We start from the raw sequence: 57401 nt of genomic DNA, 5'->3' as shown, positions 1-57401 counted from the left end.
GAGGTGTCGAGACCCGCCACATCGAGAAGGAGCGGCCGCTGGAAGTGCGAACGAGAGAACCCGATCCTCGAGGCCCGGATGTGCCCCCGGGCGCGCGACCACTGCTAAGGCTCAAACTGGGTGCTCGAGTCCGACGAGGTAAGCGGTGTCTGCACTGGTCCCTAGACCACTAACCTGACAGGCAGATACGGGGATATTCTGCCGGATCAGCCTGCACCGGCACTGGGGGGAAACGCAATGCTTCGACACTTGAGGATCGGCTACGAGCGGGTAGTCAAGCACGTCGTAATGACGGGGCTAGGCCTCATTGCGTTGGGAATGATGCTGACCTTCCTTTCCATCGTGCCGCGTGATGCCTGGTGGAGAACGACCATCGCAAGCGCAGCAGGCGTCTGCATTGGACTTGGACTCAATCTGCTTCTACTTGCTTGGGCCGAGCATCGAAAGAAGAATTCGGCAGCAGCGTCCCGTGAGGGCACATCCGAGCCCTGGCAAGGTTGGGCCATCTGGGCTATCACCGCGCTCGTGTTCTTTGTCGCTTACCTGCTGCTACTCGTCTTTGCACCTCGGGGCGATTTCTTCATGGGCCTTACTGTTACTTGCCTTGCCTTCGGAGTCCCATCTCTGGCTACAGCGCTGAACCGCTATTTCCCTGGAAAATACACGCCCGGATGGTTCCTTTTTCCGTTCTTCTGCGACGCAATGATGCTGACGGCCTTTGCCAATATTCCTGCCGCTGAAGGGGTGATCACCGGTATTGCACTGCTCTTCCCAGGGCTGGTTGTCGCTTTCGTCGTCGCTATCTGGGCGTACAAGATTAGGAACACCGACAAGCATGAATATGTGAAAGGAACTGAGACAGCTCGCGGCATTCTGGGTGCGTGGACGCTCATATGGCTTCTGACTGGTTTCTACTCCATGACAGGGCAGCCCATCTCAACCACGGATCCCTATTCGCCACTGACGGTTTTGCTGGCTCTCGTGACGATCGGTTCTGTAGTGGCCGCAATCACGTCGGGGTACACACAGTACGTTGAGGCATCTCAAGGACTACCGCTGGACCAGGCGGCAACAGTCACAAGTTCGACCTGATGGTTGAGATGCGACGCCATTTGACACTCAACGAGACGAAATTCGTAGATGGGTTTTCCGCCAGCCAAGAAATGTAACCCTGGTGTTACACAAGACTGCGTCCCCCATGACACACACGTTTCTCGAATCTCAAATGGCGCCGGTTTGAGCCCCTACCGATCTGCGGAGTTCATCAAGGGTGAGTTTTCGAGGGCCCGGCTTGAGACGTGGTGTGTTGTATGAGCCGTTCCTTTCGAGAAGTTCCTGGCTAAACAGGCCCCGGACCATCCTCCATTTAGGAATGGGTACGCCGTGTGTATCGTTCCACTCCTGTACGTCCCGCATCGCCTGTTGCGTGAGCGAGGACAGTTCCTTAGTTGACAAGCCTCTTAGAGCCTCCACCTCCTCGGCGCTGGCAGCCCTACGGGCTTTCTCGCGAAGCCCCAAGAGGTAGCCGATCTGAGGAGTGTGTTCTTGGTCCGGGTTCCGGAGCTTCTTTATCCACGTATCCGCTTGGTCCGAGGTCGTCTGGTATCTGAGCTTCTTTTCCACGTCCGGGGCGATGCTTAGGTGAAGTGATGCCATGAGGCCTCTGATCGCCCTGATCTGGCCCTCAGAAGCCATCGTTTTGAAGTCGGCATCTGTGCGCGAGAATTGCGTTCTGACACGTTTGCTTGGAGTTGGCATAGTTCACCTCTTATTGAATCTTGGGGATGAACGTCCTGTCCTTATCCACCCCCACGAGGGGGTAGAAATCCTCCCTTACCCATTCAGCTCAGATTTGACGGCCTCTAAGAAGAAACCACTGAGCAGGGCGAGGGGCGGACTTCCACGTCCCTCGTAATACGAGTTCGGCAGTGTATCTCCCAAGCACAATTGTGATCGGCCAGGGGGTGCCGGCCAGGCGTAATTCACTGAATGACCCATTACGTTACTCATTCGTTACATTGGGAAGTCAGCGCGCAGAGCCCCTGGTCGGGCAGATAACAGGCAGGAGCACTGGAACGGGAGCGTGCCGAACGGTCGGCCTATTGGGCTTCTGGAACCTCGTTGAGGCTGGTCGCCCTCAGATGCGTAATCTGAATTCGGTCTCTGGAGCGTCCGACATCGACAGTCACACTCAATAGGTTCTTCAACAGTTCGCGCTGATGGATTAGCGGAAGGCTCGTGAATCGTTCTCGGAGTGCCTTCTTTGCGTCGACCGCCTTGGCAAAGTCCACTCGCTTTCCGGTGAACAAACTCGCTTTGAGACCCAGAGCCATTGCCCCCTGCGCCGACGTGCGTCGGATTTCGGCCAGCTCACCTTCCAGGCCCATTTCCTGCTTTTTGAGGCTATCCAGTTGCTTTGCTGCCTCCCCTTGGCTGATGTGATCATCGACTACGAGGGACACCACACGCTGCCTGGCTCCTCGCACCTTGGAGAGTTTCGCCTGCAAATCATCGGTGGGAACAGCCTTGTGATCAGCGATCAGGTTGGTGGGTCCGAAGATGAAAGCGGCCACGATCGCCTCTGTGATGAGGGGGTCGAGGATGTCGGTCTGTACAGTCGGGTGCCGCCTGCCATCCGACTGAACGTTCATCTTGGTTGCACAGCGGTAGATCGGAACGGACACCCCCTTGAGATTGGCCCGCGCAGACCGCATGACGGAACCGCATACCCCGCAGGTGATCAGGCCTGCGGCCAGGTGCGACTGTTTCCTGCCTGCGGCAGTGCGCCTCTTGGGATCACTGAGAATCGCACAGGTAGCCTCCCAGTCCTCCCTTGTGACGACGGCCTCCCAAACCGCTGTGATCCCCTCCTGAATGACACCCTGGCGGACGACAAGGCCTGCGTTCCGGGGGCGCTTCAGCATCTGTTGAACAGTGGCCCAACTCCAAGGATTACCCTGCGTAGTGAGGACGCCTTCCTGGTTCCACTTCTTGATAATTGAGTAGACACTGCCCCCGTCCTGTATTGTCAGGTACGCCCAAGCCAGCTCGGCAGCCTCTTCTGGTTCCAAGTCGATCCGGTTGCGAGCATAGCCAAAGGGGCGAGTTCCCCAGAGGGGTTTGCCGTTCATGGTCTCATCCTCGAAACGCGCCTTCAGACGATCAGACTTGACGGTGGACTCGTACTGAGCAATGGCCCCTGAGATTGTTCCCATCAGGCCACCGGGAGCATTCGAGGGGTCGAGCTGTCCGCCACCAAGGGTGTGCCACTTCACACCAGCCTTTGCACATTCGACTTGAAAGCCCATCTTCTCCTCTGAGTTTCGAGTGAAGCGGTCCTCGGCGGTGGCCAACACAATGTCGAAATCCTTGGCTTTGACACCATCAATTAGTTTCAGCCAGCCGTGGCGGGTCTTACCCGACCAGCCGCTGACGCCGTCGTCTGAGAAAGCGTCCACCACTGTGTAGCCGTTGTCCTTGGCCAGCTTCCTGAGACGCTTCTCTTGAAGTTCCACCTTGTCGAACTTCTCGTCCGTCTGGCTGATGCGCATGTATAGGGCTGCTCTCATAATTGTCTTACTCTATATCCACTAGCCCGCTGTTCAGGGCGATGAGCAGGTCGAGACTCTCGGCTTCGCGCACCTCGCCGACGATCAGCCGGTCGGGGCGCATCCGCAGCGACTCCTTGATCAGGCGGCGCAGGGTGATCTCCCCGGTTCCCTCGAGGCTCGGCTGGCGGCACTGCATCGCCACGACGTCGCGCGCGGCCAGGTCGAGTTCGAACGTCTCCTCCACCGTCACGATGCGCTCGTTCTTGCGCGTGGCCGAGAGCAGGGCGTTGAGCATGGTGGTCTTGCCGGTCTGGGTGGCACCGGAGACGAGGATGTTCTGCCCGGCCAGCACGCACATGCGCAGAAACTCGGACGATTGCTGCGTGAGCGACCCGAGCCCGACCAGCTGGTTCAGGTCGCGGATGCGCCGGGTGAACTTGCGAATATTGACCGCCCAGTGCTGGCGCGTGATATCCGGGATGACCACGTGTAACCGCGACCCGTCGGGCAGAGAGGCATCGACGAACGGGGAGGAGAGGTCGACGCGGCGGCCGGAGGCCTGCAGCATCCGCTCGACCAGGTCGCGCACCTCCCGCGCGGTGAGCACCATGGTGGTCAGCTCGGGCACCCCGTCGCGGGCCACGAACACCCGGCTGGGCGCGTTGATCCAGATTTCCTCGATGCCGGGATCGTCGAGGAACGGTTGCAGCGCCCCGAACCCGGTCAGTGAGGCCACGACCTCGCGCGCCGCCTGGCGCTCGTCGGCGATCAGCGGCAGGGAGTTGCCGAGCGCCCGCTCGGCGTAGCGCTGCACCTCGTCGCGCACGTACTGCTCGGCGAGCCCGGAGTTCGACGCCAGGTCGACGCCGTCGCGACGCACCCGAGTGCGAACCTGCTCGGTGATGATGCGCACGGCTTCGCTCATTCCTGCATGATCGCCCATCCCTCGCCGACCACGCCCGACTTATCCACAGCCACGCGCCCGGAGACGTGCAGATCTGGCCGACCCGTGCGGCGATGCGACAGTGCGGTGGCCCCGGTGCCCGGTCCAGAGAGGTGGCCAACGCTCACGGGCGGGGCTCTCCCTCGAAGTACACTGGAAGCGCACTTCGCGGGAGTGGTGAAATTGGCAGACACGCAGGATTTAGGTTCCTGTGCTTTCGAGCGTGGGGGTTCAAGTCCCCTCTCCCGCACATGAGTCACATCTCGGCCCTGGACGGCCAATTGAACGAACTGCTGGAGAGTACCAGCGTCGTTCTGTTCTACCTGCTCGTTTGGGCCCTGGTCTTCGCCGGAACGGCGGTGTTCCTTGGGGTCTTCATCCCGTTCATCACCGGCGACTCCCTGCTTTTCGGCTCCGGCCTGGTGGCTGCATCCACGCCGAGCCTGAGCATCGCCGTTCTGGCCGTCGGAACCGGCATCGCCGCGTTCCTGGGTGACCAGGTCGGTTTCCTGCTCGGGCGCCACTTCGGCCGCTCCTACCTGGACCGCCACGGCGGCCGCCACACCCGCACGGCCATCGCCAAGACGGAGACCTTCTACCGCAAGTACGGCTGGTGGTCAGTGGTCGTCGCCCGGTTCATGCCATGGGGCCGCGTCTTCGTGCCCGTGATCGCCGGCGTCGGCCGCATGAACTACTACACGTTCCTGACCAGCAATCTGGTCGGAGCCCTGGCCTGGGGCGTGGGTCTTACTCTGACCGGCTACTACGCGGCCGCCATCCCTGGCGTGAAGAGCACCGCCTATGTCATCGCCGGGGTCTTCATCACCGCCTCAATCATCTTCGGCATGCGCACCCTGCTGATGGATCGCGCCCAGAACCGGCTGGATGCCCGCAGCGCGCTCCCCGACGACCCGACAGTGGTCCAGGCTCCCTGACCCACTGCGAGCCCACGGCGCACTGTCGGAAAACCGCGTTAGCCTATAACAGAGCACACAGTGATCCCGCCGCCCGGCCGATCTGACCGACGCCCACAGGAGTTTCTTAGTGATTCATACAGCCCTGCTTCCCACGGCAGTCATCCCCTGGCTCGACCCGGAAGTCCTGATCAACGGGTTCGGACCCTGGGCCCTCCTGGGCGTCTGCGCGATCGTCTTCGCCGAGACCGGCCTGCTGGTGGGGTTTTTGCTTCCCGGCGACACCCTGCTGGTCATCACCGGCCTGCTGACCTTTGCCGGGGTCATCCAGATCGACATCTGGTGGGTGGCCCTGGCCATCGGATTCTCGGCCTTTTTCGGCGGAGAAGTCGGCTATCTGATCGGGCACAAGTTCGGGCCCAGGGTCTTCGAGCGCAAAGAATCCGGTTTGTTCAGCATCAAGAACGTCGAGCGCACGAACGCGTTCTTCGTTCGCTTCGGCGGCGTGGCCGTCATCGTGGCCCGCTTCGTGCCGATCGTGCGCACCTTCGCCCCGGTCGCGGCCGGCGTCGGCCACATGGACTACCGCAAATACTCGCTGTACAACCTGATCGGCGCCCTCCTCTGGGGCACCGGCCTCACCTACTTCGGCTTCTTCCTGGGCTACATCCCGCCAGTCGCAGATTTCGTTCAGAACTACATCGACATCATCTTGCTGGCCGCGGTCTTCATCACGCTCATCCCCACCGTCTTCCACTACCTACAGTCCGCGTCCAGAGCCCGCCGGGACGCACGCACCGGACGGACCATCCAAACCGGAAGCCTCGTCCTCGACGCCGACGCCTTCGAGGACATCCACAAGCACACGCACGACGAGCACAAGCACGACCTCTGAGCTCAACGCAGTCGGACTCAACACAGTCCGGGCTCAACACAGTCCGGGCTGCTCCCGGCGGGTCACGCTACCGGTGCGGGTTCTCCTCGTGCGCCGCGTGCTCGGCCGGCTCGAGCTGGAACGTCGAGTGGTCCACATCGAAATGGTCGGCCAGACACGCGGAAAGCTCATCGAGAAGTGCGCCGGAGCCACCCGAGCCGAGCACCACAGGTTCGACCACGACGTGGGCACTGAAGACGTGGGCTCCGGAGGTGATCATCCACACGTGCACATCGTGCACCGCCACCACGCCGTTCGTTTCCAGCAGGTGCCGTCGGATCTCTGCGACATCCGTTGCGGCCGGCACCGATTCGCTCAGCACCCGCACCACGTCGCGCAGCAGCACGAGGGCTCGGGGCGCGATCATGCCGGCGATGACCAGCGACGCGATCGCATCGGCCTGTACAAAGCCCGTCACCAGGATGACCCCGGCCGCGGCGATGACCGCCACTGAGCCCAGGGTGTCCCCGAGCACCTCGAGGTAAGCGCCGCGCATATTGATCGACGACTCAGCCGCCGGGCGCAGCAGGAGCAGGGCCGCAACGTTGGCCAAGAGGCCGATCACGGCCACGACCAGCATGGGAGTTGCCCGCACCTCGCTGCCGCCGGCGTCGACCAGTCGGCCGACGGCGCCGATCACGACGGCGATGGCAACCCCCACCAGGATGAGCCCGTTCAGCAGGGCGCCGAACACCTCGGCCCGTTGGTAACCGAACGTCTGCCGGTCGGTAGCCGGCCGCGCGGCCACCACGGTGGCCGTCAGAGCGATGATCAGACCCGCGAGGTCGGAGAACATGTGGCCGGCATCCGCCAGCAGGGCCAGGGAACCGGTCAGCCAGGCGCCGACGACCTCCACCACGAGCACCGCGGCGACAATCCCGATCGCCACCGACAGACGCGCACGGTTCGTCTGCGAGGTGTGCGCGTGATCATGGCCCATGCCTCCACGCTAGGGCCGCGGGCACCCGGCCGCCAGTTCAGCCGTCAGTTGGGAATGAGTGCCGTTCTCAGCAGTCGAGACGGATGCGCCGGTCAGGCTTCCAGCAGCGTCTCCAGCACCGGAATCAGCTTGCCGAAGGCCCTCGCCCGGTGGCTGTGCTCGTTCTTCACGTTCGGGGTCAGCTCGGCGGCGGAGATCGCATAGCCGTCGGGCAGGAAGATCGGGTCGTAGCCGAAGCCGCCGGCGCCGCTCGGCTCGGTCAGGATCTGCCCGAGCCATTCCCCGGTCACGTGCCACTCCGTGCCGTCGGGCATGGCCAGCGCGGCGACGCAGGTGAAGTGTCCGCCGCGGTGCTCGGCGGCCACATCGCCCAACTGCCAGAGCAGCAGCTGCAGGTTCTGGTCGGAGTCCCGGGCGGGCCCGGCCCAGCGGGCCGAGAAGATGCCGGGTGAACCGCCGAGGACGTTCACGCAGATGCCGGAGTCGTCGGCGATGGCCGGCAGACCGGTGTGCGCGGCGGCGGCGCGCGCCTTGATCAGAGCGTTCTCGGCGAAGGTGACGCCGTCTTCGACCGGCTCGGGGCCGTCGTAGGCCAGCACGTCGAGGTCGGGGAGCCGGGGGGCGAGGATGCGCCGCAGCTCCTCGACCTTGTGCTGGTTGTGGGTGGCGAGAACGACCTGCATGGCCCTAGCGCCCCAGCGCCGTCGTCTGGAACTCGGTCAGGGAGATCGTCCCGGCCAGCGCCAGGTCGAGCAGAGAATTAAGTTCGGTGCGGTCGAACGGCGCGGCCTCGGCCGTGCCCTGCACCTCCACGAAGAGGCCGCGGCCGGTTACGACCACGTTCATGTCGGTCTCGGCACGGGAGTCTTCGGTGTAGGCAAGGTCGAGCATGGACTCACCGCCGACGATGCCCACGGAGATGGCCGCGACGCTGTCGATCAGAGGCTGGGCCTTCTGGCTGAGGAACTTCTTCTCCCTGCCCCACTCGAGGGCGTCGGCCAGGGCCACGTAGGCTCCCGTGATGGCCGCGGTGCGGGTACCGCCATCGGCCTGGAGCACGTCGCAGTCCAACACAATGGTGTTCTCGCCGAGCGCTTTCATGTCGACCACGGCGCGCAGGCTGCGTCCGACCAGGCGGCTGATCTCGTGGGTGCGCCCGCCGATGCGGCCCCTGACCGATTCGCGGTCCATCCGAGAGTCGGTGGAGCGCGGCAGCATGGAGTACTCGGCCGTGACCCAGCCCTTGCCCTTGCCGGCCATCCAGCGAGGTACGCCGTTGGTGAACGAGGCCGTGCAGAGCACCTTGGTGCGCCCGAACGAGATCAGGGCCGACCCTTCGGCCTGGTCGCTCCAACCGCGCTCGATCGTGACGGGGCGCAGCTGGTCGTTCGTTCGTCCGTCTACGCGCACGGTGTCGGTCACGGGGTCTCCTTGGGGTTGGGATGCGATGCGGCGAACTCGGCAAGCTCGCTCAAACTGAAGGACCCGGTCTCGACCAGGTCGACACGACCGATTTCCGGCCCGATCAGCCGGTGAGCCAGGTGCAGAAAATCGTCGGTGCTGTCGCCGGTGGCCTCGTACCGGTAGCTGGGTGGCGCCTGCTCGGTGCGTTCCAGGCCCTGGCTCACCAGCAGCCGGTACACGTCGTTGGCCGTCTCAGTGTCGCTGGAGACGAGGGTCACGGTGTCCCCCATCACGTAGGAGATGGCACCGCGCAGGAAGGGGTAGTGCGTGCATCCGAGAACGAGCGTGTCGACTTCCGCGGCCCGCAGCGGGGCGAGATAGCCTTCGGCGACCGACAGTAGTTCGTCGCCCGTGGTGATTCCCGCCTCGACGAATTCGACGAACCGTGGGCAGGCCTGCGTCAGGAGCTGGATGTCGGTGGCCGCGGCGAACGCGTCGTCGTAGGCGCGCGATTTGACTGTGCCCAGTGTTCCGATCACGCCGACCCGGTTGTTGCGGGTGGTGCGCACGGCACGGCGCACGGCCGGTTGGATGACCTCGACCACGGGAACGCTGTAGCGCTCACGGGCATCCCGGAGCATCGCGGCCGAAGCGGTGTTGCAGGCGATGACCAGCATTTTCACATCTTGGGCAATCAGGTCGTCGAGAACGTCAAGGGCGAAACCGCGCACATCCGCGATCCTCTTCGGGCCATAAGGAGAATGCGCAGTGTCTCCGATATAGAGGATCGATTCATTCGGCAGTTGATCCTTGATTGCCCGGGCGACAGTCAGGCCGCCCACTCCGGAATCAAAGATTCCAATCGGTGCATCCGTCACGACGGTCGAGCCTAGTCGGAATCCCTGACCCCCACCCGTGTACGCGCGGCACCCGGTCCGGCGCGGCCGGAGATCACCTCTCGGACAGGAAGATTGACGGCATGTTCCCAGTCTCGCCCCGGTAGCGTCAGCACGTTCCATTCGGGGAATATGGCCGTAACTACACTCGGAATATGGCTCCCGCCAACCGACGGACGCCGCAACAGAATGACGTCACATTCGTTGTTTGAGGAGATGATCGCCGTGAATGATCGAGTCGTAATCACCGGGCTGGGCGCCTTGACGCCCCTGGGCAACAATTGGCGCGACACGTGGTCGGGTCTCACCGGCGGCCGCAGCGGCGTAGCCCGGATCACCCAATTCGATCCCGCCGGTCTGCCGACGCAGATCGCCGGCGAGGTGAAGAACTTCATTCCGGCCGAGCGGATGACCGTGAAGCAGGTCAAGCGCGCATCCCGAGCCTCGCAGCTCGCGATCGCCGCAGCCCGCGAGGCGGTGACTGACGCCGGTTTCGGCGCCTCCATGGAAGGCATCGACACGGCGGTCGTCGTCAACAGCGCCGTGAGCGGCTTCGCGGAGATCCAGGAAGCCACCGAGCTCGTCAACTCCGGCGACTCCCGGCGCATCCCGCCGCGCTTCGTGCCCTCCGCCCTGTTGAACATGGCCGCCTGCGAGATCGCGATCGACCTCGGCGTCCACGGACCGGTCAACGCGAGTGCCCTTGCCTGCGCCAGCGGAGCCTACGCACTCCTCGAGGCACGCACCATGCTCGTCATGGGTGACGCCGACGTCGTCATCGCCGGCGGGGTCGAGGCTGCGATCACGCCCGTCATGTTCGCGGGCCTGAACGCCATGCACGCGGCCTCCAAGAACAACGATTCCCCGGCCGAGGCCTCTCGGCCGTTCGACGCCGACCGCAACGGACTCGTCTTCGGTGAGGGAGCGGTCATCTTCGTGATGGAGCTGCTCTCCCACGCCCGAGCCCGCGGCGCCCAGATCTACGCGGAGGTGCTGGGCGGCGCCCTCACCAGCGACGGCCACAGCATCGTCGCGCCCGAACCCACCGGCAAGTTCGCGAGCCTGGCCATGACCCGCGCACTCATCAAGTCGAAGTTGAACCCGAGCGACATCGACATGATCTGCGCCCACGGCACGTCCACCCAAGCCAACGACCGGGCCGAGACCTCGGCGATACGCCAGGCACTCGGGCACGCTGCCGATTCCATCGCCGTCACCGCCCCCAAGTCGATGACCGGCCACATGATCGGCGCCGCGGGTGCCCTCTCCGGCCTGCTCTGCGCCCTGTCGGTCCGAACCGGCATCATCCCGCCCACCATCAACTACACGACCCCGGACCCGGATTGCACGCTCGACTACGTGCCGCGGGTCGCCCGGGAGAAGCCGGTGAAGTTCGCCCTGGCGAATGCGTTCGGCTTCGGCGGGCAGAACTGCATCGTCGCCTTCGGGGCGCTGTAGGCCTTCTGCTCCGACAAGAACACGTATCGGGCCGGGCGGATAAGCTTTCCGGGTGACCGAAACCTCAGCATTCCGCACCGACCGGTACGAACTCACCATGGTGGACGCCGCGATCCAAAGTGGAACCGCCGCACGAGAGTGCCAGTTCGAGGCCTTCGCCCGGCACCTCCCCTCCGGCCGCCGCTACGGCATCGTGGCCGGCACCGGGCGGCTGCTCGATCTCATCCGGGCCTTCCGGTTCACGGATGCCGAACTCACCTGGCTGAGAGACAACCGTGTGGTGCGCGAGCCCACCATCGCCTGGCTCGCCGACTACGCCTTCCGCGGCACCATCTGGGGCTACCGGGAAGGCGAGGCCTACTTCCCGGGCTCGCCCCTGATCACGGTGGACGGCACCTTCGCCGAATGCGTCATCCTCGAAACCCTGATTCTCAGCGTGCTCAACTACGACAGCTCCGTCGCCAGCGCGGCCGCACGGATGGTCTCGGTCAGCCTGGGCCGCCCCCTCGCCGAAATGGGTTCGCGCCGCACTGGCGAGTACTCCGGGGTCGCCGCCGCCCGGGCCGCCTACATAGCCGGTTTCGCCTCGACCAGCAACCTGGAGGCCGGCCGCAGCTGGGGCGTGCCCACCATGGGCACCGCCGCCCACTCCTTCACTCTCCTGCACGACAGCGAGGAAGACGCCTTCCGTGCCCAGATCGCGGCCTTCGGACCGGCCACCACTCTGCTCGTGGACACCTTCGACGTCGCCGCGGGCATCGAACTGGCCGTCAGGGTGGCCGGACCGGCGCTCGGGTCGATCCGGATCGACTCCGGCGACCTGCCGACCAGGGTGGCGGAGGCCCGCAGCCAACTGGACTCGCTCGGTGCCGTCAACACGCACATCACCGTCACCAGCGACCTCGACGAGTTCTCCATCGCCGCCCTGTCCGCGTCGCCCGTGGACGCCTTCGGCGTGGGCACATCGGTGGTGACCGGTTCGGGCTCCCCCGCCGCCGGGATGGTCTACAAACTCGTCGCGCACCGCGACGACGCCGGAGACTGGGTGCCCGTCGCCAAGACCTCACCCGCGAAGAGCTCGGTCGGCGGCCGAAAGCGGGCCGTGCGCCGGCTCGACTCCGCCGGGATCGCGCGCGCCGAGGTCGTCCTGATCGGCGAGGATCCGGCCGACTCCACTCCGCCCGCAGAGCCTTCGGGCCGGGACCGCGTGCTGCTGGTGCCTCTGATCACCGACGGCGTGATCGACGAAAGTTACCTCGGGGCGGCCGGCACGACCCGCGCCCGCGCGCACCACGCAGCCGTCATGCAGGAATTGCCGATCGAGGCCTTCCGCCTCGGGCGCGGCGACCCCGTCATCCCGACCCTGTACCGGTAGCGCTCAACCGGCAGGTCAGGCCTTCATCTTCTCGTAGATGGCCTTGCAGGCCGGGCAGACCGGGAACTTCTCCGGGTCGCGTCCGGGCAGCCACTTCTTGCCGCAGAGGGCGCGCACCGGCTTGCCGGAAATAGCCGATTCGAGAATCTTGTCTTTGGGCACGTAATGCGAAAAACGCTCGTGGTCGCCCGGCTCGATGTGCTCCTGGTTGAGGAGTTGCTCGAGCTCACGGTCGAGCGTCGAGGTGCCGCCGCCGCTGCCGGGGTTTCCGGGTTCTGCGATGCTCGCGCGAAAGTGATCAGTCATGCACTCAGTCTAAACAACCCGCGGGCACACCGGCAGGCCTGCCGATCCTGCCCGCGAGCCGGAGCCCGGAGGATACCGCGAGCGAGTCGCGCGGGAGCTGCGCCCCTCCGCGCGTGGCGTGCCGGCGGCGCAGCGGCGCAGCGGCGCAGCACGCGCGCCACGCGAACGTCAGGACGCCTAGGCCCGCACGGCGGAGGCGATCATCTCCGGCCCGCGCCGTTCGAACGCGAGCGAACCCAGAAAGACCCCGCCCACGAGCGTGATCAGTCCGCTGGCGACGCCCAGCACGAGCGCCGGAATGTTCCAGACCGGGTCGACGAAGACGCCGAGCAGCGCGCAGGCGAGAGCCGGGAGCGAAAGCAGGATCGACCCCGCAAAGGTGAACGACTGGATCAGCGCGGCCGCCGTGTCCGACGCCTGAGGCTGAGCGAAAGGGCTGTCTCCCGGCTTGGTCGCCGGATAGGGGAAGCGCGCCGATGAATAACTCGAGAGCCCGAGCCCGGTCAGCAGGATGCTGGTGCTCACCCCCAGGATGGACGGCATCACCGCCCAGTCGCCGTAGACCGACACGCTGATCGCCGACCCCGCCGCGATCATCGGGATCCCCACGAAGAGTGCGGGAACCAACCGGCCCATCCGGTCCTCGAATCCGCGGGTGCCGGAAGCCACGTGCAGCCAGACCGCGGTGTGGTCCAGGGCGACGTCGTTGTGCAGGGTCCAGCCCAGGAACACACTCATCAACGGCACCGCCAGAAGAGCGAGGTAGGAGATCGGCAACCCCGCGAACGACAACGGCAAGATGACGATCAGTGGAATGACCGGGATGACGATCACCGACATCCAGTACCGGGAGTCGCGGCGCCAGTAGGTGAGGCTACGGGCCGCAATCGCACCCATCGGAGTGTGCGGCATGCTGTCGAACCACCCGAGCCCGCCGTACTGGCGGGCCTGAGCCTCGCGGCCGGGCGTGACGAGCATCCGTGCCACCAGTCCCTGCCAGGCCAGCCACAGCAGGTACGTCGTTGCCGCGGCCATCGAGAGCTTGAGCACGGCCGCACCCCAGAGCCCGGTGGAGGCATCCCCGGGAACGGCCCAGGCCGCACCGAGGGGCGTCCAGCCGAGGATGCCCGCCAGCCCGCCGATCAGGTCGAGGCCGTAGCGACCCCAATCGAAGTTGAGCGCCAGAAGCACGACGGGGGCGATCATCACCAGAAGAAGCACCCCGATGATTCCGGTGAATTCCCGGGATCGACGCGTTGCCAGCAGGAACGCCCCCAGCGACGTGCTCACCCGGGACACGAGCATGCAGGTGGCCAGCAGCAGGGTGGCGGAGGCGAGGGCGAGCACCGTCACTAAGAGGCCGCGGGACCAGGTCACGACCGTGCCGAGCAGTACGACCGAGAGCACGAACGCGGGCACCCCGACCAGAGAGGACAGCGCCAGACCGAATGAAAGCCTCCGGCTAGGGATGCCCATGGTCGCGAATTTGCGCGGGTCCATGGTGTCGTCGATCCCGAAGACCAGCGGGAACAGCAGGAAGCCGAGCACGACGAGTGATCCAGCGACGACCAGGCCGTCGCGAATGGCGACGGGATCTCCCGTGAAGCGCAGCCCGACGAGCACTACGAAGAGGCCGACGGCCAGGGCGAGGCCGTAGAGCAGGCCGATCACGATGCCGGCGACCTGCCAGGGGCTGCGCCGGAACAGATTGGCGAGCAGGCGGACTTTCAGTCCGAGAAACTGTGCAACCACTCCATGCCCTCCGCCACCTTGCGTCCACCGGCCAGCTCGATGAACCGTTCCTCGAGCGTTTTCTCGCCGCGAACCTCGTCGATGGTGCCGGAGGCCAGCACCGCACCCTCCACGATGATGGCGACACGATCGCAGACGCGCTGGATCAGATCCATTCCGTGGCTCGACAGCACGACCGTTCCACCGCTGGCGACGTATTTCTGCAGGATCTCCGTGACGTTGACGGCGGAGACCGGGTCGACGGACTCGAACGGCTCATCGAGCACGAGCAGTCGCGGCGAATGGATCATCGCGCAGGCGAGTGCGATCTTTTTCGTCATGCCGGCCGAGTAGTCGGCGACGAGGCGATTAAGCGCGTCTTCGAGGCCGAAGGCGGTTGCCAGGTCGGCCGCGCGCTGCCGCACGGTGACGTCGTCGAGACCCCGGAGCACCCCGGAATAATAGAGCAGCTGGGCTCCGGTCAGGCGGTCGAACAGGCGCAGTCGATCAGGCAGAACGCCGATGATGCGCTTGGCGGCCATCGGGCTCCCCCAGACGTCGATGCCGTTCACCGTGACGGTGCCCGCATCCGGCCGGAGCAGCCCGGTGACCATGGAGAGCGTCGTGGTCTTGCCGGCGCCGTTGGGCCCGACGATCCCGAAGAACGACCCCGCGCGAACCTCGAGGTCTATGCCCGATACCGCCACGGTCCGGCCAAAGCTCTTGTGCAGACCGCTGACCGCGAGCACAACCGGCGGGGCGAGATCGAGCGCAGTCGGCGCAATCACCGGGGCGCGCTTGCGGGAGGCCCGTTTCACGACGGGCGGTTCCGCGGCAGCGGGGGCGGCGGCAGGCAGCAGCTCCGTTTCGGCGGACCCAGGCAGCTGCACCGGTACGGGCACCAGTTCGATGCCTGCCGACACGGATGCGTCGGCACCGGATGCGTCGGCAGCGGATGCGTCGGCAGCGAATGGCTGGGGCACGGACAGCGCGGTGACCAGGACCGGCTCGGCCTCCTCGCCCGGCGACGGGATAAACTCCGGCAGAACCTGCGTGGCGGGCTCCGCGTCAGGTTCGACACTCTCAGAGTCAGTGGTGAGAGGCTCAGAGACAGGTTCGACTGACCTCGCGTCAGGTTCGGCGACGGCGGCCGCGGCCGCGGCCGCAGCCAAGGTCGCCGCCCGGATGGCCGCAGCCCGCGCTGCGCTGGCCTTGGCCGCACTGGACCGGGCCGCGCCGGTTTTCGCGACGGACTCAGATTTCGCCGCCGCCGTGCGCGCGGCCGTGGCCCGTACTGACGTCGTGCGAGCCGACGTCGTGCGAGCCGCGGTGATGGGAGGAGAGGCGAGTGTCGGGGCGTCGGCCGTCGGCGACGTGCCTTCAGAGTCAGACTCCGGCGCTGCGACGGGCCTTTTCGGGCCCGGTCTCGGTGCGGGCTTTGGGCTGGCCCTGGCCGCGGGTTTCTTCGGAAGGGGCGCCCCGGGGGTGCCCTCCCTCGCTTCTGCAGCCGCTTTTGCGCGGGCCGTACTCGGTCGCCCGGCGGCCACACGGGGGGTAGCCTTCGTGCGCGGCGGCGCCTTGGGGACAGGGGCCTTGCGCACCGGGACGGTGCGCACAACAGCCGGCGTCGTGGCCTGTGTTTCAGCAGAATCTAGCGCAGAAGTGGGCACCTTCTGCTCGTCGGGCTCGGATGTCGGGGGCGCTGGAGTCACCTCGCTAACCTACCAAGGACCGTCTGACATCGCAGGCTTCGGGGGTCACCCGGAAACACAGTCAGGCGCTGCCCAGCCACGGGCGCCCGGGTCACGAAAGCAACACGGAAAGGAGTCCGCTCTTCCCCCCAACCGAGGGCGTAGGGTACTCTCGAGTTGGCATAACGGTGTGTCTATACGTGAACGTACAAGTGAACCCTAGACAAACTCGATCTGAATCTGAGGGAGTCTCGGTCACTCGAATTCTTTTTTGAGGAGACAATCGTGACCACCCAGGTAGTCATTTTGGCAGCAGGTATGGGCAGCAGACTCGGACGTTCGCTTCCGAAGCCGCTCACCGAACTCAACGACGGTCGAACAATCATGCAGCAGCAGTTCGACAACATCGCGCACGCCTTCGGCAAGAAGGCGAAAGTTACCATCGTGGTCGGTTACAAGCTCGAGCACATCATCGAGGCCTTCCCGCAGGCATCCTTCGTTTACAACGAAGAGTATGACCAGACCAACACCTCGAAGAGCCTTCTGCGCGCTCTCCAGGCGTCCACCACCGGCGGTGTGCTCTGGATGAACGGTGACGTCGTCTTCGACCCGGCCATTCTCGACCGCGCTGCCGCGATGGTCGCTCGCGACCAGTCCTTCGTCACCGTCAACACCTCCAAGGTGTCCGACGAGGAGGTCAAGTACACGACCAGCGCCGAGGGCTACATCAAAGAACTCTCCAAGACTGTCAAGGGCGGGTTGGGCGAGGCAGTGGGCATCAACTTCATTTCCAGCGCGTACAAGGCTGTACTGGTCCACCACCTGACGAAGGTCGCCGACCAGGACTACTTCGAGCGCGGCATCGAACTCGCGATCGAGAAGAACAACCTGTTGGTCGAGCCTCTCGACATCTCCGATTTCTACGCGGTCGAGGTCGACTTCGCCGAGGATCTCGAACGGGCGAACCTCTTCGTCTAGCGGCGCCTTTCGCGGGGGCGCGCGCCGCGCCCCTACGATAGAGCGCGTGAGTAGATATGCGGAAGTGCGCCCTGAGCAGCGCACGTCTTTCGCCAGGTACCGTCATTCCCTCTGGTTGCTCACGCAGCGGGATCTGCGGGTGCGCTACTCGACGTCGCTGCTCGGTTACTTCTGGTCGATTCTCGACCCTCTGGTCATGGCCGGTATCTACTGGTTCGTCTTCACCCAGGTTTTCCAGCGCACGGTGGGCAACGAACCGTATATCGTCTTCCTGCTGTCGGCGCTGCTGCCGTGGATGTGGTTCAACGGCACCGTGTCCGACTGCACGCGCGCGTTCCTGCGCGAAGCGAAGCTGATTCGGTCCACCCGAATACCCCGCACGATCTGGGTGAACCGGCTCGTGCTGTCCAAGGGCATCGAGTTTGTGGCGTCCATCCCGGTGCTTCTGCTGTTCGCACTCATCTCCGGGGCTGAACTCAGCGCGGGTGCGGCCCTCTTCGCCCTCGCGATCCTGCTTCAGACGATCCTGACCGCAGGGATCGGGCTGATCGTCGCTCCCCTCGTGGTCTTCTTCCGCGACCTTGAGCGGGCCGTGAAGCTCATCCTCCGCTTCCTGTTCTACGCATCGCCGATCATCTATGGCACCGCGGACCTGCCCACGGAACTGCAGTTCTGGGCCGGCTTCAATCCGCTCAGCGGCCTGTTCAGCCTGTACCGGGCCGCGTTCTTCCCCGAGCAGCTCGATTGGAATCTCGTGCTGATCAGCGCGCTGATGTCGGTCCTCTTTCTTGTCGCCGGCCTGGTTGTCTTCACGCGCACCGAGCGCGCCGTCCTGAAGGAGATCTAGTGTCGGCACCGGTGATCACCCTCACGGGTGTCGGCATCCGTTTCCGCCGCAATCGACGCGGTCGGCGCTCGTTCAAGGACCTGTTCGCCGCCCGGAGGCGGCGCATCCGCCCGAACGAATTCTGGGCGCTGCGGAACGTTGCGTTCACGGTGCAGCGCGGCGAGGCGATCGGCGTGGTCGGTCGCAACGGGCAGGGCAAGTCGACCCTGTTGAAGCTGGTCACCGGCGTCGTGCTGCCCGACGAGGGCTCGGTGCGCGTGACCGAGGGTGTGGCCCCGCTGATCGAGATCACGGGTGGCTTCGTGGACGACCTCACTGTGCGCGAGAACGTCTACCTGACCGCGGGCCTGCACGGGATGACGAAGAAGCAGATCGCGGCGCGCTTCGACGAGATCATCGCCTTCGCGGAGATCGCCGACTTCGTCGACACGCCCTACAAGCACTTGTCCAGTGGTATGAAGGTGCGCATCGCGTTCGCCGTGATTTCCCGGCTCGAGGAGCCCATCCTGCTCGTGGACGAGGTGCTCGCCGTCGGCGACAAGGCGTTCCGGGAAAAGTGCTACCGGCGGATCGAGGAACTGCTCGCCGGTGGGCGAACTCTGTTCTTCGTGTCCCACAACGAGCGGGACCTCAAGCGCTTCTGCACCCGAGGCCTCTACCTTGACAAGGGTGCGCTGGTTCTGGATGCCCCCATCACCGAGGTGCTGGCGCTCTACAACTCGCAATACGGGATCAAGCCGGCCTAACGGGCCGAGGCCATCACGGCATCCGGATCTTCCAGGCCGTCCCGGGAGGGCGGCAGTTGAGCGGAATTGAACCCGGTCATCAGATCGCCCGGCTCAATGCCGAGCACTGTGGCAAGCCGGATCAGGGTATGGAAAGTGGGGTTGCCAAGTCCCCGGTCGATCCGCGCGTAGTTGGACACGTTGAGGCCGGCCAGGTGGGCGACGGCCTCCTGATTGAGGGACAGCTGGCGCCGCCGACGACGCAGGCGAACACCGAGGATTCGGGATGCTTCTGACTTCGGCTCAGGCATTCTCCTTGTATAGGCGCGCACCGAGTTTTCCGCCAGTGGCACCCAGCCGGGGCACGTAAACTCATCGGGACACTGACGGAGGGCACTCTGATGGCCAAAAAAACCAAGCCGATTATTTCCGAGACGGGTGGCCTGCCGAAAGGCGGCCAGCTCCCCACCGGGATCGTCACGGGCTTCGACCGCGTGATGGCGATTCACCGTCCTGCCGTGCTCGCGCACATCCGTTCCGTGCGCCGCCGTTCCCCACAGGCGTCGCCCGTGGAGATCATCCGGATCCTGGAGCGGCGTTACCTCGCCGCCGTCACCACCGGGGGTGCCGCGGTCGGCGCGACGGCGGTCATCCCGGGGGTCGGCACCGCCGTCACCCTGGCCATCTCCGGCGTGGAGACGGCCGGGTTCCTCGAGGCCACCGCCCTGTTCACGCAGTCGGTGAGCGAGGTGCACGGCATCACGGTCGAGGACCCCGAGCGGGCACGCGCTCTGGTGATGACGATGATGCTCGGCCGCGAAGGCTCAGACCTGGTGCGCCAGCTGGCCGGCCAGGTCTCCGGCTCCGGCGTCCCGCGCGCCGCTTACTGGGGCGAACTCATCACGACCAGCATTCCCCGGGCCATCATGGGACCGCTGACCGATCGGCTGAAGAGCAGCTTCATCCGGCAGTTCGCCGCCAGGGGCGGCGCCAGCTTCATCGGCAAGGCCCTGCCGTTCGGTGTGGGCGCCATCATCGGGGGTGCGGGCAACCACATCCTGGGCTCGCGGGTCGTTCACTCGTCGCGGCTCGCGTTCGGCCAGCCGCCGGTCGGTTTCCGCGAGGAACTGGACCCCCGGGTGCGGATCGTCGTTCGGGAATCGCCGGCCCGCCGCATCCCGGGGATCACCCGGCTGTCCCTGACCGGCCTGTCCGGCCGGCTGTCCCCCCGGCGACGGATGCCCGGAGCACCGCACCCGACAACGCCGACACCGCCCCGTGCAGACTAGAGCTTCTCGACGTCGCTGACCTCGTCCGTCGGAGCGTCGATGGCTGGTTCGACCACTTCCAGGCTCACGGCCTGCGGGTGGGATGTGTCGAAGCGCTCCCACTCGTCCATCAGGTGCGCCACAGCGGCGTGGAAACGCTCCGTGGCGACTCCGGGACCGGTGTCGCCGAAGTAACGCTCGACCCAGATCTTGAGCCGGTCATGGGCCTCGCTGTCATGGGTGAGATCGTCGAGCACGCCGAGGATACTTCCCGCATCGTCGACGTTCAGCCACTCGCAGTCGGAGAGATAGCCTCCTGAGTCGATCTGAGCGGCCGGGTCGACCGGGCGGGTCACCATCAGGGCCTTGCCTGAGGCCAGACGGTCGTAGACCATCGCCGAGATGTCGACGATGGCGACATCCGCTGCCGACAACTGCCAGCCCAGGTCGGGGCTCGCGTCGTAGATGTGCCGGGCCGAGGCATCGCGCGCATTCGCCGTCGCGATGGCCGCGATGATGGTCTTGTTCGCCGCGCCGTACTCGCTGCTCACCACGCCGCTGCGGGGGTGCGGGCGGTAGATCACGCGGTGCCGGCCCGAGGCCAGCAGTGACGTCACCAGGGCAACGCCGTGGGACGCGATCGAGCCGTAGGCGGCGGCTGGCCGGTCGCCTTCCCAGGTCGGAGCGTAGAGGATGACCTGGCGCTCGTCCGGGGCGAACGGCGTCGCGCCGGAGTAGAAGTCGGCCTGGGGGCGGCCGATCTTCAGGGCGCGCTTGTCGAAGTCATAGTCCCAAAGCACCTTGTCGAGACGGGCGATCGCGGCATCGCCGGCGACGAAGGCGTAGTCGTAGGCCTTGATCTGGTTCGTGACCATGTACATTTTGTCGCTCTCACCGTGGTTGATGAAAACGTGCCAGCGGCCCCCGTAGCGCATCATTTGGAAGTTGCGGGTGTTCTGGTTCACGTAGAACACGATCCGGATGTCCTGCTGGGCCAGCACCTGCTCGAGGTCGACGACCCGGCGAACGTAGGCAACCGGGAGCGGGGACTCATCGATCAGCGGCAGGGCACCTGCCCCACTGCGGCTCAGCACCAGGACGGGCCAGGTCTCGGCGAGCTTCGCGAGCGGCTTGTACCACTGCCGCATCTGGTACAGATTGACGTCGCCGTCGGCGAAGTAGACCGCGATCTTGAAGTGATTCCGGGGCAGCGGCTCACGCGTGGACAGCCGCCCGTTCAGCAGCCGCTGTGCCTTGCGGGACGCCGTGACGTCCCTGACCAGCTTGAGCCCAAGCCTGACGTCTCGTTGAATACCCACCCATCAAGAGTACCGACGATGCCACTCGACCGAGCGCCTCTGGCCCCCCGAAGGGGACGTGACGACGGAATCGTTAGACGATGGGCGGCCGTCCGGCCAGCGTCATCCGCCACACCGTGCGCGCCCTGAGGGGACGCCGCTCCCCCGGGTCGGTGGTCCACCCCTCGCGGAAACCGGTGAGCCAGGCGCGCAGCGCGCCCGGATTTCGAGCCCAGCGCAGTACCTGGATCAGAAGCCAGGACCCGGCGTAGACGGGCACGAGCAGGACCGGAAGGTTGCGGCGGGCCAGCCAGACCCGGTTGCGGGCGTTCAATCGGTAGTAGTCGGCGTGCCGGGTGGGCGCGATCACGGGATGATTCGCTTCCAGCTCGCCGGCGTACCAGGCGCGCAGGCCCAGGTCCCAGACACGCCAGGCCAGCTCGATGCCCTCATGGGCGTAGAAGAACGGCTCGGCCCAGCCCCCGGTGGCGTCGAAGGCGGCCCGGGGTAGCAGCACGGCACCCTCCCAGACCGAGAAGACGTTGCTGGAGTGGGTGGCTTCGCCCTTGCGGATGCGCGGAATCCAGCGTCTCGGCGACACGATCCCGGCCGGGTCGACCACTCGGGGCTGCAGAAGGCCGATGGTCGAATCCGCCCGAAGCACGCCGATGGCATCTCGCAGAAAGTGCGGGTCCGGGATGCTGGCGTCGTCGTCGAGGAAGAAGAGAAACTCTCCCGCGACGCGGGAGACCCCGCGGTTGCGGCCGGCCGGAATGCCCAGGTTCTCGGGCAGGCCGAGCGTCTTCACCTGGTCCGGCAGCCCGGTCGGCTGCCAGCCATTGCCCACGCACACGATGTCCAGGAGAACTCCCTGCTGGGCCAGCAGACTGCGGATGCCGCGGGCAAGGTCGTCGGGACGGGTGCCCTGGGTGAGCAGCACGACCCCCACTGTCGGCAGGGCGGGCCCGACCGGTGAAGCGCTAGGACCGGACACGCTTGGACGCCATGATGGCCACGAAGTGGCCCACCAGTGAGAGGAAGGCCAGCGGGACGAGCACGATCAGCACGAACCGGTCGACCGCCGGCTCGCCGAGGAAGCTGCCGACGACCGCGGCGACGAAGATCAGCATGGTCAGTTCGACCGAGTGGTACAGCCGGTGGAACGGGAGGAACCGGGCCAGGCGGCGGGCGCGGGCGATGAAGCTCGACGTCGGGGTCTGCTCGTGCTTGCGATCGGCGAGTTTGGTCAGGCCGGCGTTCGCGCGGGCCACGTGCACCATGTCGTTGAGGGCCTTGTTCAGCACGATGACGAGGGCGAGCAGCAGTGCGAGCGTGGTCCACAGGAAGTCGGCGGGGGCCTCGAACGGGTAGAAGGCGCACCGGATCCCGAACGCGATCGGGATGAGGGCCTCTGTCGTGTAGTGCCCGACCTTGTCGAGGAACACGCCGGCCGGGGAGGACTGCCGGCGCCAGCGGGCGACCTCGCCGTCGGAGCAGTCGACCAACATCTGCAGCTGCCCAAGCAGGAGGGCGAGCATCGCGCCCCAGATGCCGGGAATGAGCAGCGCGGCCGCCGTGGACCAGCCGACCAGGATCATCAGGCCGGTGACGCCGTTCGCCGAGATAGAGGTCTTCAGAAGCATCCAGGTCAGATACGGGGAGATGTCGCGCAGGTAGAGCGACGCCGTCCAGTGCTCGGCGTTCGCCCGCAGCCGAACTTCCGGCGGCTGGGCCACGTGGCGCAGCTCGGCGATTGAGGAGGGTCGAGTCGCCGCGGGATTCGCTGACGTCATTGGTGCCTTCCGGTATGGGCCGTGATGTTGGTGGTGAATTTCAGAAACCCGAGCAGGAAGCCGATCCCCCAGCAGAAGTGAATGCAGGGCAAGACTACGAGAAACCACAGCCCGGCACGAAACCCGTCCGGCCGGGTCACCAGGGCCGTGGCCACGGCGACGAGCCCCAGGTAGGCGGCGGGAATCAGAAAACCGAGCAGCAACCACGGGTTCGCCCCGGTGAGGAGCTGAACCAGGCCGGCCAGCCCGGCCAGAGTGCCGACAGTGACACCCAGGACCATGACGGGCGGGGCGAAGTAACGGATGCCGTTGTCCTCGGGATATCGGCGGGCGAGTTCCCCTCGCCAGAGGCCGGTGGACACCATCTGCCGGGCCAGCCGGGCCAGACTCGGCCGGGGCCGATAGACGACCCGGAGCCGAGGTGTGAACCAGACGATGCCGCCCTGGTCGCGCAGACGGCGGTTGAGTTCCCAGTCCTGGCCGCGCTTGATGCCCTCGTCGAAGAGGCCGACGCGCACGATGCTGTCCATCCGAAAACAGCCCAGGTAGACGGTTTCCGCGGGGCCCTCCGGGCCGCCGATGTGCAGGGGAGTGCCGCCGAGGCCGATCTTCGTGCCATAAGCGCGCGCGACGGCTTTCTGGAACGGGCTCTCGCCCTGGGCGTCCATGACGCCGCCGACATTGTCGGCGCCGGTGCTCTCAAGGGTCTCCACGGCGATGCGGGCGTAGTCCGGCGGCAGCACCGAATGGGCGTCGACGCGAATGACGAACGCGTACTGCGAGGCACGGATAGCCGTGTTGAGGCCTGCCGGAGTGGAGCCGATCTCGTTCGCCACGATGCGGATGCGCGGATCGACCGCGGCCATCTCCTCAACCAGTTCGGTTGTGCCGTCGATGCTCGGGCCGAGGGCCAGGGTGACCTCGAAGGGCCCCGAGTAGTCCTGGCGGAGCAGACTGGTCACGGCGGCGCGCACATGGGTGACGTCATTCAGCACCGGCATCACATAGGAAACCCCGAGCAGGGATGCGGCTCCGGAAGAGGGATCCTGGCTGGTCATAGTTCCATTCTTCTGGCGGGATGTAAGAGCCTACCAGCCGGGTGTTTCCTGCCTGCATCGGGGCCGCAAACGACAGCTGCGCCGCCGGTGGATCACCGGCGGCGCAGCTGTCGTTCTCTGGAAGGAGCGAGTGGTCAGCTGGAGAGTGCGCCGACCGTGACGGATACCGTGGCCGACTTTCCATCGCGCACAAAGGTGAGGTCGGCCGTCTCGCCGGCCGCGAGAGCGCGCACCTGGGCGGTGAGGTCGTTCGCGTCGGTGATGGGTAGATCGTTGAGGTTGGTGACGATGTCGCCCTTTCGGAGTCCGGCCTTTTCCGCTGCACCGCCCGCCGAGACCTCGCTGATCAGGGCGCCGACGGTGGCGCTCTCCGGGCTGCCGGCAGCGCTGGTGACACTGGCGCCGAGCAGACCGTGGCTGGCCGTGCCGGTGGCGATCAGTTCGTCGGAGATACGCTTGGCCAGGTTCGACGGGATGGAGAAGCCCACGCCGATGCTGCCGGCGGCCGCCGAGTCGCCGCCCGCGCTGGCGATGGCGACGTTGATGCCGATCAGCTCGCCCTTGGCGTTGAGCAGGGCTCCGCCGGAGTTGCCGGGGTTTATCGCGGCATCCGTCTGGATGACCGAGAGTGAGATGCTGCCGGTGGAGGGAGCCTGGGCCGCGCCGCCGTTCTGGTCGGGAAGGTCGAAAAAGAACGGGCTCTGCTCTTCGTCGGGTGCGGAGTTCTCGGGTGTCGACGGGGCAGCCGAGGAGGCGATGGAGATGCTGCGGTTCAGTGCACTGACGATGCCGTCGGTGACGCTGCCGGAGAGGCCGAGCGGTGCGCCGATCGCGATGGCGCTGTCGCCGACGTTGAGCTTGCCGGAATCGGCCCATTTGATCGGCGTCAGGCCGCTCGCACCGTCCAGCTTGATCACGGCGAGGTCGGAAACCGGGTCGGTGCCGACAATGGTGGCGGCGTAGAGCTTGCCGTCACTGGCGGTGACCTGAATGCTGGCGTCGGCGGCGGCGCCGTCGAGGGTGACGACGTGCGTGTTCGTGAGAATGTAGCCGTCTTCGGACAGGATGACGCCGGAACCGGTTCCGCCGGAGCTGCCGTCGGAGGCGGCGATGGTGACGACACTAGGCGTGGCCTTGGCGGCGACCGCCGTGATCTGGTTGACGCTGTCGGTGTTGTTGACCACGACCGTGCTGGGGCCGTCGGCCTGGCTGGTCGGGATTCCGACGGTCTGGTTGGTGACCACGAAGGCCGTGACGCCGGCGCCGGATGCCCCTCCGACGAGAGCGCCGATGGCGAGGGCCGCGATCAGGGCGATATTACCCGAGCGGCGGGGCTGCGTGCGCGGGCCGCCGGGCTGGTCGGCGGCGTACCCGGTCTGATGGGCGTTGGACTGCGGCTGGGTATTCGGCGCGTAGGGATTCGAGGTGGTACTTCCCGCGACCGGGCGACCGAAGGAATCCGTGGCGTGCGCGCGCGCGGGCGCGGCCGAGGTGGAGGTGGGCTGGGCCGCGGTGGGCTGGGCCGGCGACTGCTCAGAGGCGGAAACTGTGTCGGGGATGACCTCGGTCGGCTTCTCGTCGCCGGGGGCGTCGCCGGAGGAGTGATCCGCAGAGGGCTGGGCCGTGGCGGAAGCCTCGCCGGCCGCATTGACTTCGAATGGGACTGCGTTGTCGGGATCGGGAGTGGTGCCGGGTGCCTGCGGATTGTCGGTCATGGTGTGCTCCTTCCAAGCGTTTCCACCTTGACTCCTGAACCTGAACGAATGATCTGTGCAGCCTGGGAGCATTCAATGACGACGCCACGACTTGAGCGGTGCCGGGTCGATCAACACAGTTAGCAACCCGGACCGGCCGGGTTTGTCGTGCACTCGCGGTTGACGAGCACCGTCTGGGCATCCCCCACGATCACGCCGAGCGGGCTGGCCGAGGTCGACAGCGTACCCTGCACCGGCCGCCAGGCAAGGCCCGCGAAGCGATACTCGGCCGAGTACACCACCGCGACGACCACGGCATAGCTTCCCGGACTGGCGAACGCGTGGCTGGTGGCGGTGTCGGAGAATTCCGGGAGGCCCAGTGCCGCCCAGGTCGCGCCGCCCGAGTTCGTGCTTGCCTGGGCACCGTCGCCGTAGGACCAGCGGTAGCCGACCGGGGTGAAATGGACCTCCGCCGGATATCCCAGCAAGGCGCCGGTACGGGAGTGCTCGGATGCCGACGCGATGAAGTTCGCGGGCAAACCCGCCACGCTCCAGCCGCGCGGTTCCATCGTCTGGGACGGCGCCGCGGGCTGGAAGTTGACCAGATCACTAACCCTCACCACGAGGTTCGGGTCGCACGGCGACCCCGGAATGCAGTTGACCGTGAAGTCGTCGCGCACGAACGCCAGCGGATCGACGACGGGTGCTGCACCGACTTGGCCGCCACCGGCGTTGCCGCTGCCGCTGCCGGAACCGGACCCGCCCGCCCCGGATCCCGCTCCGCCACCGGCTTCGTTCCCGGACCCCTGTCCCCCGCCGGTCTCGTACCCCGCAGAAAGGTCCACCCCGCCGTTGTTGATGGCACCGTTAGCCTCCGGGCACAAACCTGAGACCAACAGTTTGGGAAGGCAGCTATCCCCTGCAGCGGCAGCCGAGATCGAAGAAGGAGCTACGAGCAGCATGACGATCGCTGCGACTAACAGAAATCTGATCCGGACCATACCTGCGACTCCGTCATCTTAAAATGGTCAATATGTTGGTCAGTTCCCACGAAGGCAACTGTCAATGGCATCCGCAGCGGGCGGTCAGGCTGAGAGACCGAAACGCCTGAGGAATCCACAATGTCGCTTTTCGTTACATCGAGACATACATAGACCCTTATCTCCCACTTCTTCTCTGCGTTGATTTCGACGGACTGGATAGCCATTGAGTCAAAAGAGGTAGAGCCGATCTGCTTCCACCCGCGCTCATCAAAGGACGTCGCAACGGAAAGTTCCTCCTCATGGGCTCTTCCGGAACTGAGGCTCAGGAAAAGATCTCGCGACGGCGTCCCGGCCTCCCCCGCAGCATCACTGGCAGCCAGATACGCCGCATAGGCTTCGGTGGCCGCAGCCAGAGCTTCCTCATCGGACGCGAAGACGGGGGCATCCGTCGGCGCGGTCGTCTCGGACGCCTGGGGCGCTCGGGGCACCGGTTCGGGCGTGCAACCGGTCAGCGCGAGTGTGCCGAGCAGCAGCAGCGGGCCCAGAACGAGGAGGTCGCGCTGCACGGTCCGCATGCGGCCAACCTAGGGCATCCGGCGCAGCCCCGCTCGAACTTTCCACATGTCGTAGTTTGGAGCCATGCAGGTGACATCATGACAATCTCCGGGGCCTGGCGACGCACGGCCCGTGGGGCCGGCCTGCTCGCCGCGGACGGCACCGTCGCCGCGAGCATTTTCGCGGAGATGAGTGCCCTTGCCCTGCGCACCGGCGCCATCAACCTCGGCCAGGGATTCCCCGACGAGGACGGCCCTGCCGAGGTTCTCGAAGCCGCACGCCAGGCGATCTCCGACGGTGCGAACCAGTACCCGCCGGGGCGCGGCTTGCCCGTGCTGCGAGGCGCCATCGCTCGGCATCAGCACCGGTTCTACGGCCTGTCCGTCGATCCGGATACCGAGGTCCTGGTGACGGCGGGTGCCACCGAGGCGCTGGCGGCAACCGTTCTCGCACTGCTCGACCCCGGCGACGAGGTTGTCACGCTGGAGCCGTTCTACGACGCCTACGGCGGCCTGATCGCGCTGGGCGGGGGCATCCATCGCACGGTGCGCCTGCGGGCGCCCGATTTCCAGCCGGACCCCGACGAACTGCGCGCCGCCATCACGGACCGCACCCGACTGATTATCGTGAACAATCCGCACAACCCCACCGGGGCCGTGCTGCCGCGCGAGACCCTGGAACTCATCGTGTCCCTCGCACACCGTCACGACGCGCTCATCGTGACCGACGAGGTCTACGAGCACCTCACCTTCGGTGTCGCCCACGTGCCCGTCGCGACGATTCCGGGCGCGAGCGAGCGCACCATCACGATCTCCTCCGGTGGGAAGACGTTCAACACCACCGGCTGGAAGATCGGCTGGCTCACCGCCCCGTCCGCTCTTGTCACCGCAATCCTGGCCGTGAAGCAGTTCCTCACCTATGTGAACGGCGCGCCGTTCCAGCCGGCGATCGCGCGGGGCCTCGACCTGCCGGACACCTTCTACACTGGTGTCGCCGCCGACCTGCAGGCCAAGCGCGATGTTCTCGAGAGCGGCCTGATCGAAGCGGGGTTCACGGTCAGTCGACCTCAGGGGTCGTATTTCATCGTGGCGGATGCCGCGCCGCTCGGCTACCCTGATGGCGCCGAGTTCTGCCGGGTGCTGCCCGATCTCGCCGGGGTGGTCGCGGTTCCGATCGGCGCGTTCTGCTCCGCCCGGCACCGGTCCGAGTATGCCTCGCTGGTGCGATTCGCCTACTGTAAAAAGGTGGACGTGCTTGAGCGCGCCGCCGCCCAGCTGGCCGGCATCATCGCCCGTTAGCAGCCCGGCAGCCGCCGCTTTGGAGGTGCCGACAGGGGTTCTAGTGCGCCAGTGCCGGGTAGTCCGTGTAGCCCTCGGCTCCGGCACCGTAGAAGGTAAGCGGGTCGGGAGCGTTCAGCGGCAGGTCCTTGAGCCAGCGCGACACGAGGTCGGGGTTGGCGATCACGGCACGGCCCACGACGACCGCATCCGCCAGTTCGTCGGCGATGATGGCCATCGCCTCGTCCCGGTCGGTGACCTCGCCGAAGCCGCTGTTCACCAGGAGCGGCCCAGCGAAACGGGCACGCAGCTGCTGCACCAGTTCGCCGGCCGGCTCGCGGTGCAGGATGCTCAGGTACGCAAGGCCCAGCGGAGCGAGTGCATCGGCGAGCGCGCCGTAGGTGGCCATAAGGTCGGCGGCATCCGTTTCGAGGGCATCCTGAATGTTGTGCTCCGGCGAGACCCGGATGCCGACGCGGCCGGCGCCGATCGCCTCGGCCACCGCGGTGACGACCTCGACGACGAAACGGGCCCGGTTCTGCGGGGAGCCGCCGTAGATGTCGTCGCGCTGGTTGGAGGCCGGCGAGAGGAACTCGTGCAGGAGGTAACCGTTCGCGGAGTGAATCTCGACGCCGTCGAGTCCCGCGGCGATGGCGTTACGGGAGGCCTGCACGAAGTCCGCGATCACGCCGGGGAGTTCGTCGAGTGTGAGGGCGTGCGGTACCGGGTAGGCAGCCTTTCCCGCGTAGGTGCGGGTATCGCCCTGGATGGCGATGGCGCTGGGAGCCACGACCTCGCGGCCGCCGTTGGTGCCCTCGTGGGTGACGCGGCCCGCGTGCATTACCTGGGCGACTAGGCGCCCGCCGGCGGAGTGCACGGCGTCGGCGACGTTGGTCCAGCCGACGATCTGCTCGGGGGTGACCAGCCCTGGCTGGCCGGGGAAGCCCTGACCGGCGTGGCTGGGGTAGGTGCCCTCGGTCACGATCAAGCCGAGCGAAGCACGCTGCCTATAGTGCTCGACGACGAGGGGGCCGGGAACGCCCTCGATTCCGGACCGAACCCGGGTCAGCGGCGCCATGACGAGCCGGTTGGGCAGTTCCAGGTCGCCGAGGGACAACGGGGAGAAAAGATTCACGAATAGCTCTTTCTGTGGGTCAGGGTGTCGCCGGACGGAGCGTGCGCCGTCTCGGACAGGGGAAGCAGCTTCCCCCTGGGGCCAACGGCCCTGCTCTCCCGCGCATTCCCCTCACCCGTCACGGTCGGGCAATCCACAGGAGCCGACGCACCGAACCAGCATTATGAGCACCATCGCCGAGACCCGGCCGACGACGTCGCCACGGAGCTTCCCGACCCCGGATGCACCGACCCGGGAGGACCCGGACCGCACCGGATACTGCCCGTTCCCTCTGTCGTCCGACGCCCGGGCCTTCGGACTGACCACGAGCTCCATGCGGCTGCGCCAGGCAACGGTTTCGGTGCGGCACGGCCGCCGTACCGGGAGCGAAACCGCGACCATCCTGCTGCACGGCGCCGCGGGATCCTGGACGACCTGGACGCCGCTGCTGGCCGCGGCCGAAGCCTCCGGTCTCGGCCTGACCGACCTGATCATCCCCGACCTGCCCGGCTGGGGGGACTCGCCGCTTCCGGCGGCGGGACCCTCTCGTTCCATCGAGGCAACCGCTGCGGTGGTGGCCGAGATCGCCTGGGCGCTCGGCTACCGCTCCTGGACCGTGATCGGCCACTCCCTCGGCGGCTTCGTGGCACTCGAACTTGCCGCAAGCGAGACCCGGTCGACCGCGTTCGTCGGCCTCGTCTCGGCCACGACGTTCTCGGTGATCGACACCGTGCGGCACCCGGTCGCCCGGTTCGCCGCGCTGCCGGGGTACAGCGCCCTGCTGCCGGTACTGCGGGCCGTCGCCCGGGCCGGGCGCGCCGGCCACGGTCTGATCCGCCTGCTCCACCGCACCGGGCTGCTGCGCACGCTGGCGGCGCCGTTGTTCCGCCGACCGGAGCTGCTGCACGAGAGCGTCATCGGGGCCCTTGCGACCGAGCTGCGCCCGCAGGCGTTCGCCGTGGCATCCGACCTCGCCGGAACCTACGACGCCAACCGCTGGGCCCGGATCGAGTGCGCCGTGCACGCAACCCAGGGTGACGCCGACATTTTCGTGGCGGCGACGGATGCGGCCAGGCTCCGCGCGGTCATCCGCGGCTTCGATCTGGTCACGGTGCCGGGCACCGGGCATTTCGCGCACGTGGAGAAACCGTATGAGACGCTGCTTCACCTGTTGCCGAACGGATGCCTGCCCCGGTCAGGCGTGTTCCCGCAGTAGTAGTCGCTGTGTCCTGGACGATCCCGCGGCACGGCTGTTTCCCTTGTCAAGCGGGTTCATAGCGACCAAACTGAGGAGCAGTCCTGAGATCTGGTCACCCTGTGCGGCCGGCCTCTGAACAGCCCCACCGATTGAAAGCGGCTCCCCATGGGTTCGTTGACGTATGACAGGGTCACGGTCGAATTCGACGACCGGATATTGGCGCATCTCCAGATCGTGATCGTACAGAAACTCCGCCGGGGCGAAAGCTTCCTGCTCTCGTGGCGAAACGCCGCCGAAGCCGGAAACGGTCGCAGTTCCGCGTGGCTGCACCCGGCCATTCCCCTGTATTTCAAGTTCTCCGGCGGTCAGCCGCCGAGCATCAACCCGCTATGGCTCGCCCAGCTCACCCGTTCCGCTAACAGTTCCCAGGGTCTGGTGGCCACCGGCGAGGAGCGGGCGATGGGTGAACCCGAACATCCGGAGCGCACCGACCGCGGTCATCGCCCGGATCAGAAGTTCACGGTGCGCGCGGCGCCCGCCTCGCAGGACACCATCGCCACCGAACTCTGAGCTGGCTGCACGCTCAGCGGGGCACGACCGCGAAGCGACGCAGGGCCAGCGATGGATTGCGGGCGCGCACGGCTGTGAGGCGCTCCGACAGCACCCAGGCGACGGCGACATCCGTTGTCTCGCCGATGGTGACCAGTTCCACGCCCATCGGGTCGACCACCATGCTGTTGCCGACGCCCACCGGCGGGGCGTGGTCGGCGGCCGCCACGTAGACCGTGTTCTCCAGGGCGCGCGCTGTCAGCAGCGTGCGCCAGTGCTGTTCCTTCAACGGTCCCCGCACCCACTCGGCGGGCACCAGCACCAGTTCGGCCCCCGCGTCGACCAGGCGGCGCGTCACCTCCGGGAAACGGATGTCGTAGCAGGTCTGCAGTCCCACCCGCAGTCCCACCACCTCGAACGTCTCGGGTTCCTCCACGGCGCCAGGCCGCACCCAGTCCGATTCACGGTCGCCGAAAGCGTCGTAGAGGTGCAGCTTGCGGTACTTCGCGACGAGTTCGCCGGCCGGATCCACCGCGACGAGGGTGTTGAAGAAGCGGCTCGGGTCATCCGTGGCCTCCAGCATGCCGGCCACGACATGCACGCCGAGTTCCACCGCGAGCGCGGCGAGGGCGGCCACGAAGGGGCCGTCCACAGGTTCGGCCGCGGCGACGAAAGAGGGCCCCAGGACCGGTTCGAAGAAAGAGGAGTACTCGGGGAAGACGACCAGCCGGGCTCCGCGGCCGACGGCCGTCTCGGCGAGGGCACGCATGGCGGCGAGATTCACGGCCGGCTCGCGGCCGGGGGCGAACTGGGCCACCGCAACCCCCAGGGCAGCCACAGGGCCGGAGCCAGCGCCGGCAGCTGCAGCTGCAGCGGGAGCAGGATCGCGCGTCTCGAGGGGATCGATCATGGCGTCAGCCTAGCCGCCGGCAACGCCTCGGCCGGGGTCGCGGCATCCGTAGCCCTCGGTCCGTACCGGTCCTGGGTTCCAGGGTTCAGCGGGGTGGCCTAACGTATATGCGTGTCTCCCCCTCCGCTGGTCTCCCGCCTGGTTCGCCCCGAGGCGCTGACCCTGCCCCTGCGCCGAACCGAAGGACTGGCAGCGATTCTCGGGCTGCTCGGCCTCCTCGTCTCGGCGGCAGGATCGTGGCGGCCCTCGTATTGGGGCGACGAGGCGGCCAGCGTGATGTCGGCGGAACGTTCCCTGCCGGGGCTCTTCCGACTTCTGGACAACGTCGACGCGGTGCACGGCGCCTATTATCTGCTGCTGCACGTCTGGATCGGCCTCTTCGGCTCTTCGGAGCTGGCGACTCGCGGGCTGAGCGCTCTCTTCGTCGGCTTCGCGACGGCCGGCACCTTCGTGCTGGCACGCACCCTGATCTCCCACCGGGTCGGCGTGCTCGCGGCCATCGTCTTCGCGCTGCTCCCCCGGGTCACCTACATGGGCGCCGAAGCCCGTTCGGCCGCAGTCGCCACGGCCGTTGTGGTGTGGCTGACCGTTCTGCTGATGCACCTGCTGCGGAGCCGCTATCAGGATCGCGCCACCCGCTTCGCGCTCTGGGCGGCTTACACCGCGCTCCTGGCCCTGGGAATCTACTTCTTCCTCTTTGTGCTGCTGCTGATCCCGGTGCTCGGCCTCGCCGTGCTGCTGATACCGCCGGAGGGCGACAGGTGGGCGGGCATTCGCGCCTGGACCCTGGCCACGGCCTCCGGGCTCGCCCTGGCTGCCCCCGTGATGGCGGCCAGCCTTCAGCAGCGCGATCAGATCGCCTTCATCGGGCGGCGCCCGCCGATCGCCGTGCTCACCGCCGCAGTGCACCAGTGGTTCGGCAACGTACCGCTGGCCGTTCTGGCGTGGGGTCTGATCCTGCTGGCGGTGGTGATGGTCTTCGCCGTGCGCGGGCGGCGGGCCGCACCAACAGCAAGCAGGGCGGCCCTGGCGGTCATGCTGGCCTGGCTGATCGTGCCGAGCGCAGCGCTCCTGATCGGCACGCACCTCGTCACGCCGATGTACTCGCTGCGGTACCTGTCGGTGGGTACGCCGGCGGCGGCGATCGCCATCGCCATGGGGATCGCCTGCCTCCGGCCGCTCTGGCCGCAGGCAGCCGCGCTGGGCCTGATCACGGCTCTCATGCTGCCCACCTATCTCGACCAGCGCGGCGAGTTCGGCAAGAACTACGGCAGTGACCTGCGCCAGGCGTCCGAGGTCGTGCGGGCCGGCGCGCAGCCCGGAGACGCGGTCGTTTTCGACGAGAGCGTGCGGCCCTCCCGCAAGCCCCGCCTCGCCCTGCGGCTCTACCCGGCCGCGTTCGAGGGCCTGCGGGACGTCACCCTCGCGGTGCCGTCCGACGCCACCAACGACTTGTGGGACGTGGCTGTGCCGCTGGAGCAGGTGACCGACCGACTTACCGGCACGAACCGGGTCTGGGTGCTGCTGAACCAGGCCAGCGGTGAGAATAGGCGGGGGGACAACATCCGCATCCTGCAACAACTCGGGTTCACGGTCGCCGAGTCGACCATGCTGAACCGCACGCAGATCATCGAAATGACAAGGTAGCCCCATGGCTCGGACTCTGATCATCATCCCGACCTACAACGAGCAGGGCAACGTCGCGTCGATCGTGTCCCGGGTGCGCGCGAGCGTGCCGGCGGCCGACGTTCTGGTCGTCGATGATTCCTCCCCGGACGGCACGGGGCAGTTGGCTGACGCGCTGGCCGCCACCGATTCCCAGGTGCACGCCCTGCACCGCTCCCGGAAGAGCGGCCTCGGAGCCGCCTATCTCGAGGCCTTCGCCTGGGGGCTCTCCCGCGGCTACGACCGACTGGTGCAGCTCGACGCTGACGGATCGCACCTGCCAGAGCAACTGCCGACCCTGCTCGAGGCCGCGGAGACGGCGGATGTGGTGCTGGGCTCCCGCTGGGTCCCGGGCGGAATGGTGCGGAACTGGCCGTGGCACCGGCGTCTGCTGTCGCGGGGCGGATCGGTCTACTCGCGCGTGCTGCTCCGGCTGCCCCAGCGAGACGTCACCGGCGGTTACCGCGTCTTCACGGCGCATGCCCTCCGGCGAATGGACCTCTCTGGCGTCGAGAGCCTGGGCTACTGCTTCCAGATCGACATGCTGCTGCATGCGGTTCGGGCCGGGCTCAGCGTTGTCGAGAAGCCGATCACGTTCGTGGAGCGCACCGTCGGTTCCTCGAAGATGAGTGCCGCGATCGTGGCCGAGGCGATGGCCCGTGTCACTATCTGGGGTCTCACCGGCAGGAACGCTCGCCGCGTTGCCGCGTCTACACCGACATCCCTGCCGCGTGCCCGCTGACCGGACCCGCACGCCGCCCCATAGGGCGTGACTTCTGGTCAGAGTGACTATAAGATGAATCCATTCAGTTAGAGTCACAATGACCTTTACTTGGTGAATGACAGTGGATGCGCGAATAAACACCCAGCTTGAGGCGGCCCTCGCCGTGTCGACGGTCATTTTTGCCCTGCGGCCGGATCCGGAATCCGGCCACTCGACCCTGTGGCTGCCGCTTGTACGCCGCACCCGGGAACCCTACCTCGGTCAGTGGGCGTTGCCCGGCGGCGGCCTGCGGGCCGATGAGCGCCTGGCCGGCGCGGCCGCGCGCGCCCTGCGCGAGACCACGGGCCTGACCCCCAAGTACCTCGAGCAGCTTTACACCTTCGGGGATCCGGGGCGTTCCCCCGGCGGCCGGGTCGTCTCGGTCGTCTACTGGGCGCTCGTCGAGTCCGGTGAGGCGGCGCTGGCCGTCGAGGACGAGAATGTGCGGTGGTTTCCGGCCGACCACCTGTCGCCGCTCGCCTTCGACCACAACCTCATCGTGGAATACGCCCTCTGGCGCCTGCGCACCAAGGTGGAGTACTCCCGCATCGCGCACGCGTTCCTCGGCGAGACCTTCACGCTCGCGCAGCTGCGCGAGGTGCATGAGGCCGTGCTGCAGAAGGCCCTCGACCCGGCCAACTTCCGCCGCACGATCGAGGGGTCAGGCACCGTGGTCGACACCGGCCAGCGCGTAGCCGGCGTACCGCATCGGCCGCCCCGCCTCTACCGCTACAACGATTCCGTTCATGCCACCACTCCGGGTGCGCTCGAGCCGGCCATCGGCTGAGCATGACTCTTCCTCCCAGCACCCTCCTGCTGGCCACCGCTTGTCCGACTATCGCTTTGTATGAATATCGAGGAGTAACCGCATGACCATCGCATCGGTCGACCAGACCATTCGACTCATCAGCACGGGAGCTGCCACCGGCAGCACGTGCAGCCCCGACCTGCTCACCGCTCCGTGGGAGTTTGATTCCGGCACGCCGGGCTACGGCCCGGGGTCGTCGATGGGCGATGTCATCCCCACCGGGTCACCGCGGCAGGGTGAGCTGCCCGAGGTCTACCGTCGCGCGTCGACGGAGGAACTAGGCGACCGCATCCGTAACGCCAAGGCCACGCTCGGCGACCGGGTCGTGGTCCTCGGGCACTTTTACCAGCGCGAGGAGGTGTTGGCGCACGCGGACTTCGTGGGCGACTCCTTCCAGCTGGCGCAGGCCACGAAGAGCCGTCCGGATGCCGAGGCGATCGTCTTCTGCGGAGTGCACTTCATGGCCGAAACCGCCGACTTGCTTTCCACGCCGGAGCAGGCGGTCATACTGCCCAACCTCGCCGCCGGCTGCTCGATGGCCGATATGGCCGATATCGACTCCGTCACCGACTGCTGGGAACAGCTGGAGGACCTCTACGGCAGCGAGCAGGGCGTCGACGGCCGCGTGCCCGTGATCCCGGTCACCTACATGAATTCCTCGGCCGCGCTGAAGGCGTTCTGCGGCGAGCACGGCGGCATCGTCTGCACCTCCTCCAACGCCGAGACCGTGCTCGAGTGGGCCTTCGCCCGCGGCCGCCGCGTTCTCTTCTTCCCCGACCAGCACCTCGGCCGCAACACCGCCAAGGCGATGGGGGTGCCCCTCGAGCGGATGCCGATGTGGAACCCGCGCAAGGCCCTCGGCGGCAACACGGCCGAGGAGCTCGAGGCCGCCCAGGTCGTGCTCTGGCACGGGTTCTGCAGCGTGCATAAGCGCTTCACGGTGGACCAGATCACCGCGGCCCGCCAGTCGCACCCGGACGTGCGCGTGGTCGTGCACCCGGAGTGCCCGATGGGCGTCGTCGACGCCGCCGATTCCTACGGCTCGACCGACTTCATCAAGAAGGCCATCGAGGCAGCCCCGGCCGGGTCCACGTTCGCCATCGGCACCGAGATCAACCTGGTGCAGCGGCTCGCCGCACAGCACCCCGAGCACACCATCTTCTGCCTCGACCCGGTGGTCTGCCCCTGCTCCACCATGTACCGCATCCACTCGGGCTACCTGGCCTGGGTGCTCGAAGCGCTGGTCGGCACCACGGACCGCGCGCCCGAGGTGCTCAATCGCATCCAGGTATCGGGCGAGGTTGCCGGCAACGCCCGCGTCGCCCTCGAACGGATGCTTTCCGCCAAGCCGCCCGTCTCCATCGAGGCCTGACCGTGACCCGCGTGCTCGTCGTCGGCAGTGGGCTGGCCGGACTCATCGCCGCGGTGCGTGCGACGGATGCCGGCCACCAGGTCACCCTCGTCACGAAAGCGGCCCTGCCCGACAGCAACACCCGCTGGGCCCAGGGCGGGATCGCCGCGGCCATGTTCCCCGACGACTCGGTCAAGTCACACGTACAGGACACCCTGCGAGCCGGGGCCGGACTCTGCGACCCGGTCGCAGTGCACGTGCTCTGTTCCGAGGGACCGGCTCGGGTGCGGGACCTGATCCGGTTCGGTGTGGACTTCGACCGCGACGAGTCCGGGGTGACCCGCGGACTGGAGGCTGCCCACTCCCGCTCGCGGGTGCTGCACGCCGGCGGGGACGCCACGGGCGCAGCCATCGAGGCTGCCCTCGTGGCGACGGTGCGTGAACGGGCCGCCCGCTCGCTGCGGGGCGTGGGCGCCCGCCTGCGCGTGCAGGAACACACAATGCTGGTTGATCTGACCGTGCAGGACGGTCGCGTGACCGGGGCTGTCCTACTCGGGCCCGACGAAGCACTCCGCACGATCCTGGCCGACACGGTGATCCTGGCGACCGGCGGTGCCGGCGAGCTCTTCCCGCACACCACGAACCCGGCTCTGGCGACGGGCGACGGCGTGGCCGCCGCGTGGCGCGCGGGGGCATCCGTCGCCGACCTCGAGTTCTACCAGTTCCACCCGACCGCACTCGCCGTTCCCGGTACCCCGCTGGTCTCCGAGGCGGTGCGCGGGGAAGGCGCCGTGCTACGAAATGCGTTGGGCCACCGCTTCATGCTCGACCTGCACCCCGATGCGGAACTCGCCCCGCGCGACATCGTGGCCAGAGGCATCGCCCGAGAAATGACCAGGCAGGGCGGCGAACCGGTGCGACTGGACGCCACCGGTCTCGGCCGCGAACTTCTCGAGCGACGCTTCCCGACCATCACCGCGGCCTGCCGTGCTGCCGACCTGGACTGGGCCGTCGAATCGATCCCGGTCGCCCCGGCGGCGCACTACTGGATGGGCGGGGTGCTCACGGATATCTGGGGCCGCACCAGCCTGCCCGGCCTGTTCGCCGTGGGGGAAGTGGCCCGCACCGGCGCCCACGGCGCCAACCGGTTGGCCTCCAACTCTCTGCTCGAGGCGGCCGTGTTCGCCGACCGGGCCGTGCGCGCGCTGCCCCTGCCGGTTCGGGTGTCGGCGGGGGTCTCGGTCGTGACCGGCTCGACCACCGGGGGGTTGCCTGCCAGCGTCGACCGTGACGCGGTACAGCAGCTGATGTGGGAGTGTGCGGGAGTGCTGCGGAGTGGGGAGAAGCTCGCCGAGGCATCCGTCACCCTGGCCGACTGGGCCACCCGTCCGACGGGCCCGGACGAAACCATTGCACCTAATATGCGGGTTCGGGCATATGAAGACGCCAACCTGCTCGACCTGGCGCGGGTCACCGTGGCTTCCGCCCTGGCCCGGGAGGAATCGCGCGGCGCACATCACCGCTCCGACTACCCCGACGGCCGGCTCGAGCTCGCCCGCACCGTCGCCTGGACCCGCACCGTCGCCTGGAACCGCGGCACAGCCCCGGACACAGCCGACGGCATGCGGAGCACCCTAAATCTGGACCACCCCACTGAGGCCGAGGAGGCCATTGCATGCTGACCATGAACGCCATCGACACCGTCGTGCGCGCCGCGCTCGAGGAGGACGCCCCCTGGGGTGACCTCACCTCGCAGGTGCTGATCCCCGCCGACGCCGCCGCGACCGCGCAGCTGGTCGCCCGGGAATCCGGCGTCTTCAGCGGTGGTGCCGTCTTCGCGGCGGCCTTCCGACTGACCGACGCGCGCATCGTCGTTCGGATACTCGTGGCCGACGGCACCGTCTTCGACGCCGGTGACACCCTGGCGGAAGTGTCGGGGTCCGCCCGCGGCATTCTGCAGGCCGAGCGCATCGGCTTGAACTTCGTGCAGCGCATGAGCGGGATCGCCACACTGACAGCGCTCTACGTGGCCGAGACGGCCGGCACCCGCGCCCGCATCGTCGACACCCGCAAGACCACCCCGGGCCTGCGTGTGCTGGAACGTGCCGCGGTGCGCGACGGCGGCGGCCACAACCACCGGTTCAGCCTCTCCGACGCGATCATGGCCAAGGATAACCACCTGGCCGTGCTCACCGCGGGCGGCCTGAACCTCACCGAGGCGCTCCGGCAGGTGCGCGACCGCATCTCCCACACCACGCACCTCGAGGTGGAGGTGGACCGGATCGACCAAATCGAGCTTGTGCTTGCCGCCGGCGTCGACACGATCATGCTCGACAACTTCAGCCTCGACGACCTGCGCGAGGGCGTACGCCTCACGGGCAGCCGAGCACGCGTGGAGGCCAGCGGCGGCGTCTCTCTGCTGACCGTGCGCGGCATCGCCAAGACCGGCGTCGACATCATCTCGGTCGGGGCCATCACGCACAGCGTGCGCTCCCTCGACCTCGGCCTCGACGTCGTCATCCTCACCGAGGGCTGACCGGTCCGGCCATGATCTATCTCGACAACGCCGCGACCACCCCGGTGCGACGGGAAGTTCTCGAGGTGCTCTGGCAGCAGCTCGCGGGCCGGTTCGGCAACCCGTCGAGCCACCACCGAGTGGGTGAGGCCGCGGCCGCCGCGCTGGCCGAGGCGCGGGCCATGGTCGCGGGCGTGCTCGGGTGTCGGTCGGCCGACGTTGTGTTCACGACCGGCGGCACCGAGTCCGACAACCTCGCGATCAAGGGCATCGCCCTGGGCGCTCCACGCGGCCGTCACCTCATCACGACGCCGATCGAGCACGAGGCGGTACTCGAATCCTGCGACTATCTGCGCCGCCTGCACGGCTTCGAGGTGACGCTCCTGGACCCGGATGCCTCCGGCCGGGTGGATCCGGAACAGCTCCGCGCCGTGATCCGCCCGGATACCACCCTCGTCTCGGTGCAATACGCCAACAACGAGGTCGGCACCGTTCAGCGGCTCGCGGAACTGTCGGCCATCGCCCAGGGCGCCCGCGTGCCGCTCCACACCGACGCCGTGCAGGCGGCCGGCTGGCTTTCGGTCGACGTGGGGGCTCTCGGCGTCGATGCCCTGAGCCTGTCGGGCCACAAACTCGGCGCACCTCCCGGCATCGGGGTGCTTTTCCTGCGCCGCCGCATCGCGGTCGAACCGGTGCTGCACGGCGGCGGTCAGGAGCGCGGGCGCCGCAGCGGAACGGAGAACGTGCCCGGGGCGCTGGCGCTGGCGACCGCACTGCGCCTCGCCGAGGCGGAACGCGCGGAGGCAGCGCCCCGCATCACCGCGCTGCGGGATGCCTTCATCGCCACGGTTCTGAGCGGCACACCGTCGGCCCGGCTCACCGGCCACCCGACGGAGCGTCTGCCGGGCACCGCCTCGTTCGTCTTCCCGGGCACGAGCGGCGAGGCGGTGTTGCTCGAGCTGGAACAGCGCGGCATCGTCTGCTCGAGCGGGTCGGCCTGCGCGGCCGACAGTGACGAACCGTCCCACGTGCTGACCGCTCTGGGCATCCCGGCTGAGGTCGCCCAGACCGCCGTGCGGTTCACGCTGGCATCGACGACCACAGCAGCGGATGCGTCTGAAGCGGCCGCATCCGTTCAGGCCGCCGTGGGCACCGTCCGCAGTCTCGGCCGAGGCTGACCTGCCGGGGCTTCAGGCCCGGCTTCGCGCGCGCGGCGCGCGCGTGCACGCGCGCGCCAGAAACCGAACTTACTGCGAGTTGTCAGACAATTTCCGAAGGTTTCGTTCCTCGCGGCGAAGATGCCCCCGATCAGCTAATCTGCTGACGGTGACCGACCCTGGACCGCTGACTGCACGTCCCTCGACGTGCGGCCGTCTGGCCAGCGCCCTAAGGTTATAAGTAAGAGGCGATAAGCCCAAGGTGGGCCGCCAAAAAGGGACACAATGACAATAATCGACAAACCAGTCACCGAGTCACTTGCCACTCAAATTGACTCTCTGGTTAAAGCCGCTCAGGTCGCGCTTCTGGATTACGCGAACTTCACGCAGGAACAAATCGACCACATCGTTAAGAAAGCCTCGGTGGCTGCTCTCAGCAAACACGCCGAGCTTGCCGTTCACGCCGTAGCCGAAACCGGCCGTGGCGTATTCGAAGACAAGGCCGTTAAAAATCTTTTCGCATGCGAGCACGTTACGAACTCGATGCAAAACCTTAAGACCGTCGGCGTTATCAGCCGAGACGACATTACCGGCATTACTGAGATCGCTGAACCGGTCGGCGTCATTTGCGGTGTGACCCCCGTTACGAACCCCACCTCGACCGCGATCTTCAAGTCGCTCATCGCGCTGAAGACCCGCAACCCGATCGTTTTCGGTTTCCACCCGGGCGCCCAGCAGTCCTCTGTGGCCGCAGCGCGCGTCGTGCGCGACGCCGCCATCCTCGCCGGTGCACCGGCAAACTGCATCCAGTGGGTTGAAACGCCGTCCCTCGAGGCCACCAGCCTGCTGATGAACCACCCGGGCGTCGCAACCATTCTCGCCACCGGTGGCAACGCCATGGTCCGGGCCGCGTACTCCTGCGGCAAGCCCGCCCTCGGCGTCGGAGCGGGCAACGTTCCCGCCTTCATCGAGAAGAGCGCCAAGCTCAAGCGTGCCATCAACGACGTCGTGCTCTCCAAGTCTTTCGACTACGGCATGATCTGCGCGTCGGAGCAGGCCGTCATCATCGAAGAGCCGCTCTACGCAGAAGCCATGGCCGAGTTCAAGATCCTGCACACCTACCTGGTCACCCCGGCCGAGAAGCTTCTCCTCGAGGACTACATCTTCGGAGTCCAGGCCAACTCGACCAACTGTGGCGAGGCCAAGCTCAACGCCGCCGTCGTCGGCAAGTCGCCGGTCTGGATCGCCCAGCAGGCCGGATTCACCATCCCGGCCGACACATCGATCATCCTGGTCGAGGTCGCCGGAGTGGGACCGAACGAGCCGATGACCCGCGAAAAGCTGGCACCCGTTCTCGCCGTGCTGCATGCCAAGGACGCTGAAGAGGGCATTTCGCTCTCCGAGCAGATGGTTGAATTCGACGGCCTCGGCCACTCGGGCTCCATCCACAGCGAAAACCCGGCCATCATCGAAGAGTTCGGAACCCGCGTCAAGGCGGTCCGGATCATCACCAACGCTCCCAGCTCGCTCGGTGGTATCGGTGACATCTACAACGCGTTCATCCCGTCGTTGACACTCGGCTGTGGCTCGTACGGACACAACTCCGTCTCGAACAACGTCTCCGCGATCAACCTCATCAACGTCAAGCGCATCGGCAGAAGGAACAACAACTTGCAGTGGTTCAAGGTCCCCGCCAAGACGTACTTCGAGCCGAACGCCATCCGTTACCTGGCGGACATGCGCAACGTCGAACGTGTCACGATCGTGACCGACTCGACCATGACCCGCCTCGGTTTCGTCGACAAGATCCTCGACATCCTGAACCGGCGCGAGGGCCGCGTCGCACTGCAGATCATCGACAACGTGCTGCCCGAACCGACCGTCTCAGCGGTCGAAAAGGGTGCCGCCGAAATGCGGGCCTTCAAGCCTGACACCATCATCGCTCTCGGCGGCGGCTCGCCGATGGACGCCGCGAAGGTCATGTGGCTGCTGTACGAACACCCCGAAATCGAATTCTCCGACATGAAGGAAAAGTTCTTCGACGTGCGCAAGCGCGCGTTCAAGTTCCCCGACCTCGGCGAACTGGCCAAGCTCGTCTGCATCCCCACCACTTCGGGCACCGGTTCGGAAATGACCCCGTTCGCCGTGATCACCGACGAAGTCACCGGAGTCAAGTACCCGCTCGCGGACTACGCCCTCCTGCCGACCGTCGCGATCATCGACCCCGTGCTCACGGCCATGATGCCGTCGTTCCTGGTTGCTGACTCGGGTTTCGACGCTCTCACACACGCCACCGAGGCCTACGTGTCCGTCTACGCGAACGACTTCACCGACGGCCTCTGCCTGCACGCGATCAAGCTGATCTTCGAGAACATCGTGACCAGCGTCAACGGCACCACCGCCAGCACCGACGGTGAGGTCATCAAGGCCCGCGAGAAGATGCACAACGCCTCGTCGATCGCCGGGATGGCGTTCGGCAACGCGTTCCTGGGTATTTGTCACGCGATGGCTCACGTCACCGGCGCGCAGCTCCACCTGATCCACGGCCGGGTCAACGCGACCTACCTGCCGCACGTGATCCGTTACAACGGCCTCATCCCCACCAAGCTCACCAGCTGGCCCAAGTACGAGAGCTACATCGCCCCGGAGCGCTTCCAGCAGATCGCGAAGCACCTCGGCCTCCCGGCGTCGACCCCGGCGGAGGGCGTCGAGTCCTACGCCCTGGCCGTGGAGAAGCTGCGCGACCTGGCCGGCATCAAGCCGTCCTTCCAGGCGCAGGGTGTGCCGGAAGAGGACTTCATCAGCCGCCTCGACAGCCTGGCCATGGGTGCTTACGGTGACCAGTGCGCACCGGCCAACCCGCGCATGCCGATGCTCGACGACATGCACACCATCATGGAGGCCGCGTACTACGGCACCTCTTTCAACGAGGTCCGCGCCGCTCGCGCGGCCGTCGAAGCAGTGGCACCGGCCGAAGAAAAGAAGTCGGCCCGCAAGGCAGGCAAGTAGCCGTCACCGCCTGATTGACTGGGGAACGGCCCCGCACCTGTTGGTGCGGGGCCGTTATCGTGTACGGCCCACCCTGTGGCAGGAGCGAGCCTGGTCACAGTCGGTTCAGAGCCAGCGCGCTGCCACGGGGGTCTCCCCCGCATCGGAAGTAACGCCCGATCGGGCACGGCCGGCGGCCCAGGTGGCCAGGTCGGCGAGCGACCCCGTGACCTGGTCGGCGGCATCCGGATCGCCGTAGCCTGTGTGCGTCGAATCCGTCGCGGTGAGCCGGCGGCCCGCGTCCCCCCGGGAGGCCCAGGCACCGACGATCTCGCCGAGAAGCCGGTCGAATGCCTCCTCCGGCAGGTCCCGGAAGCCGGCACCGTGGTTGAGGTCGACGGCGTGGATCCAGAGTTCGCGGGTGCGCATCCAGATCGTGTCCCGCAGCGGCACCATGGCACCCTGCCCGTTCCTGACCGGAACGACCCAGCGGTCGTCCGCCAGCGCCAGCCAGCGTCGGTCCAGGTCGGCGGCCGAGTCCGCCCAGGATTCACGGACCGCATCGGAACTGAGGATGCTGCCCGCGACGATCTCCGCATTCCGCGCCTCCATCGAGGCAAACATCACCGTCTCGGCTCCGGTGTCGGCCCACTGTGCCAGCCGTCCGATCGCACGGGTGTTGGACGCGACGTGCGCGACGACCTGGCGCCGGGTCCAGCCCGGCAGCAGGGAGTCCCCGTCGAGTTCATCGTCTGTGAGCCCCTGCAGTTCGCGACCGAAGAATTCCGTGCCCCGCCGGGCGAGGTCCAGCGTCAACCGGCGTGCAGAAAGCTCAAACGGATCGTGGGGTGCGCTCATGGGGCCCCTTTCTCGAGTCAACGCGTATGGTCCCCACGCTACCCGGCGACCCACCCTCCCCAACGTTCCCTCGACGATGGTCGAGCCTGTCGAGACCGAGACCGTGACCAGGGACCCCCTATCCGTTTCCCCGTTCGACCGCGTCCGTCATCCGGGGGCGGGACTTGGTCTCATTCCGCCATTTGAGGGCCCCGGTCTCCAGCCAGGGTGGTGCCATGATCTGCACGGCGCCGGGGACCATCCGGATTGCCCAGCCGGAGGCGGCGAGGTAGCGGTGATGCCACCAGCACAAACAGACGCCGTTGTCGGTGTGCGTCGGTCCGCCCTCGGAGTGCGGGATCACGTGGTGGATCTCGGTCATCCCGGCCGGGATTTTGCAGCCCGGGATGACGCAGGTGCCGTCGCGGAGCTGAATCGCCCGGCGTTGCGCGGCGGTGAAGCACCGTTCGGGTGAGCCGAGGGCGATGATGCGTCCCTCGTCGGTGATGACGACTTTCTGCTGACCGCCGTTGCTGATCAGGTCCGTGACGGCGCTGATCGAGATCGGGGTTTCGACGCCGTCGATCCAGCCGACGCCGCGGCCCTGACCGAAGTCCGCGTTCAGGTCCTGTTCCCGCACACTGACCAGAACCATGGCCGGGGCGCCGCCGATGGTCGGGGCCTCCCCGGCCCGGGAGACGACCTCGAGGATCACGGCGAGCACGTCGTGGCGCCGCTGGTCGGGACCCGTCGGGCGCGAGCACGGCCCTCCAGACCGCACCCTGCAACCGGATCTCATCCGCCGACGCCGGCACCGACGCCGGCACCGGGGTCTCAGAAATGGTGCCGGTGGCCGAGGCGACCAGCTCGCTCTCGGCTGCCTGCACCGAGTCCAGGTCGGTGTACCGCAGCGTCGGCGTCAACGCGGTGAGGATCGCGTCGGCCGTGTCGACGCCGATCGCCCCGGCGGCCAGGCCGATGGCCGTGGCGGGGAAGGTGGGCGGCAGCGGTTCGCCACCCCGGGGAGCGGCCGGTGCGCAGCTGCGTGCCCAACCGCGTCCGTCGCCCCGCGGTCGGCCCGGAGACGAGCGTCAGACGCTCGAGTAGTTCTTCGGCGGTGCGGCAGCCCCGCGACCGCCCGAGCCGCCGCGGACAGGCCGTGCGCGGCATCCGCTTCGGGCTGTTCCAGGAGGTTGGTCACGGGATAATTTTACCCTGACTAGAACCTGAAATTCAGAGTGGCTCACCAATAACGCAAACTAGTTTAGTAGATGTATACGAATGAATCAGCGCCTTTCCACCGCCCGCGCGGCGACGGGGCGGCCATCTCAGGCCCTACGCACGCTCCAGTTCGTGGGCCAGCGCCTCAAGTTCGGCCCCTCCCGCCATCAGCGCGGTCATCTCTTCGATCGTGATCTCACTCTTGGCGAAATCACCCATACTGGTGCCGCGCTGCAGCAGCAGGAAACGGTCGCCGACCGGATAGGCGTGGTGCGGATTGTGCGTGATAAAGACGACGCCGAGCCCGCGGTCCCTGGCCCGGGCGATGTACGAGAGCACCACCCCGGCCTGCTTGACCCCCAGGGCCGACGTGGGTTCGTCGAGAATGACGACCTTCGCCCCGAAATGCACGGCGCGTGCGATGGCGACGGATTGCCGTTCCCCGCCGGAAAGCGTTCCGATCGGCTGGTCCACGTCGCGTAGGTTGATGCCCATCCGGGCGAGCTCGTTTTTGGTCGTGGCCCGCATGCCGGTGACATCGAGGCGCCGCAGCGGGCCTCGGCCTCGGGTGAGCTCGGAACCGAGGAAGAAGTTGCGCCACACCGGCATCAACGGCACCACGGCCAGGTCCTGGTAGGCGGTGGCGATGCCGAGGGAGAGCGCCTCCCGCGGATGCGCGAATCGGCGCTCCACCCCGAAGACGCGCAGGCTGCCCTCCGAGTGCTGGTGGGCACCGGAGAGGATCTTGATGAACGTTGACTTGCCCGCGCCGTTGTCGCCCAGCACGCAGAGCACTTCCCCGGCGCCGACGGATGCCGACACGCCCGCCAACGCCCGCACCGAACCGTAGGACTTCCCGATATCATGCACCTCGAGAATCGGCTCCGGACGGATCGGGGCCGGCGTCATGCGCGCACCCCGGACTGGCGGCGAACGAGCAGGTTTACCAGCACGGCGAGCAGCAGCATCCCGCCGAGAAATGCCTTGAGCCAATTGTTGTCCCACTGGGCGAACACGATGCCCTGCAGGGTCATCCCGTAGATCAGGGCTCCGAGGGCCGCGCCAATCGCCGATCCGTAACCGCCGGTGAGCAGGCATCCGCCCACGACGGCACAGATGATGTAGATGAATTCCTGACCGACCCCGGTCGTGGCCTGCACGGTCGACACGTCGAAGAGCTGAAGCATGCCGACGAGCCAGCCGGCACTGGCCGTGGTCATGAACAGCCCGAGCTTGACCTTGAACACGGGAACGCCGACCTGCCGGGAGCTCGTGACCTGGCCGCCGACGGCGAAGATCCAGTTGCCGGGCCGGGTGCGCAGCAGCACCCAGGTGGCCAGCGCGGTGAACGCGATCCACCAGACGATCGAGATCTTGACGTCCATGCCCAGGAACGGGAACGAGGAGCCGAAGAAGACCTTGACCTGGTCGAACCCGGGCACCGCCCCCATCCCCTGAATGGCGACGCTGCCCGTGAAGAGTTTCGTCAACGCCAGGTTGCAGCCCTGCAGGATGAAGAAGGCCGCGAGGGTCACGATGAAGCTCGGCAGGCCGGTCTTCATGACGACCCAGGCGTTGCCGGCGCCGATCAGGAGGGCCACCGCGAGGGCCAGCACGAGAGCGAACCAGATGTTCAGCTCCCACTGAGTGGTGACCACGCCGACGATGAGCCCCGTGGTGCCCGTCATCGCGCCCGCCGAGAGGTCGAACTCCCCGCCGATCATGAGCAGGGCGACGGCCACGGCCATGATGCCGAACAGGGAGGCCGAGTAGAGCCAGGTGGAGATGCCCGCGGGAGTCAGGAACGCCTGCGTGGAGAGCGAGAAGAAGAGGAAGATCGCCAGGGTCGCCACGAGTGCGCCGACCTCAGGCCTGCGCAGCAGGGTGGGCAGCGGATGCGCCCTCGTCGGCCGTTCATCGATCCCCGCGCCCACAGCGACGGTCATCTCGTGCCGTTCTCCGCGAACTTCGCGACCTGGGCCGCGTTGTCCTTCGTCACGAAGCCCGGGCCTGAATAGACCGGCAGCCCGCCGCCGACGACGTCGCCGTTGCGCTTCTGCAGGGTGAGGAAGGTCACGGGCAAGTAGCCCTGGGAGTACGGCTGCTGGTCGACCGCGAACAGTATCTTGCCGCCCTGGATGAGCCGGGTCACGTCGGCGGACACGTCGAACGTGGCCAGCGTGGCTGGGCTTTTCGCCTCGTCGATGGCCTGGCTCGCGGCCACGGCGACCCCGGTCTGCAGGGTGAGGACGGCGTCGATGGACGGGTCGGCCAGGAGTTTGCTCTTGATGGTGTTCTGGGCATCCGCGAGGTTGGCGACGTCGACCTGCACGTTGCTGACGTCCGCGCCGACCGTGTCGGCGGCACCCGTGCAGCGTTCTTCGAGCCCCGAGTTGCCGGCCTCGTGGATGATGCAGATCACGTTGGTCACGTCGGCGGCGGCCAGCTGTTCGCCGGCTCCCTGGCCCGCGATGAACTCGCTCTGGCCGACGTGGGTCTGGGCGCCGAATTCAACGGATTTCTCCAGGCCCGAGTTGATGGTGATCACTGGGATGCCGGCGGCAACGGCTTTCTCGACGGCGCTCTTCACGCCGTCGGGGTTCGCCATCGAGATGATGAGCCCGTCGGGCTGGGCCGCGATGGCCGCTTCGATCAGCTGGCTCTGCTTGACCGGGTCGCCGTCGCCCTGATACGTGACCGTGGCTCCGAGGTCGGTGCCTGCCTGCTCGGCGCCGCTCTTGACGACGTCCCAGAAGGAATCGCCCGCGGTGCCGTGAGTGACCACGGCGATGGTGACCGGCTCCCCTGCCGCTCCCCCGTCAGCATCCGTTCCCGTGGCGGTGCACCCCGTCAGCGCCAGCGACGCGACACCGAAAACGGCCAGCAGGCTGATCTTGAGCTTCATATCTGAACTGTTCCCGACTGTCGTGCGGCGGCCTGAAACAGCGAGGGTTCGCCGGTGACCTGATGCATATCGAACTTACTGGACTGGGGGCCCGCTCGATTCAGATCGATTCGAACCAGTGGCATGAGTGACTCCTTCGTGACGATTCGTTCGGCGCACAGCCACGTGTGCCTGACACAAAAAAGCCCCCGGAACCGTGTGGTTCCGGGGGCTGATGGTTGCGGGGGCAGGATTTGAACCTACGACCTCTGGGTTATGAGCCCAGCGAGCTACCGAACTGCTCCACCCCGCGTTGCAAATACAAACTTACCACAGCCTCGGGTTGTGAAACGCATGGTCAGACCTCAGAGGTGATGGCCACGCTCCGGGTACTCCTGAAACCGCTTTCGATAGAGAGAGATGCACCCGTGACCGTTCTCACAGAAGTCCTGTCCGACACCGCCGTTTATGCCGACGGCTTCGGCGACAAGTCCGGAAACTGATTCCGGACGTCCTGGGCGGCCGCGCGCGACGCTGTGCCGGGGATGTCGACGTTCGTCGAATTGCTCTCCCCACACCCTTCCATTGACGGTGGATCTGGGGTTCTATCGACAGTGCCTGCACCTTCCCCCAGTACCCAACGAGTATTCCGCATGCGCCGCAACCCGACTGCTGCCCGGCTTCTCGTCCACTCCGCTGCCGCGCACAGGGTGGACCGTGACCGCGAGTGACCAGGAAACCACAGGTGAGAACGGCGCAGCCGCCAACGTGCTCGACGGCAACGCCTCGACCCACTGGCACAGTGAGTGGAGCGGAACCGCGGTGCCGCTGCCCCATTCGATCACCATCGACATGCACAAAACCGACACCGTCGCAGCCCTGAAGTACCTGCCGCGCACAAGCAGTTCGAATGGACGAATCGGCCGTTTCGAGATCCATGCCAGCCCGGATGGCACGAACTGGGGTGCCGCCGTCGCAACAGGAACCTGGGCCGACAACGCGTTGGAGAAGACGACGGGATTCACCCCTGTGGCGACCCGTTTCATCCGGCTGACCGCGATCACGGAGGCAGGTCACGGCGGCCCTGGACCAGCGCCGCCGAACTCCATCTGATCGCAGAAACAGGCACCACCCCGCCGCCCCCACCCGCGCCAGCGCCGACGGCGCTCACCCGGACCGGCTGGATAGTGACGGCGAGCGACCAAGAGACAACCCGCGAAAGCGGCGGCGCCGCGAACATGCTCGACGGCAACCTCACCACGATCTGGCACTCCCAGTACTCCCCCACGTTGATCCCGTTTCCGCACAGCATTGTTCTCGACATGCGGGCGATCAACGAGGTCTCCGGCTTCACCTACACCCCGAGGTCCGGCACGTCCCGGAACGGCGCCATCCTCGCTCTGAACACCGGCATGGTCACCCCGCTTACTGTCGCTAATACGGGGCACGACATGTTCTGCCCCGGAGTGTCGATCCTCCCGGACGGCAGGATCCTGATCAGAGGGGCGAGCAACGCCGCCTCGTCGACGATCTACGACCCGGCGAACAACATGTGGTCAGCCGCCACACCCATGAACATCCCACGCGCCTATCAGTCGAACGTCACGCTCTGCAATGGGCAGGTGTTCCTTCTCGGCGGTTCCTGGGCGGGCGGCCAGGGCGGTAAGAACGGTGAAATCTGGTCGACTTGCGCCGGGTGGCGCGGGCTGGCCAACGTGCCTGTCGCACCGATCCTGACGAACGACCCGCAAGGGGTGTTCCGATCCGACAACCACGCGTGGCTGTTCGCGGTGGCCGACGGGAAGGTGTTCAATGCCGGCCCGAGCCGTCGGATGAACATGTACACGACCAGCAGAGCCAGCGCTGTTCAGGATCTTGGTCTCCGGGCCGACAGTGGCGACGCGATGAACGGCAATGCGGTCATGTACGACGTCGGCAAGATACTCACCCTCGGTGGCTCGCCCGCGTACCAGGACAGTGACGCGACCGCGCGGGCCTATGCAATCGACATCAACAATGGTGTCAAGGTGACGCGAACCGGCGACATGGCGGCGCGACGGGTTTTCTTGAACTCCGTCGTGCTGCCCGACGGACAGGTTCTGGCCTTGGGCGGTCAGGCGTACGCGAAGCCGTTCTCGGACGCAACGGCCGCCATGGAGCCTGAGGTTTGGAACCCGGTGACAGGCAAGTTCACCGCGCTCGCGCCGATGACTGCGCCGCGCACATATCACAGCGTGGGGCTACTGCTGCCTGATGCCCGGGTCTTCGTCGGCGGTGGCGGCCTCTGCGGCACCTGCACGACCAATCACCCGGACGGGCAGATATTCACCCCGCCCTACCTGTTCAACGCCGACGGCACCGCCCGCCCTCGTCCATCGATCACCACGGCGCCTACCGCTGCGGTGCGGGGTTCCACCATCCAGGTAACGACGTCCGGGCCCACACCAGCGTTCCCCCTCATCCGCATGAGCACGGTCACCCACTCGATCAACACTGACCAGCGTCGCATCCCACTCACGCCCACCGGCGTAACCGGTAATACCGCATCCCTGACGATTCCGTCCGATCCGGGAGTCGTGGTCCCCGGGCATTATCTCCTGTTCGCCATGGACGTTAACGGGGTGCCGAGCGTCGCCCAGACGATCCGGATCGGGTAGTCGGACTACGACCGTGATGAATGTGGAGTCAGGGCGATGGCCTCCCCGACACTTTCTCTGAAAAGTCCGGACATTCACTGGCTCCTGTGAGTTAAAGCAGAAAGACCGGTGCAGCCTTTCTGCTGAACCGGCCCTTCTGTGTATGTGATGAAAATCACCGTGGCATTGACTGAAACGCTCTTGGTTGCGGGGGCAGGATTTGAACCTACGACCTCTGGGTTATGAGCCCAGCGAGCTACCGAACTGCTCCACCCCGCGCTACAACGATAAATTTACCACAGCCTCCGGCGCGGTCCGACCACACGGGCTGCGGAACCGGCCGTCCCGGCCCGCGGAACGCGGATGCCGCGCCGTTCCGCGGGAGGCGTGCCCCCGGCTAAACGGCGCAGCACCCGCGCAGCGGATGAAGCGGCGAACGACTCGCTACTGGTCGAGCAGCACCAGCATTTCGGCGATCGCATCGCTCAGCTTCTTGTCGGCTACCCCATAGGCGGTGAAGTCACCGGTCGTCAGGGCCGCCTGCTTCTCGGTGACGGCCAGCTTGGCCACGGCGAGGAGCGACTTCAGTTGAGCATCCGTCGCCGGGTCACCGGTCGACGTCGATGGGGTGGTTTCGCCCTCGGCAGGGGCCTCCCCCTCCACGGGCGTCTCGGACGGCGGCACATCGGTGTCTCCGGCGCTGGCGCCGGAGTCGCCTCCGAAGAGCACGTCAAGCGCCTTGTCCAGCGTGTCCTCGAACGCGATCTGATCTCCGAAGGCGACGAGCACCTTCTGCAGCAACGGGTAGCTGGTCTCACCCGTGGACTGCACGTAAACCGGCTGCACGTAGAGCAGGCCGCCACCCACAGGCACGGTGAGCAGGTTTCCGTTGAGCACCTTCGACTGGCCCTGCTTCAGCAGGTTCAACTGTTGTGAGACGGTCGGGTCCGCGTTGAACTTGGCCTGCACCTGGCCGGGGCCAGGCACGGTCACGTCCTCCGGCAGGTTGAGCAGGCGGAGCTTCCCGTAGCCTTCCGCCCGCACCCCGTCGGTCGAACCGGCATCCGCGTCGACCGCGAGGTAGCCGGTCAGAACGTTCCGGCTCGTCGCGCCGCTCGCGTCCGGGATGAACGTGGTGTACAGCGAGAAGGATGGCTTCTCCTGGCCTGGAACCTGCATGGTCAGGTAGTAGGGCGGCTGTAGGGTCGTGTTCGTCGACGGCGACACCGGGTCGTTCGGCGTCGTCCAGGCGTCGTCAACCGAGTAAAAGGAACCCGGGTCGGTGACGTGGTACTTACCCAGAACCCGGCGCTGCACCTTGAACATGTCCGCCGGGTAGCGAACGTGGCTCATCAGATCGCCGCTCATCTCGGACATCGGCTTGATCGTCGACGGGAAGATCTTCTGCCAGGTCTTGAGCAGCGGATCCTCGTCGTCCCAGGCGTAGAGGGTGACCTCGCCGTCGTAGGCGTCGACCGTGGCCTTGACCGAGTTGCGCATGTAGTTGATGTTGTCGAGCGCGAATGGCTGCGGGGGCGTTTCCGTGTCGGCGATCGCGTCGCTCAGGCCCACGGAAGTGGAGTACGGGTAGTCGGCCGAGGTGGTGTAGCCATCGACGATCCACTTGAGCTTACCGTCGACGATCGACGGGTAAGCGTCGGAGTCGAGGGTCAGGTACGGAGCCACCTTCTGCACCCGGGTGACCGGGTCACGGTCGTAAAGGATCTGCGATTTCTCGTTCACGGCGTTGGCCAGGAAGATCTGCTCCGACTGGAACTTGAGCGCGTAGATCAGCTTGTTGAACGCGTTGTCGAGCTTCGGCCCACCGTCGCCCGTGAATGTCGTGTAGGTCTGCTGCGCCCCATCCGTGCCCGACGGGTAGTCGAGTTCGACCGGCTTGCTGTCCTTGGGCGCACCCACGATGGAGTACGGCGGCGACGTCTCGCCGAAGTAAATCCGCGGTTCGTATTCGGGCAGCGACCCGGTGGTCGGGATGCCGGACTCGAGGAACACGGGCTGGCCGGCGGCCGAGCGCTGGTTGCCGTAGGCCGCCACGACGCCGTAGCCGTGCGTGTAGACCACGGTCGAGTTGACCCAGGTGTTGCCGGCGTTCAAACCGGCCAGGTTGAGGTCGCGCACGGTGACCACTGTGTCCTGGGACTTGCCGTCAATCGGGTACCGGTCGACGTCGAGGTTTTGCGGAAATTGGTAATACTGCTTGAACTGCTCGAGCTGGGAGAACGCGTCGCTGACCAGAGCAGGGTCGAGAATACGAATGTTGGCGGTCGTCTCAGCGTCGGCGCGCAAGGCGCCGGGCGCGGCCGTCGTGATCGCGTTGTACGGAATCTCTTCCACATCCGCCAGGTCGTAGGCGTCGCGGGTGAGGTCGATGTTGCGTTGAATATAGGGTTCTTCGAGCGTTTTGGCGCTCGGCACCACCTGGAAGCGCTGCACGACCCACGGGTACAGCGAGCCGAGCAGGAGACTGCTCACGATCAACAGCGCGGTGCCGACAATGGGCAGGCGCCAGCGGCCGATGAAGGCGGTGAGGAGGAACAGGATAGCGACGACGGCGGCGATTCCGGCCAGGATGGCGCGGCCCGGAATCGTGGCGTTCACGTCGGTGTAGCCGGCGCCGGTGATGATGTCGTTGGTGTTGGTCAGCGTGGAGTACTGGTCGAGCCAGATACTCACGGCCTGCAGCATCAGGTAGAGGGCTGCCGTGCTGGCAATCTGGATGCGGGCGGCCTTGGAAACCATGACCTCGCGCCCGCTCACCCTGATCGAGCCATACAGGTAGCTCGTAGCCGCGGCGACGAGGGCCGAGATGAGCACCACGGCCGACGCGAAGCCGAGCACGGAGTGCAGGAAGGGGAGATCGAACAGATAGAACGAGATGTCCAGTTTGAACTGGGGATCAACTCGGCCGGTGTCCGTGCGGTTCAGCCACATCAGAACGACCTGCCAGCGGGTAGCCGCGGCGACGCCGGCGAACAGACCTAGCAGAGCCGGGATGCCGTACATGGCGAGGCGGCGCAGCGGCTCGATGACCTGCTGGTAGCGGTCGAGCTGCGAGTTGAGCTTCGCATATACCGGCCGCAAGCGGTAAGCGATCTGGATGCTCGCCCAGACGGGGACCGCCATCGCTACGAACCCGATCAGAAACAGCACGGCACCGGCGAACCACTGCGTGGTCAGCACGGCTAGGAAGCCCAACTGGTCGAACCAGAGAACGTCGGCATATAGCCCGGCGAAAACGAAGAAGATGATCACCAGCCCCGCGATAATCGCTGCCGTAATGGCAAGGGGAGCACGGCTGCGCTGTGGCGCGGGAGCGCTTCGGGCTTGTTGTGACGTCACGAATTGGCCTCTTGATCTCGAAATCGGCGGTCATCGCCCATTCTAGACAGCCGCCGCGAACGAAAGCCGCACATTCGCTGGGCAGCGGCCCGGGGTTAGCCGAGTGCGCACTGCTCCAGTGCGTCGGTGTCCGAACCGGTGCGGATGGCGTCCAGCGCGGCCAGCGCGTCGTCGAGGGTGTCCACGGAAAAGACCGTCATCCCGTCGGGCACGTGACCGGTGACCTCGTCGCAGTTGTCGGCGGGCGCGAGGAACCAATCGGCGCCGCTTCGGTCGGCACCGATCAGCTTCTGTCGGATACCGCCGATCTGACCCACCTCGCCGGCCTGGTTTACCGTGCCGGTGCCCGCGACATCCTCACCGCCCTGAATAAAGCCGGAGGTGAGCGTGTCGATGATGCCGAGGGCGAACATCATGCCCGCGCTGGGCCCGCCGACCGAGTCGAGTTCGATCGTGACGTCGAAGGGGAAGTCATAGTCGCTCGTCACATTGATGCCCACCACGACGGCGTCGCCCGATTCAACCGGGGTGACCTGCACCGTCTCGCTGGCGCCGTCCCGGATGATTCCAATGGAGGCGGCGTCGTCGACACCGTTTCGCGTCAGCGCGTCCCGCAGGGCCGTGATGTCGGCGACGTCTTCACCGTTCACCGAGACCACCTCGTCGCCGGCTTCGATGGCTCCCTCGGCGGGCGAGTCGCCCGGCAGGGAGACGACCGAGAGGATCGTCGGGTAGTCATAGTCGAGGCTGGTCAGAGCGGCGGCGATCGCATCCTGCTGCGAATTCACCATCTGCGCCTGGCTCTGCTCCTCGCGCTGCTTCGTGCTCACGTCGGGCGGGAACGCCGACTCGATCGGGATCACGGCCTGGTTCGGGTCGAGCCAGGCGGCGGCGACCGTCAGCCAGCTCGGCCGGTTGTCGGGGTTGCCCAGCAGCGACACGGTCAGCAGGTCGAGGCTGCCCTCGGTCGGGTAAACGGGTTCGCCGGAGATGGAGATGAGCGGCACCTGCTTGCCGTCCTGTTCGGCCGTGCCGATGGTGTTGTAGACCGGTCCTGGCTTCTCGATCACATACGGTGACGGCGTCACGGCGAGGATGAGGCCGATGACCATCGCGATCCCGAGCACCACCCAGCCTGTCCCGACGGCGCGCGCGGATCGGTCGGGCGGCTGTACTGGGTGATCGGTGAAGAGGGCCACCGGTCTCCTTCCAGGGATTGTGCTGGCTGTTCGCGGCAGGCGGACACCGGTTTACCAGCGTAGGTCATTTCCCAGTCCGCGCCGGGGATCTCCGGCTAGCGTAGAAGGACGCGACTGAGAGGTGCCTGAAGTGGCCGACGACGACTCCCGACCCGACGAGGGTCACAATCCCGAAGATGAGTTTCGGGACATGCTGCGCGACATCCTGAGTGGGAAGTCGTCCATCGACCCGAGCCAGCTGGCCGGCGCGGCGGGGCTTCCCAGCGACCCGGCGAGCATTTCCGCGCTGATGAATCAGTTGCAGGGTGCTTTGCGCGGCGGCGGCGACGGATCCATCAATTGGGATGCCGCCCTCAACCAGGGCCAGGAGCGCGCGGCCCAGAGTCAGCTCGACGTGACCTCGGCCGAACGCGCCGCCCTCGACCAGGCATTCCACATCGCCTCCCTCTGGCTGGACGAGGTGATCTCGGTCGCCGAGCTCACCACCCCTCCGCGCCTGATGACCCGTAAGGAATGGGTCTCCGCGACCATGCCGCTCTGGACCCAGCTCGCCGAGCCCGTCGCGACCAGCATCTCCGACTCCCTGACCCGGGTGCTCACCGATCAGGCCCCGGAAGAGCTCAAGGGCATGATGGCCGGTGCCGGCCAGGTGATGCGCAGCATCGGCGGCACCCTGTTCGCCATGCAGCTCGGCCAGGTCGTGGGTCAGCTGTCCAGCGAAGTCGTCTCCGGTGGAGACGTCGGAATCCCTTTGCTCAGCGACCAGCAGGCCGCTTTGCTCCCCCAGAACGTGGCCGCGTTCGGGGAAGGCCTCGACGTTCCCGCCGACCAGGTGCAGATCTACCTCGCGGTGCGCGAAATCGCCCACGCGCGCCTCTTCCGCCACTCCCGCTGGCTGCGCCTGCACCTGATCAGCTCGATCACCGACTTCGCCCGCGGCATCCACATCGACTCAAGCCGCCTCGAGCAGCTGGCCGACGGCTTCGACCCGGCCAACCCGGAAGAACTGCGCGCCGCCATGGTCGACGGCTCGCTGATCCCGCCGAAGAGCGAGGCCCAGCTGGCCGCGCTCTCCCGGCTCGAAACGATGCTCGCCCTGATCGAGGGCTGGGTCGATGTCGTCACCCTCGAGGCCACGAGCCGGCTGCCCCGCGCGGACGCGATCGCCGAGACGGTGAAGCGGCGCCGGGCATCCGGTGGGCCCGCCGAGTCGGCGTTCGCCACCCTGGTCGGGCTCGAGCTGCGCCCCCGGCGCCTGCGCGAGGCCGCCGCCCTGTGGCAGGCCGTGACGGATGCCGTGGGCAACGAGAAGCGCGACGAGCTGTGGGCCCACCCGGACCTTCTGCCCTCGTCAGCGGACCTCGACGACCCACAGGCCCTCGTGGCCCGCCTGACCAGCTCGGCAGCCGGGGTTGAGCCGGTCCTCGACAAGGTGGACCAGGCCCTGGAAGACTTGTTGCGCGACGACGACACCGAGCGGCCGCACGAGGCGTAGCCCGGCTGGCCCTGACGAATTCGACGGAGATTTTGGCTCTCCTGCTGCTTCTGTGGGTTAATCCCGGCCGGGGAGTGCGGGTTTGTGGCCGCCGAGGCTGAGCATGGCGAGGGCGATGAGGGCGTCGGGTGA

General features: G+C 66.6%; 51 protein-coding genes, 3 tRNA genes and 1 pseudogene. 25 read left to right on the top strand and 30 right to left on the bottom strand.

Going from position 1 to position 57401, the window contains the following annotated elements; genetic code table 11:
* Window positions 1-318: 318 nt before the first annotated feature.
* A complete protein-coding gene (locus tag E3O54_RS00270) occupies window positions 319-1092 on the top strand; it encodes a hypothetical protein (protein ID WP_134400691.1) in 774 nt (257 codons plus the stop codon).
* Window positions 1093-1221: 129 nt separating this feature from the next.
* Here E3O54_RS00270 and E3O54_RS00265 read toward each other — a convergent pair whose 3' ends face one another.
* The 4 genes and pseudogenes from E3O54_RS00265 to E3O54_RS16130 all read right to left on the bottom strand — a co-directional run bounded on the left by E3O54_RS00265 (window position 1222) and on the right by E3O54_RS16130 (window position 4622).
* A complete protein-coding gene (locus E3O54_RS00265) occupies window positions 1222-1758 on the bottom strand; it encodes a hypothetical protein (RefSeq protein WP_166805173.1) in 537 nt (178 codons plus the stop codon).
* Between the two features lie 341 nt (window positions 1759-2099).
* On the bottom strand, window positions 2100-3551 hold the full coding sequence (locus tag E3O54_RS00260; RefSeq protein ID WP_166805172.1) for a recombinase family protein: 1452 nt from the start codon (window positions 3549-3551) through the stop codon (window positions 2100-2102).
* A gap of 40 nt (window positions 3552-3591) precedes the next feature.
* Window positions 3592-4476, bottom strand: a pseudogene (locus E3O54_RS00255) (CpaF family protein); the annotation flags it as partial.
* Window positions 4473-4622, bottom strand: coding sequence for a hypothetical protein (locus E3O54_RS16130; RefSeq protein ID WP_166790071.1), 150 nt, complete (start codon window positions 4620-4622; stop codon window positions 4473-4475). The gene E3O54_RS16130 and the pseudogene E3O54_RS00255, both read right to left, overlap by 4 nt.
* 40 nt (window positions 4623-4662) lie before the next feature.
* On the opposite strand from E3O54_RS16130, the gene E3O54_RS00250 reads away from it, so the two are divergent.
* From E3O54_RS00250 to E3O54_RS00240, 3 genes are all read left to right on the top strand, one after another.
* Window positions 4663-4744: transfer RNA gene (locus E3O54_RS00250), tRNA-Leu, on the top strand.
* Window position 4745: 1 nt separating this feature from the next.
* Window positions 4746-5429, top strand: coding sequence for a DedA family protein (locus E3O54_RS00245; RefSeq protein WP_134400687.1), 684 nt, complete (start codon window positions 4746-4748; stop codon window positions 5427-5429).
* A 109-nt stretch (window positions 5430-5538) separates the two neighbouring features.
* On the top strand, window positions 5539-6303 hold the full coding sequence (locus tag E3O54_RS00240) for a DedA family protein (protein ID WP_370247015.1): 765 nt from the start codon (window positions 5539-5541) through the stop codon (window positions 6301-6303).
* 67 nt (window positions 6304-6370) lie between these two features.
* Here E3O54_RS00240 and E3O54_RS00235 read toward each other — a convergent pair whose 3' ends face one another.
* The 4 genes from E3O54_RS00235 to murI all read right to left on the bottom strand — a co-directional run bounded on the left by E3O54_RS00235 (window position 6371) and on the right by murI (window position 9564).
* On the bottom strand, window positions 6371-7282 hold the full coding sequence (locus E3O54_RS00235; RefSeq protein WP_104100212.1) for a cation diffusion facilitator family transporter: 912 nt from the start codon (window positions 7280-7282) through the stop codon (window positions 6371-6373).
* Window positions 7283-7374: 92 nt separating this feature from the next.
* Window positions 7375-7965, bottom strand: coding sequence for an RdgB/HAM1 family non-canonical purine NTP pyrophosphatase (gene rdgB / locus E3O54_RS00230; protein WP_104100213.1), 591 nt, complete (start codon window positions 7963-7965; stop codon window positions 7375-7377).
* A gap of 4 nt (window positions 7966-7969) precedes the next feature.
* Entirely contained in the window at window positions 7970-8704 is a 735-nt protein-coding gene (gene rph, locus E3O54_RS00225; RefSeq protein WP_104100214.1) for a ribonuclease PH, read from the bottom strand.
* On the bottom strand, window positions 8701-9564 hold the full coding sequence (gene murI / locus E3O54_RS00220) for a glutamate racemase (RefSeq protein ID WP_134400686.1): 864 nt from the start codon (window positions 9562-9564) through the stop codon (window positions 8701-8703). The genes rph and murI overlap by 4 nt, the downstream gene beginning before the upstream one ends.
* Window positions 9565-9807: 243 nt before the next feature.
* Here murI and E3O54_RS00215 point away from each other — a divergent pair, with 243 nt between their 5' ends.
* Both E3O54_RS00215 and E3O54_RS00210 read left to right on the top strand, forming a co-directional pair.
* Window positions 9808-11040, top strand: a complete 1233-nt coding sequence (locus E3O54_RS00215) for a beta-ketoacyl synthase (RefSeq protein WP_198411397.1) — start codon at window positions 9808-9810, stop codon at window positions 11038-11040.
* Window positions 11041-11092: 52 nt separating this feature from the next.
* Window positions 11093-12415 carry a nicotinate phosphoribosyltransferase gene (locus E3O54_RS00210; RefSeq protein ID WP_104100217.1) on the top strand — a complete coding sequence of 441 codons (1323 nt, stop codon included), beginning with the start codon at window positions 11093-11095 and terminating at the stop codon, window positions 12413-12415.
* Window positions 12416-12430: 15 nt separating this feature from the next.
* On the opposite strand, the gene E3O54_RS00205 is transcribed toward E3O54_RS00210, so the two are convergent.
* The 3 genes from E3O54_RS00205 to E3O54_RS00195 form a co-directional block, all read right to left on the bottom strand.
* Window positions 12431-12721 carry a DUF3039 domain-containing protein gene (locus E3O54_RS00205; RefSeq protein ID WP_104100218.1) on the bottom strand — a complete coding sequence of 97 codons (291 nt, stop codon included), beginning with the start codon at window positions 12719-12721 and terminating at the stop codon, window positions 12431-12433.
* Window positions 12722-12898: 177 nt separating this feature from the next.
* Window positions 12899-14473, bottom strand: coding sequence for a PAM68 family protein (locus tag E3O54_RS00200; protein ID WP_241976694.1), 1575 nt, complete (start codon window positions 14471-14473; stop codon window positions 12899-12901).
* A complete protein-coding gene (locus tag E3O54_RS00195) occupies window positions 14449-15435 on the bottom strand; it encodes an ABC transporter ATP-binding protein (RefSeq protein WP_241976693.1) in 987 nt (328 codons plus the stop codon). Before E3O54_RS00195 ends, E3O54_RS00200 begins: the two co-directional genes overlap by 25 nt.
* 993 nt (window positions 15436-16428) lie before the next feature.
* Here E3O54_RS00195 and E3O54_RS00190 point away from each other — a divergent pair.
* The 3 genes from E3O54_RS00190 to E3O54_RS00180 are packed head-to-tail and all read left to right on the top strand — an operon-like array spanning window position 16429 to window position 18714.
* Entirely contained in the window at window positions 16429-17121 is a 693-nt protein-coding gene (locus tag E3O54_RS00190) for an NTP transferase domain-containing protein (protein ID WP_134342956.1), read from the top strand.
* A 46-nt stretch (window positions 17122-17167) separates the two neighbouring features.
* A complete protein-coding gene (locus tag E3O54_RS00185) occupies window positions 17168-17968 on the top strand; it encodes an ABC transporter permease (RefSeq protein WP_233191298.1) in 801 nt (266 codons plus the stop codon).
* Window positions 17968-18714, top strand: coding sequence for an ABC transporter ATP-binding protein (locus E3O54_RS00180; RefSeq protein WP_104100221.1), 747 nt, complete (start codon window positions 17968-17970; stop codon window positions 18712-18714). Before E3O54_RS00185 ends, E3O54_RS00180 begins: the two co-directional genes overlap by 1 nt.
* On the opposite strand, the gene E3O54_RS00175 is transcribed toward E3O54_RS00180, so the two are convergent.
* The gene (locus E3O54_RS00175; protein WP_104100222.1) at window positions 18711-19004 is read right to left on the bottom strand and encodes a helix-turn-helix domain-containing protein; all 294 of its coding nucleotides are present in this window, start codon (window positions 19002-19004) and stop codon (window positions 18711-18713) included. The two genes, E3O54_RS00180 and E3O54_RS00175, sit on opposite strands and share 4 nt — an antisense overlap.
* A gap of 90 nt (window positions 19005-19094) precedes the next feature.
* Here E3O54_RS00175 and E3O54_RS00170 point away from each other — a divergent pair, with 90 nt between their 5' ends.
* On the top strand, window positions 19095-19982 hold the full coding sequence (locus E3O54_RS00170) for a hypothetical protein (protein WP_233191299.1): 888 nt from the start codon (window positions 19095-19097) through the stop codon (window positions 19980-19982).
* On the opposite strand, the gene E3O54_RS00165 is transcribed toward E3O54_RS00170, so the two are convergent.
* The 7 genes from E3O54_RS00165 to E3O54_RS00135 form a co-directional block, all read right to left on the bottom strand.
* On the bottom strand, window positions 19979-21280 hold the full coding sequence (locus E3O54_RS00165) for a hypothetical protein (RefSeq protein WP_104100223.1): 1302 nt from the start codon (window positions 21278-21280) through the stop codon (window positions 19979-19981). The two genes, E3O54_RS00170 and E3O54_RS00165, sit on opposite strands and share 4 nt — an antisense overlap.
* Before the next feature lie 73 nt (window positions 21281-21353).
* Window positions 21354-22253 (bottom strand): glycosyltransferase family 2 protein, encoded by a 900-nt coding sequence (locus E3O54_RS00160; protein WP_104100224.1) that lies wholly within the window; start codon window positions 22251-22253, stop codon window positions 21354-21356.
* Window positions 22240-23052, bottom strand: coding sequence for a CDP-alcohol phosphatidyltransferase family protein (locus tag E3O54_RS00155; RefSeq protein WP_104100225.1), 813 nt, complete (start codon window positions 23050-23052; stop codon window positions 22240-22242). Before E3O54_RS00155 ends, E3O54_RS00160 begins: the two co-directional genes overlap by 14 nt.
* Window positions 23049-24110 carry a glycosyltransferase family 2 protein gene (locus E3O54_RS00150; protein ID WP_233191302.1) on the bottom strand — a complete coding sequence of 354 codons (1062 nt, stop codon included), beginning with the start codon at window positions 24108-24110 and terminating at the stop codon, window positions 23049-23051. The genes E3O54_RS00155 and E3O54_RS00150 overlap by 4 nt, the downstream gene beginning before the upstream one ends.
* Window positions 24111-24244: 134 nt before the next feature.
* Entirely contained in the window at window positions 24245-25825 is a 1581-nt protein-coding gene (locus E3O54_RS00145) for a S1C family serine protease (protein ID WP_134400685.1), read from the bottom strand.
* 119 nt (window positions 25826-25944) lie between these two features.
* Window positions 25945-26649, bottom strand: coding sequence for a hypothetical protein (locus E3O54_RS00140; protein ID WP_134400684.1), 705 nt, complete (start codon window positions 26647-26649; stop codon window positions 25945-25947).
* A 131-nt stretch (window positions 26650-26780) separates the two neighbouring features.
* Window positions 26781-27362: a hypothetical protein gene (locus tag E3O54_RS00135; RefSeq protein ID WP_134400683.1), complete on the bottom strand. Its 582-nt coding sequence runs from the start codon at window positions 27360-27362 to the stop codon at window positions 26781-26783.
* A gap of 78 nt (window positions 27363-27440) precedes the next feature.
* Between E3O54_RS00135 and E3O54_RS00130 the strand changes: the two genes are divergently transcribed.
* The gene (locus E3O54_RS00130) at window positions 27441-28640 is read left to right on the top strand and encodes an aminotransferase class I/II-fold pyridoxal phosphate-dependent enzyme (protein WP_134342951.1); all 1200 of its coding nucleotides are present in this window, start codon (window positions 27441-27443) and stop codon (window positions 28638-28640) included.
* 40 nt (window positions 28641-28680) lie between these two features.
* Here the strand turns inward: E3O54_RS00130 and E3O54_RS00125 are convergent, their stop codons facing one another.
* On the bottom strand, window positions 28681-29754 hold the full coding sequence (locus E3O54_RS00125; protein WP_134342950.1) for an alkene reductase: 1074 nt from the start codon (window positions 29752-29754) through the stop codon (window positions 28681-28683).
* 163 nt (window positions 29755-29917) lie between these two features.
* Here E3O54_RS00125 and E3O54_RS00120 point away from each other — a divergent pair, with 163 nt between their 5' ends.
* Window positions 29918-30949, top strand: coding sequence for an alpha/beta fold hydrolase (locus E3O54_RS00120; RefSeq protein WP_158250232.1), 1032 nt, complete (start codon window positions 29918-29920; stop codon window positions 30947-30949).
* Between the two features lie 147 nt (window positions 30950-31096).
* Window positions 31097-31501: an ATP-dependent DNA ligase gene (locus E3O54_RS00115; RefSeq protein WP_233191304.1), complete on the top strand. Its 405-nt coding sequence runs from the start codon at window positions 31097-31099 to the stop codon at window positions 31499-31501.
* A 13-nt stretch (window positions 31502-31514) separates the two neighbouring features.
* Here the strand turns inward: E3O54_RS00115 and E3O54_RS00110 are convergent, their stop codons facing one another.
* Entirely contained in the window at window positions 31515-32390 is an 876-nt protein-coding gene (locus tag E3O54_RS00110) for a carbon-nitrogen hydrolase family protein (RefSeq protein ID WP_134400682.1), read from the bottom strand.
* A gap of 111 nt (window positions 32391-32501) precedes the next feature.
* Between E3O54_RS00110 and E3O54_RS00105 the strand changes: the two genes are divergently transcribed.
* From E3O54_RS00105 to adhE, 8 genes are all read left to right on the top strand, one after another.
* Entirely contained in the window at window positions 32502-34037 is a 1536-nt protein-coding gene (locus E3O54_RS00105) for a glycosyltransferase family 39 protein (RefSeq protein WP_134400681.1), read from the top strand.
* Between the two features lie 4 nt (window positions 34038-34041).
* Window positions 34042-34797, top strand: a complete 756-nt coding sequence (locus tag E3O54_RS00100) for a polyprenol monophosphomannose synthase (protein WP_134342946.1) — start codon at window positions 34042-34044, stop codon at window positions 34795-34797.
* Between the two features lie 97 nt (window positions 34798-34894).
* The gene (locus E3O54_RS00095) at window positions 34895-35605 is read left to right on the top strand and encodes an NUDIX domain-containing protein (protein WP_134342945.1); all 711 of its coding nucleotides are present in this window, start codon (window positions 34895-34897) and stop codon (window positions 35603-35605) included.
* A gap of 82 nt (window positions 35606-35687) precedes the next feature.
* The gene (gene nadA, locus E3O54_RS00090) at window positions 35688-36998 is read left to right on the top strand and encodes a quinolinate synthase NadA (protein ID WP_134400680.1); all 1311 of its coding nucleotides are present in this window, start codon (window positions 35688-35690) and stop codon (window positions 36996-36998) included.
* A 2-nt stretch (window positions 36999-37000) separates the two neighbouring features.
* The gene (gene nadB / locus E3O54_RS00085; RefSeq protein WP_134400679.1) at window positions 37001-38659 is read left to right on the top strand and encodes an L-aspartate oxidase; all 1659 of its coding nucleotides are present in this window, start codon (window positions 37001-37003) and stop codon (window positions 38657-38659) included.
* Complete coding sequence (nadC, locus tag E3O54_RS00080) at window positions 38653-39513, top strand: carboxylating nicotinate-nucleotide diphosphorylase (protein ID WP_134400678.1); 861 nt, start codon at window positions 38653-38655, stop codon at window positions 39511-39513. The genes nadB and nadC overlap by 7 nt, the downstream gene beginning before the upstream one ends.
* Window positions 39514-39524: 11 nt before the next feature.
* Window positions 39525-40670, top strand: coding sequence for a cysteine desulfurase family protein (locus E3O54_RS00075; protein WP_134371759.1), 1146 nt, complete (start codon window positions 39525-39527; stop codon window positions 40668-40670).
* Between the two features lie 264 nt (window positions 40671-40934).
* Window positions 40935-43658 (top strand): bifunctional acetaldehyde-CoA/alcohol dehydrogenase, encoded by a 2724-nt coding sequence (gene adhE / locus E3O54_RS00070; RefSeq protein WP_104100240.1) that lies wholly within the window; start codon window positions 40935-40937, stop codon window positions 43656-43658.
* A 105-nt stretch (window positions 43659-43763) separates the two neighbouring features.
* Here adhE and E3O54_RS00065 read toward each other — a convergent pair whose 3' ends face one another.
* Both E3O54_RS00065 and E3O54_RS00060 read right to left on the bottom strand, forming a co-directional pair.
* Window positions 43764-44495 carry a maleylpyruvate isomerase family mycothiol-dependent enzyme gene (locus E3O54_RS00065; protein WP_134400677.1) on the bottom strand — a complete coding sequence of 244 codons (732 nt, stop codon included), beginning with the start codon at window positions 44493-44495 and terminating at the stop codon, window positions 43764-43766.
* 118 nt (window positions 44496-44613) lie between these two features.
* Entirely contained in the window at window positions 44614-45273 is a 660-nt protein-coding gene (locus E3O54_RS00060; protein ID WP_134400676.1) for an HNH endonuclease signature motif containing protein, read from the bottom strand.
* Between the two features lie 50 nt (window positions 45274-45323).
* Between E3O54_RS00060 and E3O54_RS00055 the strand changes: the two genes are divergently transcribed.
* Window positions 45324-45581, top strand: coding sequence for a hypothetical protein (locus tag E3O54_RS00055; protein ID WP_134400675.1), 258 nt, complete (start codon window positions 45324-45326; stop codon window positions 45579-45581).
* Window positions 45582-45809: 228 nt separating this feature from the next.
* On the opposite strand, the gene E3O54_RS00050 is transcribed toward E3O54_RS00055, so the two are convergent.
* From E3O54_RS00050 to E3O54_RS00035, 4 genes are all read right to left on the bottom strand, one after another.
* Window positions 45810-46604: an ATP-binding cassette domain-containing protein gene (locus tag E3O54_RS00050; RefSeq protein WP_104100244.1), complete on the bottom strand. Its 795-nt coding sequence runs from the start codon at window positions 46602-46604 to the stop codon at window positions 45810-45812.
* Window positions 46601-47641: an ABC transporter permease gene (locus E3O54_RS16535; RefSeq protein ID WP_134342935.1), complete on the bottom strand. Its 1041-nt coding sequence runs from the start codon at window positions 47639-47641 to the stop codon at window positions 46601-46603. Before E3O54_RS16535 ends, E3O54_RS00050 begins: the two co-directional genes overlap by 4 nt.
* The gene (locus tag E3O54_RS00040; protein WP_104100246.1) at window positions 47638-48600 is read right to left on the bottom strand and encodes a sugar ABC transporter substrate-binding protein; all 963 of its coding nucleotides are present in this window, start codon (window positions 48598-48600) and stop codon (window positions 47638-47640) included. The genes E3O54_RS16535 and E3O54_RS00040 overlap by 4 nt, the downstream gene beginning before the upstream one ends.
* A gap of 215 nt (window positions 48601-48815) precedes the next feature.
* Window positions 48816-48892: transfer RNA gene (locus tag E3O54_RS00035), tRNA-Met, on the bottom strand.
* 404 nt (window positions 48893-49296) lie between these two features.
* On the opposite strand from E3O54_RS00035, the gene E3O54_RS16125 reads away from it, so the two are divergent.
* The gene (locus E3O54_RS16125; protein WP_166785340.1) at window positions 49297-49692 is read left to right on the top strand and encodes a discoidin domain-containing protein; all 396 of its coding nucleotides are present in this window, start codon (window positions 49297-49299) and stop codon (window positions 49690-49692) included.
* Between the two features lie 74 nt (window positions 49693-49766).
* Window positions 49767-51236, top strand: a complete 1470-nt coding sequence (locus E3O54_RS00025; protein ID WP_134400673.1) for a galactose oxidase-like domain-containing protein — start codon at window positions 49767-49769, stop codon at window positions 51234-51236.
* 181 nt (window positions 51237-51417) lie between these two features.
* Here the strand turns inward: E3O54_RS00025 and E3O54_RS00020 are convergent.
* The 3 genes from E3O54_RS00020 to E3O54_RS00010 form a co-directional block, all read right to left on the bottom strand.
* Window positions 51418-51494 (bottom strand) — tRNA-Met (locus tag E3O54_RS00020).
* Window positions 51495-51659: 165 nt separating this feature from the next.
* Window positions 51660-54575 carry a UPF0182 family protein gene (locus tag E3O54_RS00015; RefSeq protein ID WP_174720162.1) on the bottom strand — a complete coding sequence of 972 codons (2916 nt, stop codon included), beginning with the start codon at window positions 54573-54575 and terminating at the stop codon, window positions 51660-51662.
* Between the two features lie 95 nt (window positions 54576-54670).
* Window positions 54671-55774, bottom strand: coding sequence for a PDZ domain-containing protein (locus E3O54_RS00010; RefSeq protein WP_134342931.1), 1104 nt, complete (start codon window positions 55772-55774; stop codon window positions 54671-54673).
* 130 nt (window positions 55775-55904) lie between these two features.
* Between E3O54_RS00010 and E3O54_RS00005 the strand changes: the two genes are divergently transcribed.
* Window positions 55905-57269: a zinc-dependent metalloprotease gene (locus E3O54_RS00005; protein ID WP_370247078.1), complete on the top strand. Its 1365-nt coding sequence runs from the start codon at window positions 55905-55907 to the stop codon at window positions 57267-57269.
* Window positions 57270-57401: the final 132 nt, after the last annotated feature.

Origin of the sequence: Cryobacterium sp. TMT2-4, assembly GCF_004402575.1 — a bacterium.
Lineage (GTDB): Bacteria > Actinomycetota > Actinomycetes > Actinomycetales > Microbacteriaceae > Cryobacterium > Cryobacterium sandaracinum.
This window is presented reverse-complemented; position numbering and strand designations above follow the sequence as displayed.

What these genes read in the sequence shown, in the direction of transcription:
- E3O54_RS00270 (WP_134400691.1), top strand. Translation starts at nt 319, where the DNA reads ATGATGCTGACCTTCCTTTCCATCGTGCCGCGTGATGCCTGGTGGAGA.
- E3O54_RS00265 (WP_166805173.1), bottom strand. Translation starts at nt 1,758, where the DNA reads ATGCCAACTCCAAGCAAACGTGTCAGAACGCAATTCTCGCGCACAGAT.
- E3O54_RS00260 (WP_166805172.1), bottom strand. Translation starts at nt 3,551, where the DNA reads ATGCGCATCAGCCAGACGGACGAGAAGTTCGACAAGGTGGAACTTCAA.
- E3O54_RS00245 (WP_134400687.1), top strand. Translation starts at nt 4,746, where the DNA reads ATGAGTCACATCTCGGCCCTGGACGGCCAATTGAACGAACTGCTGGAG.
- E3O54_RS00235 (WP_104100212.1), bottom strand. Translation starts at nt 7,282, where the DNA reads ATGGGCCATGATCACGCGCACACCTCGCAGACGAACCGTGCGCGTCTG.
- rdgB (WP_104100213.1), bottom strand. Translation starts at nt 7,965, where the DNA reads ATGCAGGTCGTTCTCGCCACCCACAACCAGCACAAGGTCGAGGAGCTG.
- E3O54_RS00205 (WP_104100218.1), bottom strand. Translation starts at nt 12,721, where the DNA reads ATGACTGATCACTTTCGCGCGAGCATCGCAGAACCCGGAAACCCCGGC.
- E3O54_RS00175 (WP_104100222.1), bottom strand. Translation starts at nt 19,004, where the DNA reads ATGCCTGAGCCGAAGTCAGAAGCATCCCGAATCCTCGGTGTTCGCCTG.
- E3O54_RS00170 (WP_233191299.1), top strand. Translation starts at nt 19,095, where the DNA reads ATGGCCAAAAAAACCAAGCCGATTATTTCCGAGACGGGTGGCCTGCCG.
- E3O54_RS00155 (WP_104100225.1), bottom strand. Translation starts at nt 23,052, where the DNA reads ATGACGTCAGCGAATCCCGCGGCGACTCGACCCTCCTCAATCGCCGAG.
- E3O54_RS00150 (WP_233191302.1), bottom strand. Translation starts at nt 24,110, where the DNA reads ATGACCAGCCAGGATCCCTCTTCCGGAGCCGCATCCCTGCTCGGGGTT.
- E3O54_RS00145 (WP_134400685.1), bottom strand. Translation starts at nt 25,825, where the DNA reads ATGACCGACAATCCGCAGGCACCCGGCACCACTCCCGATCCCGACAAC.
- E3O54_RS00135 (WP_134400683.1), bottom strand. Translation starts at nt 27,362, where the DNA reads ATGCGGACCGTGCAGCGCGACCTCCTCGTTCTGGGCCCGCTGCTGCTG.
- E3O54_RS00130 (WP_134342951.1), top strand. Translation starts at nt 27,441, where the DNA reads ATGACAATCTCCGGGGCCTGGCGACGCACGGCCCGTGGGGCCGGCCTG.
- E3O54_RS00120 (WP_158250232.1), top strand. Translation starts at nt 29,918, where the DNA reads ATGAGCACCATCGCCGAGACCCGGCCGACGACGTCGCCACGGAGCTTC.
- E3O54_RS00115 (WP_233191304.1), top strand. Translation starts at nt 31,097, where the DNA reads ATGGGTTCGTTGACGTATGACAGGGTCACGGTCGAATTCGACGACCGG.
- E3O54_RS00110 (WP_134400682.1), bottom strand. Translation starts at nt 32,390, where the DNA reads ATGATCGATCCCCTCGAGACGCGCGATCCTGCTCCCGCTGCAGCTGCA.
- E3O54_RS00100 (WP_134342946.1), top strand. Translation starts at nt 34,042, where the DNA reads ATGGCTCGGACTCTGATCATCATCCCGACCTACAACGAGCAGGGCAAC.
- E3O54_RS00095 (WP_134342945.1), top strand. Translation starts at nt 34,895, where the DNA reads ATGACAGTGGATGCGCGAATAAACACCCAGCTTGAGGCGGCCCTCGCC.
- nadA (WP_134400680.1), top strand. Translation starts at nt 35,688, where the DNA reads ATGACCATCGCATCGGTCGACCAGACCATTCGACTCATCAGCACGGGA.
- nadC (WP_134400678.1), top strand. Translation starts at nt 38,653, where the DNA reads ATGCTGACCATGAACGCCATCGACACCGTCGTGCGCGCCGCGCTCGAG.
- E3O54_RS00075 (WP_134371759.1), top strand. Translation starts at nt 39,525, where the DNA reads ATGATCTATCTCGACAACGCCGCGACCACCCCGGTGCGACGGGAAGTT.
- adhE (WP_104100240.1), top strand. Translation starts at nt 40,935, where the DNA reads ATGACAATAATCGACAAACCAGTCACCGAGTCACTTGCCACTCAAATT.
- E3O54_RS00065 (WP_134400677.1), bottom strand. Translation starts at nt 44,495, where the DNA reads ATGAGCGCACCCCACGATCCGTTTGAGCTTTCTGCACGCCGGTTGACG.
- E3O54_RS00060 (WP_134400676.1), bottom strand. Translation starts at nt 45,273, where the DNA reads ATGAGATCCGGTTGCAGGGTGCGGTCTGGAGGGCCGTGCTCGCGCCCG.
- E3O54_RS00050 (WP_104100244.1), bottom strand. Translation starts at nt 46,604, where the DNA reads ATGACGCCGGCCCCGATCCGTCCGGAGCCGATTCTCGAGGTGCATGAT.
- E3O54_RS16535 (WP_134342935.1), bottom strand. Translation starts at nt 47,641, where the DNA reads ATGACCGTCGCTGTGGGCGCGGGGATCGATGAACGGCCGACGAGGGCG.
- E3O54_RS00040 (WP_104100246.1), bottom strand. Translation starts at nt 48,600, where the DNA reads ATGAAGCTCAAGATCAGCCTGCTGGCCGTTTTCGGTGTCGCGTCGCTG.